This is a genomic window from Mesorhizobium newzealandense, assembly GCF_042682145.1.
Taxonomy (GTDB): Bacteria; Pseudomonadota; Alphaproteobacteria; order Rhizobiales; family Rhizobiaceae; genus Mesorhizobium; species Mesorhizobium newzealandense.
In genome coordinates, this window is the sequence record NZ_JBHUGZ010000030.1 from 1 (window position 1) to 57,671 (window position 57,671).

Consider the following 57,671-nt stretch of genomic DNA (forward strand, 5'->3'; position numbering starts at 1 on the left):
CCGCCTACCGCAACGCGGCCGCGATGTTGCCGCCGTCGACCGTCGTCACATCGGCGGTGGTCCGGTCGGCCAGCGCGTGGTGCAGGAACGCCTGCGCCACGTCCTGCGCCGTCACTTCCTGGCCGAGCAGATTGCCGGACATGTATTCCTTCTCCGACACGCCGCGCGCGCCGGAGCGGCTGGCGATCATGGCGTCGGTCAAAAGACCCGAGCGGATGCGGTCGGCGTTGACGGCGTTCGAGCGGATGCCGTGCGCGCCATAGTCGAGCGCGTATTGCCTGGACAGGAACAGCGTCGCTGCCTTCGGCACGCCATAGGCGCCGAACTTCGGCCCCGGATTGACCGCCTGCTTGGAGGTGTTGAACAAAAGCACGCCGCCGGTGCCCTGTTCGAGCATGATGCGCACGGCATTCTGCGCCACCGACTGGTGGGCGAAGAAATTGAGCTCGAAACTCCTGCGCAAAAGCGCATCGTCGAGTTCGCCGATCCGGCCTTCCCAGGCAGCGCCCGCATTGGAGACCAGCATGTCGACGCCGCCGAACACGGCAACCGCCCTGTCGAAGGCGGCACGCACCTGCGTCGGATCGGTGATGTCGGCGGCAACACCGATCGAGTTGTTGCCGGCCTTCTTGGCGGCGTCGGCGGCCTTTTCGGCATCGAGATCGACAACGACGGCATGGGCGCCATTGTCGGCGAAGAGCCTGGCAGTCGCGGCACCAATCGCGCCGGCGCCGCCGGTGATCAGCACCACCTGGCCGGTCAGCGGCTTCGGCTTGTTGGAGGCGAGCTTGGCCTGTTCCAGCGACCAGTATTCGAGCGGAAACAGGTCGGCCTTGGCGAGCGGATGGAAACGGCCGACCGCCTCCGCGCCGCGCACCGCCTCGATCCACATCTCGCCGACGTCGGAGGCGATCTTCGCATCCTTCAGCGTGCGGCCATGGCCGAACATGCCGAGACCCGGCACCAGCGTCAGCCGCGGCATCTGGTCGAGCATGGTGCGCTTGACGTCGTCGAGGGCATCGTTGGTTTCGAAATAGGCGCGGTAATCCTTGGCGAAGGCCTCGACGTGATCCTTGATCACGGCCTTGTAGTCGCCGACCTTGTCGGCATCGGGCGCCGGCAGCGCCATCGGTCCGGTCTTGATGCGGATCGACAGATCGGGCGTCGAAACGCCGCGTCCGGCCAAGTCGGCGATCTCAGCCGAATTGATGAAATCAACGATCGCGTCCGAGGTGCGGAAGTCGCTGATCATGCGGTCGAAGCGGCCTTCGCCGCGAGCCACAGCGACGGCGCCGCGCAGTGTCGGCGCGATGGTGGCCGGCGTCGCGAGCTTTGCCGGCAATGCTGCCTTCGCCGCTCGCGGCTTGGCGTTTTTGGCGACGTAGTCCTCGGCGACGTTCACATAGTGGATCATCCGGTCGTAGGCCTGCCTGGCATCGTCGCCGAAGGTGAAGATGCCATGCTTGTCGAGGATCAGGCCCTCGACGGTCGGATCGGCGTCGAAGATGTCGGCCGCCGCCTTGGCGAGGTCGAAGCCGGGCATGATGTAGGGCACATAGCCCATCTTCGCGCCGAACACCGTCGCCACCAGCGGCTTGCTGTCTTCCTGGTCGACGATGGCGAGAATGGCGGTCGAGTGGGTGTGGTCGACAAATTTGTGCGGCAGGAAGGCGTGCAGCAGCGTCTCGACCGACGGGTTGGGCGACGAGGGGTCGATGAGGTTGACGCGTTGCAGGGCAACCATGTCCTCGTCGGCCAATTTGTTCAGCGAGCGCGCCTTGAGCAGCGGCTTGAGCTTGACCGCCGGCAGGCCCTGCGGCTCGATGACGCCCATGTCCCAGCCGCTGCCCTTGACGCACAGCACGTCCCACTGGTCGCCGACAAGATCGGTGGCCGTCGTCTTGCAGGAGGTGTTGCCGCCGCCATGCAGGACCAGCCGCGGCTCGCCGCCCAGCAGCCGCGTCGTGTAGACGCGCAGCGCCAGGTCGCGCTCGACACCCTTCCTTGCATAGTCGGCAACGAGTTTCTCGGCTGCCTCGTCATTCCACAGGTTCTTCATGTTCGCTTCGTCCGATTGCTGTCATTGATGGTGAAACAGGTATGCCGCGACGCTTTGATGACAATGCGCCGGCGGCGGAGATGGTGGTTTCCTAGGAGGCCTTTTCTGTCGTGGCAGCCGCATGGTCCAGCAGCCGCTGCGCCATGCGCGCGCCGACCACCAGATGCGTGCAAAGTCCGCCAGCGATCGCCGCGAGAAGCGGTTCGAACTTGCTGTCCTCCTGCACGACCATCAGGCGCCTGGCGATGGCACGCAGCGAGGCAAGATCAGCCGAGATCACCCGGCGGTTATAGCTGCAGTCGAGCACCTTGCCCTGGGCGTCGATGATCTGCCCGGCAATGACGCCGGCAGCGCCTTGGCTGCGCAGCTCCGCCATTTCGCCTGATGTCAGCGCGCCGCATTTGACCAGATGGCTGTCGGCGTCGACCGCGCCGACCGAGTACAGCGCCAGATCGCATTCGCCGACGCCGGACAATTGCTCGCGGATCACCGGTTCGGCGCGCAGCGCGCGCGCCAGCTCTTCCGTCGACAGCACCAGCGGCGCGTAGAAGTTGAGGCCCTTGGCGTTGAGCCGCCGCGCGATTTCCATGGTGCACTGGTCGGGCCGGTAGGAATAGGGCGCGCCGAGATTGCCGCACAGCTGCACCACGGTGACATCCTGCAGGTCGGCGTAGGACATGATGTCGGCGATCGTGTAGACGGTGCGGCCCCAGGCGACGCCGATGCGGTCGCCCTTCTTGACCAGCTCGAGAAAGACGCTTGCCGCCAGCACGGCGATTTCCGTCGACGGATCGGCGATATGGTCGTTTTCCGGCGCGATCCAGACGGCGTCGAGGCTCAGCGCATCCTCGAGCTTGCGCGCCAGCACATCGTCGGTGAAAAGCTGGGTCGAGGTCGAGATGTTGACGATGCCGGTCTCGCGCGCCTTGCGCAGATACATGGCGACCGAGGCGCGGGAAATGTTAAGCTGGCTCGCCACCTGGTCCTGCCGCAGGCCATGGGCGTAGTAGAGCCAGGCGGCCTTGTGGATGAGCTGTTCTGCCGGTCGGATCGCCATGCCGTCTCCTCGGCTGACATTATTCACGGCCTTCGACAAAAGTCAAACAAGGCCAAGGTATACGATGCCCTTTCGCCCGCTGAATCTAGATCATCATTGTGCCAAATGCGCTCGATCGTGGCATCGTTGGTGGTGACGCGGCCCGAGCCTGTTATTAGAAGGTCTCAAGGAAGACACTACAGCGCCGCGCGTCCTCACGGACGCGCAAAGGACGCTGTAGCACTTTGGTCTGCGCATGATCCTTTCCGAAAATCGATTCCGATTTTCGGGGTCATGCGCTAGGGAGGACGGGATGGGCAATCCTTACGAACAGGATCTCGACAAGAACGCGGCCAACCACCAGCCGCTGACGCCGCTCACCTATCTGGAGCGCGCGGCAAAGACCTATCCCGACCATGTCGCCATCATCCATGGCCACCAGCGCATAGACTATCGCACGTTCTGGCGCCGGTCGCTGATGCTTGCCTCGGCGTTACGCAAACGCGGCATCGGCAAGGGCGATACGGTCACCGTCATGCTGTCCAACACGCCGCCGATGCTGGAGGCGCATTTCGGCGTGCCGATGACCAAGGCGGTGCTGCATTCGCTCAACACCCGCCTCGATGCCGCGGTCATCGCCTTTCAGCTCGACCATGCCGAGACCAGGATACTGATCGTCGACCGCGAGTTCTCCAGCGTCGTCAAGCAGGCCCTGGAACTGGCCAAGGTCAAGCCTCTGGTCATCGACTATGACGATCCCGACTACGCTGCCGACGCACCTTACCCCAAGGGCGAGCGCATAGGCGCGCTCGACTATGAGGACTTCGTCGCTGGCGGCGACGAGGATTTCGCCTGGTCGATGCCCGACGATGAGTGGGACGCGATCTCGCTCAACTACACCTCCGGCACGACAGGCAATCCGAAGGGCGTCGTCTACCACCATCGCGGTGCTGCGCTGATGGCCTACACCAACACCATCCATGCCGGCATGGCCAAGCATGCCGTCTATCTGTGGACGCTGCCGATGTTCCACTGCAATGGCTGGTGCTTTCCATGGACGCTCGCCGTCCAGGCTGGCACCCATGTCTGCCTGCGCTGGGTGCGGCCGAAGCCGATCTACGATGCGATTGCCGATCACGGCGTCACCCATCTGTGCGGCGCGCCGGTCGTCATGTCGGTGCTGATCAATGCGAAGGACGAGGACAAGCGCGAATTCCCGCAGACCGTCACCTTCAACACGGCCGCTGCTCCGCCGCCGGAGGCCGTGCTGTCGGGCATGGCCGATGCCGGCTTTGCCGTCACCCATCTCTACGGCCTGACCGAGACCTATGGTCCGGCGGTCGTCAACGAATGGCATGGCGCCTGGGACGATCTTGAAAAGGCCGAGCGCAGCGCCAAAAAGGCACGGCAGGGCGTGCGCTATGCAGCGCTCGAGGGCTTGACCGTCATGGACCCCGAGACGATGCGGACGACCCCGGCGGATGGCGAGACCATCGGCGAGGTCATGTTCCGCGGCAACATCGTCATGAAGGGCTATCTGAAGAACCGCAAGGCCAGCGACGAGGCCTTTGCCGGCGGCTGGTTCCATTCCGGCGATCTCGGCGTCATGCATGCCGATGGCTACATCCAGCTCAAGGACCGTTCCAAGGACATCATCATCTCGGGTGGCGAGAACATCTCGTCGATCGAGGTCGAGGACGCGCTCTACAAGCACCCCGCGGTTGCCTCCTGTGGCGTCGTCGCCAGGGCCGACGACAAATGGGGCGAGGTGCCGGTCGCTTATGTCGAACTGAAACCGGGCAAGGTGGCGACCGAGGCCGAGATCATCGAACACTGCCGTGCGCTGCTTGCCCGTTTCAAGGTGCCGAAGGCGGTGATCTTCGCCGAAATCCCGAAGACCTCGACGGGCAAGATCCAGAAGTTCCGGCTGCGGGAAATGGCCAAGGTCGCTTGAAGTTTCCGACAGCCTCTCGCGAAAATATTTCCAGTGGCCCCGCATCCTTGGGCCGCTTCGCGGCGTCTGTTGGATGTCACCAGCTGTCACCAACCGTACAGGTACATCGAAATCGCATTGACAGGTCGCCCATTTCGATTTACGAATGACGAAAATCGAAATTCGTCACTCGTAAAACAACAGGGACCCATGTCCGAAGCCGCCAACATAATTTCCGACGTCGCCCGACAGGAAAATGTGACGCGCATTCTCGACTGCGCCGAGCGCCTGTTCCGGCACTATGGCTACGGCAAGACCAATGTCGCCGACATCGCGCGCGAACTCGGCATGTCGCCGGCCAACATCTACCGGTTCTTCGCCTCCAAGGTCGAAATCCACCAGGCCGTCTGCGGCCGGATGCTCGGCGCCAGCTACAAGATGGCCTACGAGATTTCGCGCCTGCCGATCAGCGCCGAGGAGCGGCTTCGGCGCTACGTGCATGCACAATACAAGATGACGCTGGAGGTCATGCTCGACGAGCAGAAGGTCCATGAAATGGTCATCGTCGCGCTCGAACGCGACTGGGGCGTGATCGACAAGCACGTCGACAGCATTCACGATCTGTTCGCGGAGATTATCCGCGATGGCATCGAGGCCGGTGAGTTCAGGGAACAGGATCCGGTGATCGCGTCGCGCTGCTTCGGCGCCGCCACCGTCATCCTGTGCCATCCGCAGATGGTGGCGCAGTGCCTTGCCAAGACCAATCGGGCGATGCCCGACGACCTCATCGACTATGCAATCAAGGCCTTGAAATAGCCCTGCACGCGGGTGCCGGTGTCGACCATCCATCTCCAGTCGGAGTACCAATATGTCTTTGTCTCGTTCCATCCTTCGCAAGCTGCCAGTCGCCGGCCTGATCGTCGCGGCGCTCGGGCTTGCCGGCTGCTCGCAGGAGAAAGCCGAGGTCAAGGACATCATCCGCCCGGTCAAGGTCGTCGAGATCGCACAGACGCATGACACCCGCACGCTGTCCTATTCCGGGTCGGTACGGGCCCGCACCGAAAGCGCCCTGGCGTTCCGGGTCAACGGCAAGATCACGGAGCGCCTTGTCGACATCGGCCAGCATGTGGCCTCGGGCGACGTGCTCGCCCGCATCGATCCCATCGATTACGACCTTTCGGTCAAAAGTGCCCAGGCCGCGCTCGATGCCGCCGAGCGCCAGGTCGAGACGGTCGAACTTGCCCGCAAGCGCGCCGAACAGCTTTTTGCCAAGAATTTTGCGCCGAAATCGCAGCTCGAACAGGCGACGCTCACCTATGACCAGGCCGTTGCCACGCGTGACTCCGCTCGCTCGACACTTGACCAGGCCAAGAACCAGGTCGGCTACACCGACCTCAAGGCCGACAGGGACGGCATCGTCACCGCGGTCAATGCCGATGTCGGCCAGGTGGTCGGCTCCGGCACGCCGGTGGTCACCGTTGCCGTCGACGGCGAAAAGGAAGTGCTGATCGCCGTGCCGGAGATGGAGATCGCCGAGTTCAAGCCGGGCAAGGTCGTCAAGGCGGGCTTCTGGTCCGACGACAGACTGGCGCTCGAGGGCAAGGTTCGCGAAGTCGCCGGCAGCGCCGATCCGCAGTCACGCACCTTCGCCGTCCGCGTCAGCCTGCCTGGGGACTCGCGCGTGCTTCTCGGCATGACCGCCAACATCGAAGCGTCGGCGGCCAATGAGCGGCGGCTTGTTTCGGTCCCGCTGAGCGCACTGGCCGAGCAAGGCAGCCAGTCGATCGTCTGGACCGTCGATCGTGGCGCCGACACCGTTCATGCCCGTACGGTCAAGGTCGCCGAATTCGCCGCCGATGGCGTGCGGGTTGCAGAGGGTTTGAAGCCCGGCGATGTCGTGGTCGCTGCCGGCACGCAGTTCATGACCGAAAACCTGAAGGTGAAACTCGCCGGCGACACGGTGCTGCAATCTGCTTCCGTGGCCGGCGATGACAGAGACGCCAGGCAGGTGCGCTGACGACAGACAACCGGCTGCGCGTTCCCGCAGCCGCTGGTTTCCGGGCGGCAAGCGCCCTGACCGAGACGCTCTATTGATGTGACCCCCCGCGCATCAAGTCTCGCGTCCCACCGCGACGAGTGTTTCTCCGCTCGGAGAGCCTTGCCGCCCGGAAGCCACTACCGAACTTCGATCTTGTTGAAATAGATGGACCAGCATCGATGACCAATTCCACGGACGAGAAGCGGCCCTTCAACCTGTCGCGCTGGGCAATAGGCCATCCCGCCATTGCGCGGTTCCTGTTCGGCCTGATCATCATTTCCGGCGCGCTCGGCTTGATGCGCATGGGCCAGAAGGAAGATCCCGATTTCACCTTCCGCGTGATGGTCGTCCAGGCGATCTGGCCGGGCTCCTCGATCCAGGAGATGGAAGACCAGGTGGTCAACAAGATCGAACGCAAGCTGCAGGAAACGCCTCATCTCGACTTCGTGCGCTCGTTCACCCGCGCCGGCAGCGCCATCATCACGGTCCAGATCAAGGGCGACACCAACGCCGCCGAGGTGACGGACGCCTTCTACCAGGTGCGCAAGAAGGTCGGCGATATTGCCGGCGACCTGCCGCAAGGCCTGCTCGGCCCCTATTTCAACGACGAGTTCGGCGACACCTTCATCACCCTGCATTCGATCAGCGGTGACGGCTTCAGCTATCCCGAGCTGAAGAAGTTCGCCATCCAGGCGCGCGACATGCTGCTGACCACGCCCGGTGTCGAGAAGGCCGTCATCATCGGCGACCAGCCGGAAAAGCTCTACATCGACGTCTCGTCCAAGGCGCTCGCCGAACGCGGCCTGACGCTGACTGATCTGCAGAACGCGATCAAGGGACAGAACAATGTCGACCCGGCCGGCTCCGTCGACACCGGCACCAATTCGGTGCGCATCTCCGTCGAGGGCGATGTCAGCAAGGTCGAGGATATCCGCAACCTGCGCCTGCGCGCCGGTGGCCAGGTCACCCGGCTGGGCGACATCGCCACGGTGACGTCGGGGCTGGAAGATCCGTATCAGCGCAAATACCGCTTCAACGGCCATGAGAGCGTGCAGCTCGGCGTCGTCATGGCCAAGGGCTTCAACGTCAGGGACGTCGGCAAGGATGTCGAGGCGACCTACAAGCGCTTCGAGGAAGGACTGCCCTACGGCGTTGCGGTCGACCAGATTTCCGACCAGCCCGAGGTCGTCAAGGATGCCGTGAACGAGTTCATGGAGGCGCTTGGCGAAGCGCTGCTGATCGTGCTCGTCGTCTCGTTCCTGTCGATCGGCTGGCGTTCCGGCCTGGTCATTGCCATCGCCATTCCGCTGGTTCTGGCCGCCACTTTCGCCATCATGTACGAACTCGGTATCGACCTGCAGCGCATCTCGCTCGGCGCGCTGATCATCGCGCTCGGCCTGCTCGTCGACGACGCGATGATCGTCGTCGAAATGATGGAGCGCAAGCTGGAAGAGGGGCTGGTCAAGATCGAGGCTGCGAGTTTCGCCTATTCCTCGACCGCGTTCCCGATGCTGACCGGCACTCTGATCACCACCGCCGGCTTCATCCCGGTTGGCTTCGCTGCCTCGACGGCCGGCGAATATGTGCGCACGCTGTTCTATGTCGTCGGCATCGCATTGGTCGTGTCATGGTTCGTCGCGGTTTATTTCACGCCGTGGCTCGGCAACATGATCCTGAAGCAGCGCAAGCATGCCGGCAGCCATCACGATGTCTTCGACACGCGTTTCTACCGCCGGCTTCGCTCGACCGTCGGCTGGGCGGTGCGCCATCGCATCGTCGTTTTGGTGATGACGCTGGTTACCTTCGGCACCAGCCTGTGGGCCTTCCAGTTCATCCCGCAGAACTTCTTCCCGCAATCGTCGCGGCCGGAAATCCTCGTCGACCTCTGGCTGCCGGAAGGCACCAGCATCAAGGAAGTCGAGGCGCAGGCCAAGGCGCTCGAAACCAAGATGATGGACGACAAGGACAAGCGTTTCATCGCCACCTATATCGGCGAAGGCGCGCCGCGCTTCTTCCTGCCGCTCGACCAGCAGCTGACCAATCCGAACTTCGCCCAGCTTCTGGTGATGGCCAATGACGAGCCGGCCCGCGAACGGTTGATCGTCAAGTTGCGCACGGTTCTGGCCGAAGACTTCCCGTCGATCCGCGCCAAGGTCGACCGTCTGTTCCTCGGCCCGCCGACTGGCTGGCCGGTGCAGATGCGCGTCATGGGTCAGGATCGCCAGGAGGTGCGCCGCATCGCCGACCAGGTGAAGGCGAAGTTCAGCGAAGATCCGCTGCTTGGCGCCGTGCATGACGACTGGCTGGAACCGGTGCCGGCAATGAAGCTGGTCATCGACCAGGATCGCGCCCGCGCCCTCGGCGTCACCTCGCAGCGCATCCGCCAGATGCTGCAGGCGACGATGACCGGCGCGCCGCTCGACGACTTCCGCGACGGCGAGGAGACGGTCTCCATCGTAGCCCGCGAGCCGGACGCCAGCCGCAGCCTGCTGTCTTCGGTCGACTCCGTCTACATCCCGACCGATTTCGGCGGCTTCGTGCCGCTGTCGCAGGTCGCCAAGGTGGTGCCGGTGCTGGAGCAAGGCATCGAATGGCGGCGTAACCGCTTGCCGACCATCAGCGTGCAGGCGACGCTGCCTGACGGCGTGCAGTCCAACGACGTCGTCACCAAGCTGTACAAGGACATGCAGGGCCTGCGCGACGGACTGGCACCCGGTTACAAGATCGAGATCCAGGGCGGTGCCGAGGATTCGGCCGAAAGCCAGGCTTCGATCGCCGCCAAGGCGCCGATCATGCTGGCCATCATCGTCGTGCTGCTGATGATCCAGCTGCAGAATTTCGGCAAGGCGATGCTGGTGCTGGCGACCGGTCCGCTCGGCATCATCGGTGCAGCCGCGGCCCTGCTGATCAGCGGCGCGCCGTTCGGCTTCGTCGCCATCCTCGGCGTCATTGCGCTGCTCGGCATCATCATGCGCAACTCGATCATCCTGGTCGACCAGATCGACCAGGATATCGCCACTGGCATGGATCGCGATGAAGCGATCATCGGCTCGGCCGTGCGACGCTTCCGGCCCATCGTGCTGACGGCAATGACCGCCGTGCTGGCGCTGATCCCGATCTCGCGCGCCGTGTTCTGGGGGCCGCTCGCCTATGCCATGATGGGCGGCATCATGGTTGCCACCGTACTTACCATTCTTGTTCTCCCCGCGGGCTATGCCTTGTTCTTTGGGCGGGAGCCCAAGAAGGCGGTGGATACCGAACAGATGCCTGAACCAGAGGTGCCTGCCGAAAGGCCGCAACTGGCGCTGGCCGCCGAATAGATTTGCGGGCCGGACGCTTTCGTCCGGCCCGCAAATCTGCGTTCCCTTCCACCGCTTCATAACCCGGTCTCTCGCCGGCCCACCCGGCCGGCACTGGCCGTGAGCGGTATTCAACGTCAAAAAGCGCGAAGCGGGATTGCGCCTTAAATCGCCTTGTTGTACGAACGTTCAACAAGGCGATTTAACGAGTACCTGCCGTGGTACGAACCGAGTTCCCCTTTGCCGTCGAAACCGTCGATCCGCTCTGGATCACGCTGGCCGACGGTACGCGTATCGCCGCCACTTTGTGGCGCCCGCGCACCGACGCCAAGGTGCCTGTCGTCGTCGAAATGGTGCCCTATCGCCGCCGCGACGGCACCGTGGCGCGTGACATCGACATCCATCCCTGGCTTGCCGGTCACGGCATCGCTTGCGCGCGCATCGATATCAGGGGCTCGGGCGATTCCGATGGCGACCTGGCCGACGAATACCTGCCGCGCGAGCAGGAAGACGCCTGCGAGATCATCGCCCATCTGGCCGCGCAATCCTGGTGCAACGGAAATGTCGGCATGACCGGCATTTCCTGGGGCGGCTTCAATGCGCTGCAGGTGGCGGCGCGCCGGCCGCCGGCCTTGAAGGCCATCATCACCAACTGCGCCACCGACGACCGCTATGCCGACGACATCCACTATATGGGCGGCGCGCTGCTCACCGAGCAGGAGATGTGGTCGAACTTCATGCTGGTCAAGAAGGCGATGGCGCCCGATCCGCAGATCGTCGGCGACGCCTGGCGCGCCATGTGGACCAGACGTCTGGCGGCGACCAGCTCACTGTCGGAAACCTGGCTGGCGCATCAGCGTCGCGACGACTACTGGCGGCAAGGCTCGGTCTGCGAAGATCACGCAGCGATCGAATGCGCGGTCATGGCCGTCTGCGGTTGGGAGGACAGCTACTCCAACTTCGTGCCGCGCCTGCTCGAGCATCTGCCGGGGCCGAAGCTTGGCATCGTCGGTCCGTGGTCGCATGCCTATCCCTGCCGCGGTGCGCCCGGGCCGCTGATCGGTTATCTGCAGGAGGCGCTGCGCTGGTGGCGTCATTGGCTGTGCGGCGAAGACACCGGCATCATGGACGAGCCGCTCTACCGCGTCTGGATAACCGGCGAGGAGCGGCCGCAGTCCTTTTATCTCCCCGATCATGCCGGCAGCTGGGCCGCCGAGGATCAATGGCCGTCGCCGCGCATCGAGCGCCGTGCCTTGCAGCTGAACGCCGCCGGGCTGGGCAGCGAACCCGCGCCGGGTGCCATGCTTTTGGTGCGCTCGCCGGCCACCGCCGGCCGCGACTGCGGCCGCTGGGGCGGCTATGGCGGCTCCTGTCCGGACATGGCCATCGACCAGCGCCGCGAGGACGGCCTGGCGCTGTGCTTCGACACGCCACCGCTCGAAGACGACCTGACCTTGCTCGGCGCCCCTGAACTCGATCTGCTCGTCACCGTCGACCAGCCGCATGTCAATCTCGCCGCCCGGCTCTGCGACGTCTATCCCGACGGCACCTCGGCGCTGATGACTTATGGCGTGCTCAATCTCAGCCATCGCGACAGCCACGAGCACCCGACGCCATGTCCGGTCGGAACGCCGTTCCGCGTGCGGCTGAAGCTCAACGATTTCGCCCGCACCGTGCCCAGGGGCCACCGCATCCGGCTGGCGCTGGCCAATCAGCATTGGCCCATCCTGTGGCCGCAGCCGAGATTGTCGACGCTGTCGGTGGCGAGCGGCGACAGCACGGTGATGCTTCCGGTGCGCCCGCCGTCGCCCCGCGACCGTGACGTCCGCTTCGAGCCCGCGGAAACCGCGCCGCCGGTTCCTACGACCACTCTGGATGACGGCTTCGACCGCCGCATCGTCACCGACGATGTCGGCGCGGGCATACAGACCATCGCGCTGTCCTCCGACCATGGACGCAGGCGCTATGACGATCGCGCCATCACCGTGTGCTCCGCCAACAGCGATACGATGAGCATCCGTGCCGACGATCCGCAGTCGGCAAGGCTCGTCACCGAATACCGCTGGGCCATCGCCAGCGGCGATGCCGACACCGAAGCGACGGCGGTCACCGAACTGACATCGGATGAAACCCATTTCAACCTGAGCTGGCGGCTCGAGGCGCGAGAACGAGGCAAGCTCGTCCACAGCGCCTCGGCAACGCGGCGCATCAGGCGCGATTTCGCCTGACACGAGCGGAGAGGAGACCATGCTTGCATATGCAGTGAAGCGCATCGGTCTCGGCCTCCTGATCCTCGTGCTCGTCATGGTCGCCATGTATGCGGCCGTCTTCCTGGTGCCGGGCGATCCGGCAACCGTGGCGCTTGGTCCGCGCGCCACGCCGGAACTGAAGCGGCTGCTGATCGAGCGCATGGGCCTCGACCAGCCGGTCTGGTGGCAGATCGTCGAATTCTTCCGCAATGCGCTGACCGGCAATCTCGGTTTTGACGTGTGGTCGAACCGGCCGGTCTCGACCTTGGTGATGGAGGCGCTGCCGAACACGCTGATCCTCGGTCTGACGGCGCTCACCGTCGCGCTGCTCATCGGCGTTCCGCTCGGTTGCCTGTCGGTGATGCGGCGCGGCACGCTCGCCGATGCGGTCATCGGCGTGCTCTCGGTCGGCGTCATCGCCGTGCCGTCCTTCGTCGTCGCCATCTATTCGCTGCTGCTCTTTGCCGTCACGCTGCGCTGGCTGCCGGCCATCGGCGCCGGCGAGGCCGGCGACATTGTCAGCCAGGCCAAGGCGCTGATCATGCCGGCCGCGGCCATCGCGCTCGGCTGGATCGGCTATATCGCCCGCATGGTGCGTGCCTCGATGATGGAGGTGATGGGCGAGCCGCACATCCGCACCGCGCGCTCCTTCGGCCTGCCGGAGTGGAAGATCGTCTCCAAATACGCGCTGCGCATCGCCATCATCCCGACCATCTCGCTGGTCGCCGTCGGCCTCGGCAGCATCCTGTCTAGCGCCGTCTTCGTCGAGGCGGTATTTGCCCGCCCCGGTATCGGCAAGCTGATCACCGACGCCGTCAACACCCGCAACTATCCGGTTGTCATGGGCACGGTGCTGATCATGACCGCCATCTACGTCTCCATCACCATCGCCGCCGATCTGTTGATTGCGCGGCTCGACCCGAGGGTGCGCGATGTCTTCCGTGGCTGACGCCTCGCTGTCCCTTCTGGAGCGACAACGCTTTCCGCTGCTACGCGCGTTGCTTGCCGATCCGTTCACCTGCGTGGCGCTGATCCTGGTTACGGGTTTCCTCATCACCGCTGTCTTCGCGCCCTGGCTGGCGCCGTACTCTCCGCTCAAGATCGATGTGCTGCACAAGCTGCAAACGCCGTCGGTCGGCCACTGGTTCGGCACCGATCATCTCGGCCGCGATCTCTTGTCGCGCGTCATCTATGGCGCGCGCACGGCGCTGACCATCGCCATGGTGTCGGTGGCCATCGCCGGCGCGATCGGCCTGTTGCTCGGGCTGATCGCCGGCTACGGGCCGCGCTGGCTCGACGCCATTCTGGTGCTGACCTTCGACAGCCTGAACTCGCTGCCGATGATCATGTTCGCGCTCGCCATCATCACCGTGCTTGGCGCCGGCACCGGTACGCTGATCATCGTCATCGCCGCGACCTCGTTCCCGAGCTATGCCAGGTTGATCCGGGCGCAGACGCTGGCGCTGAAGAACAGCGATTACATCCTCGCCGAGCGCCTGCTCGATGCCAGCCCGGCGCGCATCATCTTCATCCACCTCCTGCCCAATGTCGTCGGCCCGCTGATCATCCTGCTGTCGATGGACATTCCAGTCGTCATCATGGTCGAGGCGGGCTTGAGCTTCCTCGGTCTCGGCGTGCGGCCGCCGACGCCGTCCTGGGGCTCGATCCTCTATGACGGTTACACCAGCATCCGTTCGGCGCCCTTCATGGTCATCTTCGGCGGCCTGCCGCTGGTGCTGGCGACGCTCGGCTTCACCTTCCTTGGCGAAGGCCTGCGCGATTATCTCGACCCGCGCCTGCAATTGCGGAGGCCGGCATGAGCGGTTCGCTCGCCGCCAGCGACCTCAGCGTCCGCTACGAGACGCCGCATGGCAGCGTGCACGCCTTGCGTCATGTCGACATCGAGGCGCATCCCGGCGAGGTGATCGGCATTGTCGGCGAGAGCGGCTGTGGCAAGTCCACGCTGGTCACCGCGCTGGCCAACCTGCTGCCGGCCAACGCGCGCATCGACGGCTCGATCAGCTACAACGGCGTCGACCTGGCAAAGCTCGACACGCACCGCCAGCGCCTCCTGCGCGGCGACGAGATCGCGCTGGTCAGCCAGGATCCGATGACCGCCTTCAACCCGGTGCTGACCATCGGCGACCAGCTCGTCGACTTCCAGCATCACCGCAAGGATCTCGGCCGTGCGCACAAGCGGGCGCGGATCGCCGCCATGCTCGGTCGCGTCGGCATCGCGGACGCGGAGCGACGGATGGACTGCTACCCGCACGAACTCTCCGGCGGCATGCGACAGCGTGTGGCGATCGCAGCGGCCCTGCTGACCGATCCCGGCCTGCTCATCGCCGACGAGCCGACGACGGCGCTCGATGTCACCATGGAGGCGCAGATCATCCATTTGCTGCGCGAACTCAGGCGCGAATACAACGGCATCATCATCGTCGTCTCGCACCATCTCGGCGTCATCGCCGAACTCTGCGACCGGGTCTACGTCATGTATGCCGGCGAGGTGGTCGAGGGCGGCGAGGTCGACGCGATCTTCCATGACGCCAGGCACCCCTATACGCAGGCGCTGCTCGCCTGTGATCCGGCCCGCTTTCACGAAAGGCTGGACAGGCTGCCGACCATTCCCGGCTCGCTGCCCAACCTGACGCAGCCGCCATCCGGATGCGTCTATGCACCACGCTGCGACCGCGCCTTCGCGCCATGCGGCTCAGTCGCACCGCCAGTGGTTGAACTGTCCGCCTCGCATAGGGCGCGCTGCCATGCGGTGGCGCCATGAGCCCGCTGCTCGCCATCGACGATCTGTCGGTAACCTTCGCTCGCAGCAACTTGCTCAGCCGCCTGATCAACCCATTCCCGTTGCCGAGCTTCAACGTCATCGACGGCGTGACGCTGTCGCTGATGCCGGGCGAGACGCTTGGGTTGGTCGGCGAGTCCGGTTCCGGCAAGACCACGCTTGCCCGCACCATCCTTGGCCTTGTGCGGGCTGCGGCGGGCCGCATCGTCTTTGAGGGCAGGGAGGTGCAGACACCGGCCGATTTCCGCGCCATGCGCCGGCGCTCGGCGATGATGTTCCAGGACCCGGTCGCCTCGCTCAGCCCGCGTCTGCGCATCGGTACGCTGCTGACCGAGCCGCAGATCATCCAGGGGCTGCCGATGCCGGACCGTCGCGCCGCCGCAAAAGCGCTGCTGGCGCTGGTCGGGTTGCCGGCCTCCTTCGTCGACCGCTTCCCGCATGAACTTTCGGGCGGGCAGGCGCGCCGGGTCGGTGTTGCCCGCGCGCTGGCGATGAAGCCGCATCTGCTGCTCGCCGACGAGCCGACCGCCGGCCTCGATGTGTCGGTGCAGGGCGACGTGCTCAACCTGATTGGCGAGCTGAAGCGCGAACTCGGTTTCGCCGCCATGATCGTCACCCACAATCTGGCAATGATCCGCCATGTCAGCGATCGGCTGGCCATCATGTATCTCGGCCGGCTGGTCGAGACCGGGCCGACACAGGACGTGTTTTCGGCGCCGATGCATCCTTACACCGCGACGCTGATCCAGTCCGAGCCGATACCCGATCCGCGCCGGCGCAGCCACAACCCGGCCGTCACGGGCGAGATTCCAAGCGTGTTCCGTCGGCCCTCGGGCTGCGAATTCCACACGCGCTGCCCGATCGCGCGCGATCGTTGCAAGACCGAGGCACCGGCCTATCGGCCGATGGGCACCGACCGGATGGTGCGCTGCCATTTCCCGCTGGAGACAGGCGGGCAAGAACGGGAAGCCTTCTCACGCGCTTCCGCAAACCAAAGGGGAAACTGACATGACGCAATGGAACATGGACAGACGTGCATTCCTGAAAGCGGCCGGTGCACTGGGCGCCGGCCTGACGATGAAGCCGGGTTTCGCCTGGTCGGCCGCCGGCGACACGTTGCGCATCCGTATGGAGGGCGATCTCCAGACCCTCGATCCCGCCTTCATGATCGGCGGTATCGAGGATGTCATGATGCGCGGCATCTATGTTTCGCTGAACCGGCTTGGCGATCTCAGGGCAGGTTCTCCCTGGTCGCCCTGGGGTGCAGAGAAGCTCGAGCTGAAGGATCCGAAAACCATTGCCTTCACGCTGATCGACGGACTGAAATGGTCGAACGGTTTTGGGCCTGTCACTGCCGAAGACGTGAAATTCTCGTATGAGCGTATTGCCGATCCGAAGCTGTCTTCGCCCTGGGCCTACCAGTTCGAGAAGCTCGATCGTGTCGAGGTCGTCGATGCCAGGTCCGGCATCATCCATCTCAAGGACCCGTACCAACCAATCTTCGTCACCAGCCTGCCCTATTATGGCGGCCACATCATTTGCCGCGCCGGCACCGAAAAGGCAGGCGGCAAGTTCACCACCGAACCGCCGGCGACCTGCGGTCCCTATCTCTTCTCGGACTGGCAGCAGAAGCAGAAGGTGACGCTGACCGCCAATCCTGACTGGCCGGGGCCAAAGCCGGATTTCGGCAAAGTCGAGATCTACATCGTCGCCGACGATCAGGCCGCCCAGTTGGCCTATGAGGCCGATGCCTTCGACTACACCAAGATCGCCATTTCGGCGACCAAGGCGGTCAAGGCCAGCCCTCACGCCAACACCAAGGTGATCGAAGCGCAGTCGACCCGCTATGTCTGGCTGACCATCAACATGCTGAGCCCGCGGCTCAAGGACCTCAAGGTCCGCCAGGCCGTGCAATATGGCGTCGACGTCGGCCAGATCCTGACCGGCGTCTATGACGATCTCACCAAGCGCTCCACCGGCGTCGTCCAGCCTGGCACCAAATTCGCGCGGGCCAGCAATCTGGTCGCCGCACCCGACTATGAGAAGTCCGCCGCCCTGCTCACGGAGGCCGGCGTCAGCAACCTGTCGCTGACCTTGACGGTGATGAACGATTCCATCCGCACCGCGACCGCGCAGATCATCCAGGCCAGCCTCGAACAGGCCGGCATCAAGGTCGAGATCCAGCCTTACGACGAGGCCGCCTTCTGGGGCGTCGGCGACAAGACGCAGGGCGACGGCTACAAGAACATCGATCTGGCGCTGATGGATTTTGCCGGCGGCGTCGACCCGTCCGAAAACCTTGTCTGGTTCCGTCCCGACCAGATCGGCGTCTACAACTGGTCCGGCTTCGACAGCCCGGAGTTCGAGACCGGCTATCAGCAGCTGGTTGCGGAAAGCGATGAGCCCAAGCGCATTGCACTGTCGAACCGCATGGAGGATTTGATGGAGCAATCCGGCGGCTTCGTCTTCATCTGTCACCAGCCGCTGGTCGTCATCCACAAGAACGGTTTCGAGCCGGTCATCTATCCCGACGGCCATCCCAATCCCGTGCTGTTCAAGAAGGCATAACCGCTTCCGTGGACAGGAAGGAGCTGATCGTTTAGCTGGGAGGCATGACGGAAGCGGAACCAGCACCTGAAAAACGCAAGCGCGGCGCCAAGAAATCGCCGCCGCGCTTCAGCCGCGAACAGGCGGATGTGCGCCGCTCGATGCTGGTCGAGGCGGCGACGCGATGCCTGTCGGTCGGCGGCATCGGCGCCTTCACCATCGACCGCATCTGCAAGGAGGCCGGTGTCTCGCGCGGCCTCATCAACCACCATTTCGAAGGCCTCGATGGCCTGCTGGTCGAGGTCTACAAATCCTCGCTCTATGCCAGCGTCAACAACCAGATCGCCGAAGCCAAGCGCCGCCGCGCCGAGACGTCCGACTGGTCGCCGCAGGCAGCGCTTGCTGCCCTGGTCCACTCCAATTTTTCACCCGATTACTTCAGCCGTGACAATCTGCTGATCTGGCTGTCGCTGTGGGGCGAGATTGCCGTCAACCCGCGCCTCAAGGCGGCACACCGTGAACTCTATGACGCCTACCGGGCGGAACTCGCCGAGGACATCGCCGCTGTCGCCGTGCCGCGCGGCAGGCAGGTCGACGCGCCGACGCTGGCGCGCAATTTCATCGCCCTAGTCGACGGGCTCTGGCTCGAATGGTGCCTCGACGAGAGCGTGGTGACGCCGCAGGCCGCCGAGGCCGCCGGCTTCGAGATGCTCGAGGCGCAGGTCGGGCCGCTGCGGGATTCCTAGTCTAATTCAGCGGCGAACCACCCTCGCGTTTGCGGCGCTCCATATAGTCGCGCAACGCCTCGTCGATGCCGGGATCGATCGGCGGCTGTTCGTACTCGGCGACCATGCGCTTCCAGACGACATTGGCGCGCTCGCGCGCCGTGATCTGGCCGCGCTCCATCCAGGTGTCGTAATTGTCCCAGTTGGAGACCAGCGGCGAATAGAAGGCGCGCTCGTAGCGCTGCATCGTGTGCGCGGCGCCGAAGAAATGCCCGGCCGGCCCGACCTCGCGCACCGCTTCCAGCGCCAGCGTGTCGATGTCGACCACCGGCGGGTCGAAATAGGCGCACATCATCTGCAGCATCTCGGCATCGATGACCAGTTTCTCGAACGATGCGGTCAGCCCGCCGCCGAGCCAGCCGGCGGCGTGCAGCACGAGATTGGCGCCGCCCATCAGGCAGCCCCACAGCGACATGGCGCTCTCATAGGCCGCCTGCGCGTCGACCGAATTGGCGGCGGTGACATTGCTGGAGCGGAACGGCACGCCGATCAGCCGGCACAGCTGGCCGGTGATCTGCGCGGCCTGCGTGTATTCCGGCGTGCCGAAGGCCGGTGCGCCGGTCTTCATGTCGACATTGGAAGTGAAGCCACCATACATCACCGGCACACCGGGTCGTACGGTCTGCGTCAATACGATGCCGGCCAGCGCTTCGGCGTGCTGCTGCGACAGCGCGCCGGCCAGCGTCACCGGGCTCATCGCGCCGGCCAGCGTGAACGGCGTGATGACATTGACCTGGCCATGCTCGGCCAGCGCGATGAGGCCTTCGGCCATCGGCTCGTCGAGTTGCAGCGGCGAGTTGGTGTTGATGATGCCGGTGAACACCGGCATCTCCTGCGCCAGGTTTTCGCGCGTCGTGCCGAGCGAGATCGCCACCATTTCCAGCGCGTCGATCGCGCGCCCGCGGCCGAGTGCCTGCGGCTGCCAGTTCTTGTCGAGCAAAGTGATCTCGGCATAGTAGAGGTCGAGATGGCGGGTGTTCTGGTGCAGGTCGAGCGGCTCGAACGGCCCGCCGCCTTCCTGATGCAGCACGTTGAACGACTGGATCAGCTTCAGGTAGTCGCACATCTCGGCATAGGTGCCGGGACGGCGTCCGCGGTCATTGTCCATGACATAGGCCGGCCCGCCGACCGACGACAGGATACAGTGCCGCCCGCCGACCTTGACGTTCTTCGCCGGGTTGCGGGCCCGTAGTTCGAACGACGATGGCGCCATGGCGACGCGCTCCATGACCATGGCACGGTCGAAGCGCACCCGCATCTCGCCTTCGTCGACATCACAGCCGGCGGCGCGATAGAACTGCCGTGCCTGCGGCTGCAGCACCCGCATGCCGATCTCCTCGAGGATGGTCAGGCCCATCTCGTGGATCGTCTGCACCTGGTCGGCCGACAGGATCTCGATTGGCGCATACGGCCGCGTCAGCTGCTTCCACGGCCGCTGTTCGATGCCGCCGATCTCGCGCTGCGGGCGGCCGGGTCTGCGACGTGCCGTGATGCGCTCCATGGCTTTCTCCTATTCGGCTGCCGTCCGCATGTCGAAGTCCGCCACTTGATCGACGATCGGCGTGTCGCGGCGGTAGGGCTGCCGGGGGATTTTTGCGCCGATCTCCTGCGCAAGCTTGTGGCCGCTATGCACCGCATGGGCGATGGCGCCCGGGGCCAGCGCATCGCCGATACGATCGACACTTTTGATGCCGACCGCCGCAAGCGCGTCCGCGCGTTGCGTCAGCGCCTCGAAGAGTTCGCCGCGCGGCAGCCTGAGCCCGACGATCAGCACCGAGCGGCAGGCCACTCGGACCTCCTCGCCGGTGAACAGATGCGCCAGCGTCGCCGTCTCGCCGTCGAAGGATTTCAAGAGATGCAATGTCGTCACCGGCACCTTGCGCCGCGCCAGCGCGCGATGCACCAGCGGCAGCTCGTTGGTCATGATCGTCCAGGCGGACGCCTGGCCAGCAGGGGTCACGTAGCTGACCGGGATGCCGTGTGCTGCCAGATGTTCGGTGAGGACGCCGCCCATGGTGTAGTTGTCGAAATCGAAGACCAGGGTCGGCCCCTGCGGAAGCCGGCCGCCGGCGATGTCGTCCGGTGTCAGTACATCGGGATGGTCGAGCCGGCCGACCGGGATCTCCAGCGAGGAATAGAGCATGTTGGTCCAGCGCGCGCCGGTCGCCAGCACAACACGGTCCGGTGCCAGCTCGATGATTTCGTCGGCGCCCAAAACGCTCTCGGGATAGAGCGAGACATTGCTCATCTCGCTGAGGCGCCCGAGGCGGTAGTCGACGACCCGGTTCCAGGCCGACAGGCCAGGCAGGGTCTTCTCGAAGGTCAGCCGCCCGCCGAAGCTCCGGCTGCTGTCGGCGAGCATCACCTCGTGGCCGCGCCGGCCGAGCGTCAGCGCGCATTCGAGGCCGGCAGGTCCGCCGCCGACAATCAGGATCCGTTCGGGCGCGTCGGTGCGCTCGACACGCTCGGGATGCCAGCCGCGCCGCCATTCCTCACCAGCGGTCGGGTTCTGCGTGCAGCGTACCGGCACGCCGTCATGCCAGCTCGAAATGCAGATGTTGCAGCCGATGCATTCGCGGATTTCAGCCTCGCGGCCCTCGCGGATCTTGTTCGGCAGGAAGGGGTCGGCGATCGAAGGCCGCGCGCCGCCGATGAAGTCCAGCACACCGCGCCGGATCTGCGAGACCATGGTGTCGGGCGAGGTGAAACGGCCGACTCCGACCACCGGCTTCTTGGTCAGCGATTTGACGAAATCGATCACCGGCTCGTGGGTGCCTTCGCCGGTGAAGCGCGACGCCGAGCAGTCGGTCGGACTGGAATCCATCTTGACGTCGAACAGGTCCGGCAGGTCGGCGAGCAGCTCGACCAGCTCGTGCGCCTCGGAGGGCTGGTTGCGGCCGGGCCGGCCGCGCAGTTCCTCGAGGCTGACCCGCAAGGCGACGCCGCAGTCCTTGCCGACGGCATCCTTGGTGACTTCGATCATCTCGCGCACGAAGCGCACCCGGTTCTCGATGGGTCCGCCGTATTCGTCGCCGCGATGGTTGTATTCCGGCAGCAGGAACTCGTAGCCGAGATAGCCCATGCCGGCATAGACATAGACGATGTCGAAGCCGGCCGTGCGCGCCTTGCGGGCCGCTTCTGCCTGGCATCTCAGCACCTCGCGTATATCGGCCTTGTCCATGGTCTTCGGCCGCAAATTGCCCATGAAGCCGACATGGGTGGCCATCCATGGAATGCCGGACGGCGACAGTGGCGGCAGGCGGCTTGTCCGGTTCATCACCGATGCGCCGCCGTGCCACAGCTCAACGCCGGCAAGCGCGCCATGGCGGTGCACCGCCTCCGTCATCAGCGCATGCGCGCGGATATCGTTGTCGTCCCACATGGTGGCGAAAGGCAGCGGCGTGTCGTCAGAGCTCGGGTCGATCGAGCAGGCGCCGGTGCAGATCACCCCCCATCCGCCCTCGGCCTTCGCCTCGCGAAAGGCCGCGCGCACCCGCGGCAAGGCGTTGGTCATGCCGCTTGCGTGCGGCACTTGATAGAAGCGGTTCGGCGCGGTGACCGGCCCGATCCGCATCGGCTCGAACAGGATTTCGTAGCGGGGATTGCAGGTCATCGGGGCTTCGCGAATATGCTTGTTGAACGATCGTACAACAAGCATATTCGCACGGCGGCCGCTGCGCAATGGGCAGGAGGGCAAACAACGAAAAATCCATCCCGGCTTTCGCGGGGATGGATCTGAGATCGATGGGAGGATGTGGACCGGGCATCCTTGGACGCCCGGTCCAGCCGAGGTCAGATAACGAAGAACCAGTTGGCGAGCAGCATCACCACCACGCCGGCGACCAGCGTCAGGTAGGGCAGCATTCCCGCCTTCTTGACCGCCAGATCGGACGAACTCATGCCGAGGTCGGCCAGCATGTGGTCGGGGAACTTGCCGCCGTCCTGGATGTAGTGGCGATAGCAGAACACCGGGATGATCAGAGCGGCGGTGATCAGTCCGGCCCACAGTGCCATCGGGTTCCACACCTTGGCGCCGGCGCCCATGAAGATCGCGTTGACATAGGCGAAGATGGCGCCGACGCCGAGCAGCCAGCTCGGCGCCTTCCACGGCCGCGCGATGTGGCCGTTGTCGATGCGGTGGATCCAGCCGGCGTTGAGGTTGAGGAAGTTGAAGATGATGTAGCCGCAGTTCGACACGGCGAGGATGAAGAAGAAGCTCGTCGCGTCGGCCGATGCGATGGCCAGAACGATCAGGTTGAAGACGAGGTCGGTCCACATGGCGCGGGTCGGCGCGCCATGCTCGTTGACATGGCTGAGATAGCGCGGCAACCAGCCGTCGACGGAACCCTGGTAAAGCGTGCGCGAAGAGCCTGCCATCGCGGTCATGATGCACAGCACCAGTGCCAGGATCATCAGCATCACCAGCAGGCTGTGGATCAGCGCTCCGCCGCCGACCATGCCGGCCAGCGCGTCGGCAACGCCGGAGCCGTCGACGATCGGCGTTGCCAGCATGCCGTTCAGGCCGAGCACGCCCTGGAAGGTGAATGGCACCAGGATGAACAGCAGCATGCACAGCAAGCCGGAGTAGAAGATGGCCTTGAACGTGTCGGTGCCGGGGTTCTTGAACTCCGAGGTGTAGCAAACGGCGGTCTCGAAGCCGTAGGTCGACCAGGCGGCGATGAACATGCCACCGAGCACGAGCGTCCAGCCGGCGATGTTCCAGGCGCCGGGCTCGGGCGCATAGGCGGCGGCCAGCGGCACCAGCGGCGAAAAATTCGCCCAGTTGATCTGGCCGGTGATGATTGGCACCACGCCGACGATCAGCATCGGGATGATGACCAGAAGGCCGATATATTTCTGCACATTGGCGGTGCCCAGAATGCCGCGATGCTGGATCGAGAAGATGATCAGCATCAGCACCGCGCCGATGAAGAAGGTCGCGTTGAGCGTGAAGGAAACCGGACCCAGCGTGTGGCTGAACAGCGTCCAGTTGCGGATCGCCGGCGTGGCGGCCGCGGTCACTGCCGTGATCGCATCGGCGGCGCTCGTTCCTGCATGCGCCGCGATATAGGCGACGACATCGGGCGACGCGTCGGTGAACAGCGGCACCGGCGCCAGCGCGTTGAGGATATAGGCGGCGGCGATCGAGCAGCCGAGCGACAGCACCGGCGACCAGGCGAACCAGTTGCACCACACCGAGAGCGGGGCAATGAACTTGGAGTAGCGCAGCCAGGCAGTGGCGCCATAGATCGAGGCGCCGCCCGACTTGTTCGGGAACAGGCCGGCGATCTCGGCATAGGTGAAGGATTGCAGGAAGCCCATGATCATGGAGAAAATCCAGATCGCGAAGGCCAGCGTTCCGGTTGTGCCGGCAATGCCGCCGATCGAAAACAGGACGAGGGCGGGCACGCCGCTCGCCACCCAGAAGGCGCCGCGCCAGTCGATATTCCGGTGCAGCTTGCCCTCCGCAGGCTGCTCCAAGACAGTCGTTATCGTGGTCATGTGTTTGGCTTCCCCATTTTGATGTTCCCCGTTCGTGACGGCCGCGACTGCGCGAGGCTTCATCATCGACGCATGCGTTGAGCAACTGCCGGTGTTTCCACTCAGTCGCATTTTTTTCTTAACAGTGAAGATTGATCCGGCGCGCTTTCACGTCAAGCGTTTTGTCGCGCCGTGCACATCACGCTTGCGAAACATGTCAGCTTCGCACTGTTCGGGGCGGGATTGTTCGAAAGAAGGACCAGGGGCCTGAAACGAAAAACCCGCCTGAGGCGGGTCGCGGCGCAAATCAGCACCATGCCTGAATCAATAGCATAACTGCCGGCACTTGTCGATCGAAATGCCTGGCCACGGCGATCGTTCAGACTGCCGGCACGGCTCTCACTGTCTTGTGAGAAGCGCGGTCAGGAGCGCGGTCTGGTCTTCTGCGGATCGTAGTGGGCAAAGGCGACGACCCGCGCCGGCAGCCGCTTGGCATGGCCGTCGAGCTTGCCGATCTCGACCTCGGTGCCGATGGCGGCATGGGTGACGTCAAGCCTGGCCAGCGCGATGGTCTTGCCGAGCCCCGGCGAGCGGATGCCTGAGGTCACCACGCCGATCTGGGCGCGGCCGACATGCACGCAATCGCCATGGCCGACATCAACATTGGCATCGATATCGAGGCCGACCAATTTTGTCTGCGGGTTTTCCTTGCGCCGGATCAGCGCCTCTCGGCCGATGAAGTCGTCGGTCTTGCTCTTCAACGGCACGGTAAAGCCGATGCCGGCCTCGAACGGGTCGGTCTGGTCGGAGAATTCATAGCCGGCGAAGATCAGCCCGGCCTCGATGCGCACCATGTCGAGCGCCTGCAGCCCCATCGGCTTCAGACCTTGCGGCTGGCCAGCTTCCCAGATGGCGTCGAAGACTTTCTCGGCGTCGCGCGGATGGCACCAGATCTCGTAGCCGAGCTCGCCGGTATAGCCGGTGCGCGAGACGACGACCGGGTTGCCGTTGCCGCCGCCGATGCGGGCGACGGCGAATCGGAACCATTCCAGCTCCTCGATCGACGGCTGCAATGGCGAGGTCCAGATGACCTCCTTCAGGATGTCACGGCTCTTCGGGCCCTGCACGGCGACATTGTGCATCTGGTCGGTGGAAGAGCGCACCAGCACGTTGAGGCCAAGCTTCTTGGCGGTCTCGCGCAGCCATTCGCCGGACAGATCGTCCCCGCCGACCCAGCGGAAATTATCCTTGCCGAGCCGCAGCAGCGTGCCGTCGTCGATCATGCCGCCATGCTCGTAGCACATGGCGGAATAGACGACTTGGCCGACGCCGAGCTTCTTGACGTCACGGGTCAGCGTGTATTGCAGCAGCGCTTCCGAATCCGGGCCGGTGACCTCGAACTTGCGCAGCGGCGACAGGTCCATGATCACGGCGTCCTGCCGGCAGGCCCAGTATTCGGCAATGGGACCTTCCTTGGCGAAGGAATTGGCCAGCCAATAGCCCCGGTACTCGACGAAGTTGCGGGTGTGCTTGGCAAAGCTCGAATGAAAGGCTGTCTCGCGGGTCATTTTCGGTTCCGAATCAGGCGTCATGCGTCTGGCGATCGCTCGCGAGAATTTGTGCTGGCCGGAATAGGTCCGCACATGGATGTCGGTTAGGTTCCAGCCATTGGCCGGCGTGGTGTCGTCGGGGCAAGCGGAGGACACGCCGACGATATCGGTCAGCGCCCGCAGCAGCACATAGTCGCCCGGCCGCGACCATGGCTCGTCGGACACCATGACGCCATGCGCGTCGATCGCGGTGTTGAAGAAGAAGTTGATCGCCATCCAGCCGGCGCGTGGCGTGACGCCCTTATCCGATAGCGCGCGGTTGAAATTCTCCGAGCAGTTGGTGTGGCCGGGATAGCCGATATCGTCGTAATATTTGGCGGCGCAGGCGAGCGCGAAGGCGTCGTGCCGGCCACAGGTGTCCTGCACCACCTCGACCAGCGGCACCATGTCCTGGTCGTAATATTTCGAGTGCAGGCCGGGCATCGGATAGCTCGCACCCATCAGCGTACGGGTCGTCGTCACGTCGAGCGGATGGTCGCGGCCCTTGTCCAGCTTGCGTGCCGAAAAGCACTGGAAGTCGGTGCATTGGCGGCCGTCGACATCGATGATCTGCAGATAGTCGCCGGCCTTGACGAAGTAGGATTCGGCCGTCGCCGAATGGACACGCAGGTCGAGCACCGGATCGGCGAGCGGATCGGCCAATTGCGATTTCGCCGCCGCGCGGATGGTGGCGCGCCGAACGATGACGCTGAGCGGCGTCGCCGTGTCGTGGCTATCGACCAGCATCGGCCCGCCGGGCGCGGCGATGACCATCGCGCCGTCGCGGATGACGGTGAAACCCTGCTCAGTGCCGGCCGGCGTGGTGCCGCCGAACACGCGCAGCGCCTTCGCCTGATCAAGCTGCACCTGCCGGCGCGCAAGCCCGCGCCGCAGGGACGCGAGACTGTCATCGCCCTCGGCCAGCAATGCCTTGATGCCGGCGGCATTGCTGTTTGATGTTTCACCGAAAATGCCGGGATCGGTCGCGCCGGTCTTGTCCCACGCCAGCAGCTCGCAGGCCTGGCCGCCCTCGACATTGCGCACGGTCAGGGTATCGCCAGCCTCGATTTCGATGAGGACGGCGCCATTGCCCTGGATGGTATAACGCTCCATGCCGGGCGGCAGCGCGATCTGCCCGGGCCTCAGGATGAGGCTCGGCCGGGGCGGTCCGGCGGCGACGGCAGGGTAGGGCGACTGGCTCATCTCAGCCTTGCGTTTCGAGACATTGGTTCGAGAAACAAGTTTGCCTGTACGTGAAATTATTTTAGCAGCAAGAATAGGCAGCAAGGCCGGATTTGGCAAGGCGAAGGTGGCCCTTCTTCCTTCTCCCCCTGTGGGAGAAGTTGGATTGGCGCGTAGCGCCAAGACGGTTGAGGGGTGTTGGACGGAGTGCCGTCGCTGCCAAGCTGGAGCACCCCTCATCCGACCTTGCTTCGCAAGGCCACCTTCTCCCACAGGGGGAGAAGGGAAGGGCGCGTGCAAGCGCTACGCCAACTCCTCCGAATGCGCGATCGTCACGCCGTACTCAGCTGCCGCATCAAGCATCGTGTGCCACAGGCTTTCGGCGAAGGTCGCAAACACCAGCAGGTTGAACACCGCTTGCCCATCCGGCCGATCACCGCCGCGCCAGAGCGTGACGCTGGTATGATCCATAGAGGTCGCGGCAGCCGCGCCGACCGGGAATGCCTCTGGGTGCAGATCGATCGACGACAGCTTGGCCAGCATGGTGCGGGCCTTGGCGCCGGAGATGCCGATCAGAGCGCGTGCGTGCGATTGGTCCGACAGCGAGGCGGCGTCGGACAATGCCGGCGCCAGCGTGTCCATCGAGTGCGTGCCGCCCATCGACAGGACGAAGAACTGATCCGGCCCGGACCAGATGAGCGTGGCGTCCTGGCTCTGCACCGCCTTCGGCGCATCCGGGGCAGGAACGCCGAAACGGGCCTTGGCGGCGTTGGTCAGTTCGGCCGCTTTGCCGCGCCGCGCCATCACCTGAATGAGGTCAAAATTGCGGACCTCGGTCAGCGAGACGCCGGCCTCGACGCCGCGTGCGCCATGCGCGCCGGTGACAAGCGCATGCTCGAGCGGACTGCGGGGAGACCAGGAAAACTCAGCCACGCTGGCGCCCTCCATCTGGATCGTAGAAGACGGGATTGCAGAGCTCGACGTCATAGTCCTCGCCGCGCAGCGGGTCATGCGCATGAACGATCTCGCCGATGCGGTCGCGGCCGCGTTCGACCAGGCCGAGCCCGATCCATTGATCGAGCGTTGGCGAGAAGCAGACCGAGGTGACATAGCCCTGGTCATTGCCCGGGCCAGGCGTCTGGCCCTTCGGGATGATGTGCGCACCGGAGCGCAGGCGGCGTGCCTTGTCAGTCGGCTTGATGCCGACCACGACCTGGCGGTCCGGAGCAACCAGCGCCTCGCGTCCGGCCATGACGCGGCCGATGAAATCCTTCTTGGTCGACATCATCTTGCCGAGGCCAAGATCGGCGGCCGTCGTCGTCCCGCTCAGTTCCGGCCCGGCGACATGGCCCTTTTCGACGCGCATGACACCGAGCGCCTCGGTGCCGTAAGGCGTGACGCCGAATGGCGCACCGGCCAGCATCAGATTGCGCGCCATGGCATCGCCAAAGCGCGTCGGCACCGAAATCTCGAATGCCATTTCGCCGGAGAAGGAGATGCGGAACAGCCGCGCCTTGATGCCGCCTCGCAGCCCCACTTCGCGTGCGCCCATGAACGGGAAACCTTCATTGGAAAGGTCCTCGGCCGGATCGACGATCTCCTTGAGCAGGTCGCGTGTCTTCGGTCCGGCGATCGAGAACTGTGCCCACTGGTCGGAGACCGAGGTCAGCTGCACGTCGAGTTCGGGAAACAGCACCTGCCGGCAGAATTCGAGATGCTGCATCACCAAGCCGGCCTTGGCGGTGGTGGTGGTCAGGAAATAATGGTCTTCGGCCACCCGTGACGTGGTGCCGTCGTCATAGACGATGCCGTCCTCGCGCAGCATCAGCCCGTAGCGGGCCTTGCCGACGGCGAGATTGGAGAAGGTGTTGATGTAGACGCGGTCGAGGAAGGCGCCGGCATCCGGGCCATGCACATCGATCTTGCCGAGCGTCGAGACATCGCAGAAGCCGACGCCGCCGCGCACCGCCTTGACCTCGCGGGTCACCGATTCCAGCCAGTCCTTCTCGCCGGCGCGCGGATACCATTGCGCCCGCTTCCACAGGCCAGTGTCGACGAAGATCGCGCCCTGTTCGGCCGCCCAGTGGTGCGAGGGCGTCAGCCGCGTCGCGTGGAATGTCTCGTCGCGGTGATGGCCGGCGAAGGCGCCGATGGCGACCGGCACATAGGGCGGCCGGTAGATCGTCGTGCCGGTCTCTGGAATGGAGCGGCCGCTGACCGCAGCCATGATGGCGAGACCGGCGACATTGGAGGTCTTGCCCTGGTCGGTGGCCATGCCGAGCGTCGTGTAGCGCTTCAGATGCTCGACCGATTCAAAGCCTTCGCGCTGCGCCAGTTCGATGTCGGAGGCAGTGACATCGTGCTGGTAGTCGACAAACGCCTTGCCCTTGCCGGCGACATGCCAGAGCGGTGTGAGCGAGAAGGCTTCGCTATCGGCGACAGGCGCCGTGCCGGCCTTGCCGCTGCGCCCTGCGTCGTGCGCCGCTGCGCTACCGGCGGCAAAGCCTTCAGCCAGGCAGGCACCGAGCCCGAAGGCACCGTTGGCGGCGCCGGCGGCCACCATGCCCGGAGGCGCGCCATCTGGCACGAAGGCGGCGATGTTATCTAGCCATTTCGGCCGGCCGCGGTGGTAGGAGGTCAGCCCGACGGCCGGGTTCCAGCCGCCGGAAACGGCAAGCCCGTCGGCCTCGACTTCGGCGCGCGCGCCACCGGTGAGTGAGACCGCGATTTTCCTGACGCCATCCTTGCCGCCATCGACGCCGCTGACGGAGCCGTGCAGCACCGGGAAGCCACCCTTGGAGGCGAGCGAGCGATGGGCAGGCGATACATCCGGCCGCGCATCGATGACCGCTGCTATCTGCAATCCGGCACCGAGTGCGGTCTCGACCGTGCGCCAGCCATCCTCATTGTTGGTGAACAGCGCCATGCGTTTCGCCGGTGTCGCCGCATAGCGCGCGACATAGGTGCGCATCGCCGACGCCATCATCACACCGGGCGTGTCGTTGCCGGCAAAGACGATCGGCCGTTCGATGGCGCCGGCGGCGACCACGCAGCGCCTGGCCACGATCCGCCACAGCCGCTGGCGCACCTGGTGCTCCGGCGGCGAGGGCAGATGGTCGTTGACCCGCTCGATCGCGCCGTAGGTGCCGCCGTCATAGACGCCGAACAGCGTCGTGCGGGTCATGATGCGGACGTCGGGCATTGCCTCGAGTTCGGCCAGCGTCCGCGAAAGCCATTCCGCTGCCGGCACGCCGTCGATCGTGCCGCTGTCAGACAGCAAGCGGCCGCCCAGCGAAAAATCCTCCTCGCACAGGATGACACGGGCCCCCGAGCGTCCGGCAGCCAATGCCGCGGCCAGTCCGGCTGGGCCGGAGCCGGCGATCAGCACGTCGCAATGCGCCCACGCCTTGTCGTAGTGGTCGGGATCGGCAATGCCTGCCGCGCGGCCAAGGCCGGCGGCGCGGCGGATCGCCGGTTCGTAGATCGCTTCCCAGAACTTGGCCGGCCACATGAAGGTCTTGTAGTAGAAACCGGCGACGAAGATCGGCGCGAACAGCTGGTTCACCGACATCACATCGTGGCGCAGCGACGGCCAGCGGTTCTGGCTGGCAGCCTCGAGCCCCTCATAGAGTTCGGCCGTCGTCGCCTTGGTGTTCGGCTCGCGCCTTGGGCCGGTGCGCAATTCAACCAGCGCGTTGGGTTCTTCCGAACCGGCGGTGAGAATGCCGCGCGGGCGATGATACTTGAACGAGCGGCCAACCAGCTTGACGCCATTGGCGATCAGCGCGGAGGCCAGCGTGTCGCCCTGGAAGCCGGAGAAAGTCTTGCCGTCGAAGCGGAAGTTGAGAGACGCGGAGCGGTCGATGAGGCCGCCTGTATCCAGCCGGTTTGTCTGCACGCCGGCCATCACGCGCCAACCTTCGCGGCACCGGCGCCAGCCGCCGGCTGAACCGACGAAATCTCGTGCGTCAGCGTGTTGCGGCCAATCTTCAGCCAGGCCCGGCAGCCGCCGCCATGATACCAATGTTCGCTGGTCTCGCCGGCGACATTGTCGCGCAGATAGACATAGTCGAAGACGTCGTCCGCCGAAGCGCGGGCCACGGGCCGCACCGGCTTGGCATCGCCCAGATAGGCGAATTCGCCGAGTTCGCGTTCGCCGCAGAAGGGACAGACAATGCGCATGGTTTCCTGACCGTCCTTAGTGAAGGTTCGGTTGGGCGCCCTGGCCCTTTTCGTCGATCATCGCACCGCGCCGGAAGCGGTCGAGGCGGAACCGTGCGGCTTCTTCATGTGGCGTGTCGCGGGCCAGCAGATGGGCAAAGACAAAGCCCGATGCCGGCGTCGCCTTGAAGCCGCCATAACACCAGCCGGCGTTGAGGTAGAGCCCGTCGACCGGCGTCTTGTCGATGATCGGCGAGCCGTCCATCGACATGTCCATGATGCCGCCCCACTGGCGCAACAGGCGCACGCGGCCGATCATCGGCATCAGCGCCATGCCGCCCTCGCAGACATCCTCCATCACAGGCATGTTGCCGCGCTGGGCGTAGGAATTGTAGCCGTCGATGTCGCCGCCGAAGACCAGCCCGCCCTTGTCCGACTGGCTGACGTAGAAATGGCCGGCGCCGAAGGTCATGACACCGGGGATCAGCGGCTTGATCGCCTCGGAGACGAAGGCCTGCAGCACATGGCTCTCGATCGGCAGGCGCAGGCCGGCCATCGCCGCGACGCGCGAGGAGCTGCCAGCGACCGCCATGCCGACCTTGCCGGCGCCGATCTTGCCGCGCGAGGTCTCGACCCCGGTCACCTTGCCGTTGGCGTCGCGGGTGAAACCGGTGACCTCGCAGTTCTGAATGATGTCGACGCCGAGCGCGGTTGCCGCATGGGCGTAGCCCCAGACCACGGCATCGTGGCGCGCCGTGCCGCCACGCCGCTGCAGCAGTCCGCCTTGCACGGGAAAGCGCGCATTGTCGAAGTTTAGGAACGGTATCATCTTCTTGACCGCGGCGAGGTCGAGCAGTTCGGCATCGATGCCGTTGATGCGCATGGTGTTGCCGCGCCGCGCATAGGCGTCGCGCTGTGCGTCGGAGTGGTAGAGGTTGATGACGCCGCGCTGGCTGACCATCGTGTTGTAGTTGAGGTCCTGCTCCATCCGCTCCCACAGCTTCATCGACAATTCGTAGAAGCCGGTGTTGCCGGGCAGGCCGTAATTGGAGCGGATGATGGTGGTGTTGCGGCCGGCATTGCCGGAGCCGATCCAGCCTTTTTCGAGCACGGCGACATTCTTGATGCCGTACTCGCTGGCGAGGAACCAGGCGGTGGCCAGGCCATGGCCGCCACCGCCGATGATCACCACGTCATAGCGGTCCTTCGGCGTGGCATCGCGCCAGGTGCGCTGCCAGTTCTTGTGGCCGGAAAGGGCGGCGCGGGCGAGCGAGAAGATCGAGTATTTCATCAGTTCATTCCGAGGTCGCTCGCACCACGCAGGCTGCTGGATATCCCTAGATGTCCAGCGTGTGGTCGCGCTCCCATTGCGTGAAGTGCGAAGCATAGGAATTCCATTCCTGGTGCTTCAGCTTTAGGTAGGCCGACGAGAATTCCTCACCCAGCGCCGCCTTCAGCGATTTGTCCTTGTCGAACTCGCGCAAGGCGTCGAGCAGGTTGAGCGGCAGCTTCGGCGCGCCCTTCACCGTGTGGCCGTGCTGGTACATGTCGATGTCGTAGCGCTTGCCGGGATCGGCCTTCGAACGAATGCCGTCGAGGCCGGCGGCGATGATGACCGCCTGCAGGAGGTAAGGGTTGGCCGCGCCGTCGGGCAGCCGCAGTTCGAAGCGGCCGGGCCCGGGCACGCGCACCATGTGGGTGCGGTTGTTGCCGGTCCAGGTCACCGTGTTCGGCGCCCAGGTGGCTCCCGAGATGGTGCGCGGCGCGTTGATGCGCTTGTAGGAATTGACCGTCGGGTTGGTGATCGCCGCCAGTGCCGAGGCATGTTTCATGATGCCGCCAAGGAAATTCTTGCCCTTGGCCGACAGGCCGAGCTCCATCGAATTGTCGGCGAAGACATTGGTCTTGCCGGCCTTGTCCCACACCGAGATATGGGCATGGCAGCCATTGCCGGTCAGGCCCTGGAAGGGTTTGGGCATGAAGGTCGCGCGCAGACCATGCTTTTCCGCGATCGACTTGACCATGAACTTGAAGAAGGAGTGCTTGTCGGCGGTCGCCAGCGCATCGTCGAAGGCCCAGTTCATCTCGAACTGGCCGTTGGCATCCTCGTGGTCGTTCTGGTAGGCGCCCCAGCCGAGCGCCAGCATATGGTCGCAGATCTCGGCGATGACATCATAGCGGCGCATCACCGCTTGCTGGTCGTAGCAGGGCTTCGACGCCGTGTCGTATTCGTCGGAGATCGTCTTGCCGTCCGGCGAGATCAGGAAGAACTCGGCCTCGACGCCGGTCTTGACGTGCATGCCGTCGCTGGCGGCTTCGGCGATCAGCCGCTTCAGCGTGTTGCGCGGCGCCTGGTCGACCTCCTTGTCGTCCATGATGCAGTTGGCGGCGACCCAGGCGACTTCCGGCCTCCATGGCAGCTGGATCACCGAATCCGGATCCGGCACCGCCAGCATGTCGGGATGTGCCGGCGTCAGATCGAGCCAGGTGGCGAACCCGGCAAAGCCGGCGCCGTCCTTCTGCATGTCGGCGATCGCCTGCGCCGGCACCAGCTTGGCACGCTGGCCACCGAACAGGTCGGTGTAGGAAATCATGAAATATTTGACGTTTTTCGCCCTTGCGAATTCTGCAAGATCAGCTGTCACGGAAGTTCCCCATTTTTTTCGATTGTTGGTGGGCTTCGGCCCTTCTTGATTAGAAGCCGTTCTTCCCCGGTATCCAGTTGGTGCCGGCCAGCGGCACGCCGGCCATGGCGGCTGCCTCGATCGTCAGCGCGACGAGGTCCTCGGGTTCGAGATTGTGCAGGCTGTTCTTGCCGCACGCGCGGGCGATGGTCTGAGCTTCCAGTGTCATCACCTTCAAATAGTTCGCCAGCCGGCGTCCGGCGGCGACCGGGTCGACGCGCTTCATCAGTTCCGGGTCCTGCGTGGTGATGCCGGCCGGGTCGCGGCCCTCGTGCCAGTCGTCATAGGCGCCGGCGGTGGTGCCGAGCTCGTTATATTCCGCCTCCCATCGCGGATCATTGTCGCCGAGCGCGACAAGCGCAGCCGTGCCGATCGAGACCGCATCGACGCCGAGCGCCAGCGCCTTGGCGACGTCGGCGCCGTTGCGGATGCCGCCGGAGACGATCAGCTGCACCTTGCGGTGCATGCCGAGATCCTGCAGCGCCTGCACCGCCGGCCTGATGCAGGCGAGCGTCGGCTGGCCGACATTTTCGATGAACACTTCCTGCGTGGCGGCGGTACCGCCCTGCATGCCGTCGACAACGACGACATCGGCGCCGGCCTTCACGGCGAGGGCCGTGTCATAGTAGGGCCGGGCGCCGCCGACCTTGACGTAGATCGGCTTCTCCCAGTCGGTGATTTCGCGCAGTTCGAGGATCTTGATCTCGAGATCGTCGGGCCCGGTCCAGTCGGGATGGCGCGAGGCCGAGCGCTGGTCGATGCCTTTCGGCAGCGTGCGCATCTCGGCGACGCGGTCGGAAATCTTCTGGCCAAGCAGCATGCCGCCGCCGCCGGGCTTGGCGCCCTGGCCGACGACGACCTCGATCGCATCGGCGCGGCGCAGGTCGCGCAGGTTCATGCCGTAGCGCGAAGGCAGGTATTGATAGACCAGCGTCTTCGAATGGCCACGCTCTTCCTCGGTCATGCCGCCATCGCCCGTGGTGGTCGAGGTGCCCGACAGCGTGGCTCCGCGCCCGAGTGCTTCCTTGGCCGGGCCGGACAGCGAGCCGAAGCTCATGCCTGCGATGGTGATCGGGATCTTCAGCTCGATCGGCTTCTTGGCATGGCGCGAACCCAGCACGACGCTGGTGTCGCAGCGCTCACGATAGCCTTCGAGAGGATAGCGCGAGATCGAGGCGCCGAGGAACAGCAGGTCATCGAAATGCGGCAGCTTGCGTTTGGCGCCGGCGCCACGGATGTCGTAGATGCCGGTCGCCGCGGCACGGCGGATTTCAGAAAGCGTGTAGTCGTCGAAGGTCGCGGATTTGCGCGGCGTCGTCGGCGGGTTCCTGTAGGTCATGCTGCCTCAATACGCGTCGGCGTTGTCGATATTGAAATTGTAGAGCGTGCGCGCCGAGCCGTAGCGCTTGAACTCTGCCGCCTTGACGCCGGTGACGCCGGCGCGGTCGAGCAGGCCCTGCAGCAACTCCAGATGTTCGGTCCGCATCTCCTTGGCGATGCAGTCGGCACCTAAGCTGTCGACCTTGCCGCGCACGAACAGCCGCGCTTCGTAGATGGAATCGCCCAGCGCATCGCCGGCATCGCCCAGCACCACCAGATTGCCGGACTGCGCCATGAAGGCCGACATGTGGCCGATATTGCCGTGCACGACGATGTCGATGCCCTTCATCGAAATGCCGCAACGCGACGAGGCATTACCCTCGATGACCAGCAGTCCGCCCTTGCCGGTGGCGCCGGCATACTGGCTGGCATCGCCTTTGACCGTGATCGAACCCGACATCATGTTTTCGCCTACGCCGGGGCCGGCCGAGCCATGCACAGTGATGGCGCTGCCGGAATTCATGCCGCCGCAGTAATAGCCGACGCTGCCACGCACATCGATGGTAACAGGCTGGTCGACGCCGACGGCGACCGAATGGTTGCCTTTCGGGTTCAGCACTTCCCATGCCGTTTCATTCGAGCCGGGCGCCAGATTGTGCAGCGCCTGGTTGAGTTCGCGCAGCGACATCTGGTCGAGGTCGAAGACCCGAGAGGCGTGGTCGTGCGCCACCGTCTTTGAAAGCTTGGTTGCCGGCATGAACTCAATGCTCCCAGAAATAGACGGTTGCGGGCTCGGGTTCCCAGACCCTCGCATTGTCTATGCCGGGCAGTTTGGTCAGCGCTCGGTACTCCGAGCCGAAGGCGACGTACTGATCGGTCTCGGCCATCACGGCCGGCTTGCAGGCGATCGGGTCGCGCACGACGCCAAAACCGTTCTTGGTGCCGACGACGAAGGTGAAGAAGCCGTCGAGGTCGGAGAGCGTGCCTTCCAGCGCTTCGCCCAGATTCTTGCCATGCGCCATCTGCGACGAGAGATAGGCGGCCGCCACTTCGGTGTCGTTTTCGGTCTCGAAGGTCATGCCCTCGCGGATCAGTTCGCGCCGGACATTGTTGTGGTTGGACAGCGAACCATTGTGCACCAGGCACTGGTCGGCGCCGGTCGAGAACGGATGCGCGCCCATCGTCGTCACCGCCGATTCCGTCGCCATGCGGGTATGGCCGATGCCATGCGTGCCGGTCATGCTGCGGACATCGAAGCGGTCGACGACCGCCTCAGGGAGGCCGACTTCCTTGTAGATTTCGACCACGTCGCCGGCACCCATGATGCGGATGTCGGGGCGCAGCGCCTGGATGGCTTCGCGCGCCTCGTCGATCTTGGCGGGCGTGGTCCTGACCACCGCATGGGTGGATTTCACGGCAATCGTCACTGGCGTGGCGATGGCCTTGGCGAGTTCTGCCTCGAGGCCGCGGAAATCGCGTTCCGGCTTGGCCGACTGGATGGTGATCTTGGCCTCATTCCTGGATGGCGCGCCATAGATGGCGATGCCGGCGCTGTCCGGACCACGATCGCTGAGCGAGATCAGCATCTGCGACAGCATCGAGCCCAGCTGGGGTTCGAGCGCCTTGTCCTTCAAAAACAGTCCGACAATTCCACACATGTCAGCCTCCCGGTGTTTGCAGCTCTGAGATGATGTATCGAATGAGTCCCTCGAATTCAATCACATGAAAAAAATTTTCCTCTAGTTACGTATGCGGCTCAATGCCGCTCTGTTCACTATCGTTGCCTCGCCCGGCATTGTGAACCCATTTGGCGGTGCGGATGCGGGCGATCTTGTAGGCGTCGAGGATCGACAGCGCGTAGATCAGGAAGCCGCCGGCATGACGTCCGACGAAGCTGGCGTCCGCTGGTGCGATCTTGGCGGTGACCCATGCCAGGATCACCATGAAGAAAAGAAACTGCAGGCCGCGCACCGGCACGCCGAGCATGACGTGTCCGCTTGCCGGCAGCACGATTGCCGCGACGAGAACCAGATACGGGCTGGGAGGGGTGGGGGCGGTGGCGGAATTGGTCATGCGGCTTGCCGTTCGCTTTCGTTGATGGCGTCGCGCAGCGCCGACATGGACACCAGCACTCTCTCGATCAGCGTTGGATCGAGTGTCGCATCGCCAAATTCGGCTTGCCGGAAGACGCCGTAGCGCGCCCGCTCGGCCTCGGCCAGCAGCCAGACGATGCGTACCCCCTTGGGCGTGATCAGCAGTTCCTTGGCGCGCCCTTCGGAGAAGATCTCGATATGCCTGGCGATGATACCTTGAGGAAAATGCGCGCCCCTGCGGTCGGTGCGCAGCGCTGCCTCGGCTGGAAATCCCGGAGCCTTCGGCAACGTATGGTCGAGATGATCGAAATTGGAGAAGGTCGTCGGCGAGCCCGGCCGCATCATCATGTCGAAGGTGCCGGGCACCGACACGGGCTCGGTGATCGAGATGCTCAGCCAGCGTGCCGGGAGTTTTCTCGTCGCCAGCGTATCGACGATGGTGCGCAGCTGGACGCGCCGGCCGTTCCAGGACCCTTCCCAGGTGATGACACCGGCGGTACCGTCCGAAACATCAGCTGCGTCGGCAATGACGGTACAAATGCTGGCATGGTCGATGGCGAGCGCCACTGACGCCCTGTTGCGGCTGGCGCGCGCCAGCCAGGCAAGATGAAGGACGAGGGCCAGGACAATTGCCCCGGCAAGCAGTGCTGACGTCACCTCGGACATTTTGTCATGCCAGGCCCGTCCGGGATTCGGACGGGCCTACTCCCATCAATAGCCCTGCGGCTTCGGCCACGGCATGGTGAACTGATCGCCGCGCCGCACGAATTTGTAGCGGTAGAAATGGAACCATAGCGAGATCAGGAAATAGAAGGCGACCATGGCGATCAGCTGCGAGCCGAAGCCGAGGAAGATGGCGAAGAAGGTCACCACGCACAGGCAGAACAGCACGATGGCCGGCAGCGGATGGAACGGATGCGTGTAGCCGCGGCGGATCGAGCCGAGCGGCCATTTCTTCCTGAACATGACGATGTTGATGCTCATGAACGTGTATTGCAGCACGCCCGACAGGATCGAGAAGGTGATCGCCTGGTTGAGGTCGGCGATGAAGGCGAAGGCCAGCGCGATCGGCAACAGGAACAGGATCGACCGATAGGGCGTGCGATATTTCGGATGCACGGCCGAGAACCAGGTCGGCAGATAGCGGTCGCGGCCGAGCGAGAACCAGGCACGCGCCGCGTCGTTGATGCAACCATTTGCGGAGGCCAGTGCGGCAAGCAGCGTCGCGATGAACAGCAGGTTCTCGAGCAGCGGGCTGCCGGTCAGCTTGCCCGCATCCCAAAGTGGATACGGGGTGATGCCAAGATACTCCCAGGGCATCAGCGAGGCGCAGACATACCAGGTCATGGCGGCAGCGATCAAAAGCGTGATCATGCCGGCCATCGTGCCGTAAGGCAGCGAGCGCGCAGGCGAACGCACTTCCTCGGCGGCCTGCGTGGTGCCCTCGATGCCGAGATAATACCAGATGCCGAACTGGAAGGCGGCGATGACGCCGATCCAGCCGTAGGGCAGGGCGTTGGCGGGCGTGACCAGTTCATTGAGCTTCAGCACGGCTCCTTGCGTCCACGGGCTGACCGAAAAGAACAGGATGACGATCGAGATGTAGGCGATTGCGGTGATGACGAAGTTGACATTGAGCGTCATCAGCACGCCGCGATAGTTCAGCCATGCCAGCACCACGATGGTGGCGGCGATGAAGGAGTTGTAGCTCATCCCTTCGATGCCGGCCTTGGCGACGATTGTTTGGCCGAGCAGGATCGCGTCGGACACTTCGAGCATCGTATAGGCAAACACCAGGAACAGTGCGACGTTGAAGGCCATCAGCGGCCCGACAATGTGCTTTGCCTGCGCGTACTGGCCGCCGGCGGCGGCGACGGTGGATGTCACCTCGGAATCGATCATCGCGACGGAGGTGTAGAGCAGGCCGACGACCCAGCAGACCACCAGTGCGGCGAGTGCGCCGCCCTTGTCGGCTGAGAAGTTCCAGCCGGTAAACTCGCCGACAAGCACGATGCCGACACCGAGCGCCCAGACATGGGCCGGGCCAAGCACGCGGAGCAGGGAAACCCTGTCCCCGTGGACTGCCGGTTCAAGCGTGACCGTCATTGTTCAATCCCCACTCAGATCCGGTGTTTTTCGGAAACGGCTTCAAGCTCGCCTTCGCGCGACGAGGTCAGCACCTCTTCGGAGAAGGTCGTGTCGACCTTGAACCAGTCGTAGAGCATCCACAGGGCGAGCACGATCGAGATGCCCCACGACGCATAAGAGAGTGCGATCCACATGAAGGTGAGTCCTCGGGTTTACTTGTCGTCGAACTTTTCGTTGATGACGTCGCGATATTCGCGGTCGGAGGCGCGGAACAGGAAGACGAAATAACCGATCAGCACCGCGGCCATGATGATCAGCGTCGGCCAGTCGATGACATAGTGGAAGCGGTTCTGGATGATGTCGTGCGCGGTCTCGGGCGTGTAGCCGAGCTTTTCCCAGATCGAGGCCATGGTCGGGTTTTGTCCGAGCGCTTCCCATGTCTTGGCGTCGAGCGCGTCGATGGATTTCGCAGCACCGGCGAGGCCCATCTTGAGCGGCAGCCACAGCGCCACGAAAATGGCGACCACGACGACGACGATATCGAAAATCTGCCCGGCCTTGCTTTGTTCCGGCGGCGTGTAGCGCGACATCTCTTCTACCCCTCAGGATTTGCGGTTGCGGAACGCGTCGGCGTTCTTGATGTCGAGCCCGTAGATGAAGTCCTTGTCTTCCTTGTAGTGATTGACCATCGCCAGGATCGCCGCGGTGTTGAAGATCAGCACGGCGGCGGCCGCGGCGGCGACGACCACCTTGATCCCCATGTTCGGGATGTACGGCCACGTCATGATGAGGACGAAGAGGATCGTCGCCCACAGGCAGACGATCAGAAGCGCGGATCCGCGCAAGTCGGAACGGTACAGCGCTTCGATGCGCTGTTGCATGTCTGACATCGGCTTTCCCCTTTTCCGACGCCCGGTTCCGAATCCACCGTGCGCCGCTCTCTTTCAAGAGAGTGAAATTTTTTTCATAAATTCCGTCTGAATTCCGCAATTGTCAAGCCGATTTTACGTTGGGTTAACCGTTTGCTTGACGCAACGGATTTTGCCTCACAATGAAATTAATTGCTTATGGGTATTGCGGCGCTCGAATGTTTGCGGTCAATATTCGGCCAAAGCTCCCGCCGCTGCGCAGGGGGCAGGCAACAGCAAAAAGATTTTTCGAAACGGAGGACGAGCGGATGACGGCATCCTGGAGATTTTCGACCCTGGCGGATCGCCATCGCGCGCTTGGTTCGAAGCTCGAAGACTGGAGCGGCATGGGAACCGCCTGGACCTACGACAAGGATGCCGACGAAGAGTACATCGCCATCCGCACCAAGGCCGGGCTGATGGATGTTTCCGGCCTCAAGAAGGTCCATATCACCGGGCCGCACGCCTCGCATCTGATCGATCTGGCGACGACGCGCGACGTCGAGAAGATCTATCCCGGCAAGTCGGCCTATGCCTGCATGCTGAACGAGGCCGGAAAATTCACCGACGACTGCATCCTCTACCGCACCGGGCCGAACGCCTGGATGGTCGTGCATGGCTCGGGCACCGGCCATGAGGAGTTGCAGCGCGCGTCCGTCGGGCGCGATGTCTCATTGCGCTTCGACGACAATCTGCACGACCTGTCGCTGCAGGGCCCGACATCAGTCGACTATCTGGCCAAGCATGTGCCTGGCATCCGCGATCTCAACTATTTTCACCATATGCAGACGCAGCTGTTCGGCTTACCCGTCATGATTTCGCGCACTGGCTACACCGGCGAGCGCGGCTACGAGATCTTCTGCCGTGGCCAGGATGCCGGCACGATCTGGGATAGGATCCTAGACGAGGGCAAGAGCGCCGGCATCATTCCGTGCCGCTTCACCACGCTCGACATGCTGCGCGTCGAAAGCTACCTGCTGTTCTACCCCTACGACAATTCGCAGAAATACCCGTTCGACAATGAAGGCCCCGGCGACACGTTGTGGGAGCTTGGCCTCGACTTCACGGTCAGTCCCGGCAAGACCGGCTTTCGCGGCGCCGAGGAGCACTACCGCCTCAAGGGCAAGGAGCGCTTCAAGATCTTTGGCGTGCTGCTCGACGGCAAGGAGCCGGCCGACGAGGGCGCGCCGGTCTATCGTGACGGCAAGAAGGTCGGCGTGGTGACCTGCGCCATGTATTCGCCGCTGGTCAAGAAATCGATGGGCATCGCCCGGCTCGACGTCGACTGCGCGGTCAAGGACACCAAGCTCGAAATCCGCAACAAGAGCGGTGCCATCAAGGCGACGGCGCAGCCGCTTCCGTTCGACGATCCCAAGAAGACCAAGCGCACGGCGAAAGGTTGAGGCATAATCAACAGCGAGGGGTTCGAGGCACGAAGACTTAAATGGCAGCCAAAAGCATCATCAGCCGGCCCGTCTACGGAACCCTGTCTCCACAGCCCGGCAAGCACCATCTTTTCGTGGCGGATGCGGAGGGCGCGCTGGCGATAACGGAGATGGCCGAGAGAGTTCCGGCCGGGTTTTTCGACGGGGCCGAAATCGTCTTCATTCCCGGCCGTGACGGCAGGCATATCGCCGCGCTCGAAGCGCTGAAGCCGGCAACGGTTCATGAAGCGCCATCCTTTGCCAGCCTGCTGCCGCGGCTCAGGCAGACGCTGGCCAATGCGCATATGGGCCTGCGCCTCTATCTCTCCGGCACCGAAGGCCTGATCGGCCAGGCCATGCAGGCGGCACTTGAAGCCGGCATCGACCACACCTCGATCCAGACCGAGCATCGCGGCTCGCTGGCGCGGCGCATGCAGTGCGTCCACTGCAAGGGCATCACCGAGAACGTGACGACGCAGCCGGCGACATGCGCGCATTGCGGCCTGCTGCTTCTGGTGCGCGATCACTATTCCAGGCGCATCGCGGCATTCCAGGGCGTCTGCATCAACGCCGAGGATCGCACGGAGATTCCTCCGATGGAGGAGATATTCCGATGAGCACCGGAACAACAAAACTCGATGTCGTGGTCAGCGATGTCGTCCCGGTCAACGATCTGGTCACCCGCTTTCATTTCCGCCGGCGCGACGGGCAGCTGTTGCCGACCTTTTCCGGCGGCGCCCATGTCGTGGTCGAGATGCGCGACGGCGAGCGCACTAGGCTCAATCCCTATTCGCTGATGGGCTCGCCGCTCGACACACGCGAATACACGATCAGCGTGCGCCGCGACGATGTCGGCCGTGGTGGCTCGCTGTTCATGCACAGGAATGTCAGGCCTGGCCATGAGATGGTGGTCAGCTACCCCGTCAATTTGTTCTCGCTCGATCTGCGCGCCAGAAAGCACCTGATGCTGGCGGGCGGCATCGGCATCACGCCGTTCATGGCGCAGACCGCTCAGCTGGCGGCCGAAGGCGGCAATTTCGAACTGCACTACACCTGCCGCACCGCCTCGCTCGGCACCTATGCCGATGTGCTGCGCGAGCGCTACGACCGCCGCGTCAGGCTCTATCACGACGACCTTGACGAGCGCATCGAGCTCGACCGGCTGTTGTCCTCACAGCCGCTCGGCACACATCTCTATGTCTGCGGTCCGGCCGGCATGATCAACTGGGTGCGTGACCGCGCCGCCACTCTGGGCTGGCCGTCCGAGACCGTGCATTTCGAGCATTTCGCGGCACCCCAGCCCGGGCTGCCGTTCGACGTGACGCTTGCCGTCAGCGGCAAGGCGATCAGGGTCGATGAACAGCAAAGCCTGCTCGAGGCGATCGAGGCGGCCGGCGTCGATCCGCCCTATCTCTGCCGTGGCGGCGTCTGCGGCCAGTGCGAAACCAATGTCATCTCGTATGACGGCAAGTTCATCCACAACGACCACTGGCTGAGCGAGGAAGACCACCGCTCGGGCTGCAAGATCATGCCGTGCGTGTCGCGCTTCGAGGGCCGGTCGCTGGTGCTGGAAAGATAGGAGGCGAGGATGGGCATTACCTTTCGCAAGGAAACGTTCCGCGACGACTTCACCTTCAAGAACAGCCCGGAGCACATCCGGCGGTTCCCGTTTCCGTTCCACGAAGACGCCTATATGTATGCGGTCAACATCGAGCCGCATGTCGTCGGGCCGAAGGGCAGCGTGCTGGAAAACCTGATCGACGTCGACGAGCACTATCTCGCCGAGATGCAGGACCGCGCGCTGGTGCTGGCCGAGGATCCGCTGCGCTGCCAGTCGCTGCCGCACATGACATTGGCCGGCTGGGACCTGCTGGAACTCCTGATGGAACAGCAGGCGCTGGGTTATCCCGAGCATTTCACGCTGACCCGCGACGGCGATCGCTGGCGCTGGATCAACCGGCCGCTCGGCATCGACGACACTTTTACTTTCGGCGACACCTCGACGCTGCCTTACGGGCCGATGGAATACATCACGCGGCAGAGCCAGGGCGATTTCTGCATCCTCGACCAGCGCGACGGCAATCTGTGGATGGATGCCGGCATGGTCACCACTCAGGCCGACTGGTCGCTCGATTTCGACATCGGCATGAACTTCTTCGAGTGGCATGCGCCGGTGCCGCTGGCGCATGAAAAAGGGATTTTCATCCGTGCGCTGAAATTCCTCACCAACATCCAGCAAGGCAAGCCGGCACGGCGCCTGAACTGGACGATGACCATCAATCCGCGGCTCGATACGAGCCCGGAGAATTATCACAAATGGGGCCCGGACCGCACCACGGTGACGCCGGAGAATGTCGGCGACAAGGTGCATCTGCGTGTCGAGTTGCAGAGCTTCTGGCGGTTGCCGCGCTCGAACGGCATCGTCTTTCCGATCCGCTGCTACCTGATCAAGATGGACGAGTTGGTGACGCAGCCGAAATGGGCACGGCGCCTGCACCGCGTCATCCGCGACCTTCCGGACGAACTCGCGAATTACAAAGGCTTGACGCGCTACCGCCCGACATTGGTCGAATGGCTGTCGAAGCTCGACGATGGCAGCCCGACTTCACCGGGCTTTGGGCCGGATTAACCCGCGCTGTTCTGCGGATAGCAGATGATCGAGAGGTAGCGCATCGGCAGCCGTGTCAGCTGTTCGGGACCGTGCGGCGCATCGGCATCGAAGAACAGGCTGTCGCCGGGCTTCATCGGATAGAGGTTGCTGCCGTGCCGGTAAACGACCTCGCCTTCGAGCATGTAGAGGAACTCCATGCCTTCATGCTGGAAGGTCGGAAACACGTCGGAATCCTCGGTCAACGTGATCAGGTAGGGCTCGACGACGACGCCGCTGGTGTTGGAGCCGATATGGCCGAGCAGATTGTACTGGTGGCCGGCGCGCGTGCCGCGACGCTCGACATCCAGCCCTTCGCCCGCCTTGACGAAGACGGCGCTGCGTTCCTCCTCGAAGCGGCGGAAGAAGGCGGTGACTGGAACGCCCAGCGCCCGCGACAGCGCCTGCAAGGTGGTCAGCGACGGCGAGGTGATGCCGTTCTCGATCTTCGACAGCATGCCCAGCGAAATGTCGGTGGCGACCGCCAGATCGGCGACGGTGATGCCGAGCTTCTTGCGGAACGCCCGCACCTCGCGGCCGATCGCGACCTCCAGCACTTTTTCCCTTGTGTCGCGAATGGCATGCGGGTTCTGCGTCAGCGGCGCCCGGATGGTTTTCCCGTCCGACGAAACCTTGGGCAGCGGCTTGGCTTTTGCACCGGCAGGGCCGGTACCAGGCTTGGGATCGGAACTCTTTTTCGCCATGTCGCCCCCCGACTCTGCGGATTTATTTCACTCTAGGTGAACATGTCAGGTGCCGATACATGAGCGCAACCGCGACGGCAAGTCGCCTGAAGGCGCATGGCCATGATCCGGCGTTTGGCCGTGTCCGTTTTTTGCAGGAAATCCACCTTGGCGAAACGCTGTTTCGGCACGAGGCTGTTGACAGCACGAAAGGGCCAATTACTGTCCTGTGAGTGAAATTTGTTTCGTAAGAGCAATTCCAGGAAAAGCGTGAAACGGTTTTCGGTCCGGAGTTGCGTCAAGACAAAAGTCGAAATCAGACCGGGAGGCCTGCAATGAAAAGTCGCGTTGCCGTTATCGGAGCCGGGCCGTCCGGGCTGGCACAGCTCAGGGCCTTCAAGTCGGCCGCCGACAAGGGTGCCGACATTCCCGAGATCGTCTGCTTCGAAAAGCAGTCCGACTGGGGCGGCCTGTGGAACTACACCTGGCGCACCGGCCTCGACGAGCATGGCGACCCGGTGCACGGCTCGATGTACCGCTACCTTTGGTCGAACGGACCGAAGGAGTGCCTGGAATTCGCCGACTACACCTTCGAGGAGCATTTCGGCCGGCCGATCGGCTCCTATCCGCCGCGCGCCGTGCTGTGGGACTACATCAAGGGCCGCGTTCAAAAATCCGGCGTGCGCAAATGGGTGCGCTTCAACAGCCCGGTGCGCATGGTGACCTTCTCCGAGGCGACGAAGAAATTCACCGTCACCGCGCATGACCGCACCAACGACGTCACCTATTCGGAAGAATTCGACGATGTCGTCGTCGCCTCCGGGCATTTCTCGGTGCCCAACGTGCCCTATTTCGAAGGCTTCTCGACCTTCAACGGCCGCATCCTGCACAGCCATGATTTCCGCGACGCCATGGAATTCAAGGGCAAGGATATCCTGATCATCGGCCGCTCCTATTCGGCCGAGGACATCGGTTCGCAATGCTACAAATACGGCGCCAAATCGATCACCTCCAGCTACCGCTCGAAGCCGATGGGCTTCAAATGGCCGGAGAACTGGAAAGAGGTGCCGCTGCTGCAGAAGGTCGTCGGCAAGACCGCGCATTTCAAGGACGGCACCACCAAAGATGTCGACGCCATCATCCTGTGCACCGGCTACCTGCATTCCTTCCCCTTCCTCACCGAGGATCTGAAGCTCAAGACCGCCAACCGGATGTGGCCGGACGGGCTTTATGAGGGTGTCGTCTGGGAGAAGAACCCGAAGCTGTCCTTTATCGGCATGCAGGATCAGTTCTACACCTTCAACATGTTCGACGCGCAGGCCTGGTTCGCGCGCGACGTCATAATGGGCCGCATCAAATTGCCGTCGGCCGAGGCGATGGCCGCGCACGGCGCGAAGTGGCGGGCGCGCGAGGAGACGCTGGAAGACGCCGAGCAGATGATCTGGTTCCAGGGCGACTACACCAGGGAATTGATGGACCAGACCGACTATCCCGGCTTCGACGTCGAGGCGGTCAACCAGACCTTCATGGAGTGGGAGCACCACAAGGCGGAGGACATTATGAGCTTCCGCGACCACGCCTACCGCTCGCTGATGACCGGCACCATGGCGCCGCTCCACCATACGCCTTGGCTGCAGGCGCTGGACGATTCGATGGAGAGCTATCTCGAGGTGAAAGGCGTCGCGGCGGAGTAGCCGTCGCGCCTCATTCTACCCCAGCCTCGCCCGTGCCTTCGCCGTCCAGGCGCTGAACAGCCGGTCGGCGACGATGCCGATGAAGGCGATGGCGAGGCCCGCGACGATGCCGCGGCCGGAATCGGCCTTGGACAGCGCGATGAACACCTCCTGGCCGAGGTCGCGCGTGCCGACCATGGCGCAGATGATGATCATCGCCAGCGCCATCAGGATCGTCTGGTTGACGCCAAGCATGATTTCGGGAAGCGCCAGCGGCAATTGCACGCGAAAGAAGGTCTGGCGCGGCGTGCAGCCCGAAACTTTCGCAGCCTCGATCAGCGCCGGCGGCACCTGCCTGATGCCATGATTGGTGTAGCGGATCGCCGGCACCACGGCGAAGGCGACGGTGGCGATCATTGCGGTGACGTCGCCAACCCGGAACAGCATCACCACCGGGATGATGAAGCAGAAGGACGGCAGCACCTGCAGCGTGTCGATGACCGGCGTGACGATCTTCTCGAAACGGTCGCTGCGCGAGGCCATCAGGCCAATCGGAATGCCGATCAGGCACGCGATGAAGGCCGAGATGCCGCAGAGATAGACCGTCGCCATGGTCTTTTCCCACAGGCCGGTGACGGCGCAGAAGGCGGTCAGCGCGGCGACGAGAACTGCAAGCCGCAGGCCGGAAAGCTGATAGCCGGCAAGGCCGAGCAGGAACACCGCGCCCAGCCACGGAAAGCCCTCGCAGAAGGCGCGCAGCGGGTTGAGCACATTGAGGATCAGCGCCACGCGAAACGCCTCGATTGTGTCGAAGAAGTTGATTGTCACCCAGTTCACGGCCGCCTTCCACAGCGGCGCGGTGGTGAAGGTGATCGCTTTCGGCACCGCCGCGAAGGCCGGCACGAACAGGCCGAGCAGCGTGGTGACGGCAAGGATGGCGATGGCCAGCGTCAGATGGGGGTAGCGCCGCCAGAAGCTCGGGCTCACCTCTCGATGGACGTGGCCCTTTGCCTGTTTGCGCGCGATGGCCTGGCTCAGCCGGTCGAGTGCGATGGCCAGCGCGACGATGGCGAGACCGGCTTCCATCGCTTCGCCGACCTTCAGCGCGCGCAGCGCCAAAAGCACGTCGTAGCCGAGGCCGCCGGCGCCGATCATCGAAGCGATGATGACCATGTTCAGCGCCAGCATGATCACCTGGTTGACGCCGACCATCAGCGTCGGCCGCGCCGAGGGCAAAAGCACCCGCCACAGTTTCTGCCGCGCCGTGCAGCCGGCCATTTCGCTGAAATCGTCGATCTCGGAAGGCACCCGCGACAGGCCCAGCATCGTCGCCCGCACCATCGGCGGCGTGGCGAAGATGGCGGTCGCGATCATCGCCGAAACCGGGCTGTTGCCGAACAGGAGCAGCATCGGGATGAGATAGGCGAAGGTCGGGATCGTCTGCATCAGGTCAAGCGCGGGGGAGACGATGAGCCTTTCCGCCCACGGCTTGCGCCAAGCCCAGATGCCCGCGAACAGGCCGGTGACGATGCAGAATGGCACGGCGATGGAGATCAGCGCCAGTGTCAGCATGGCGCTGGTCCATTGGTCGAACAGTGCGATGTAGAGGAAACAGCCGCCGACCAGCATGCCGAGCTTCCGGCCGCTGACGGCATGCCCGGCAAGGAAGGCAGCGGCGCAGACGCCGACCCAGGACAGGCGTGGCAAGACATAGGCGTCGGCGCCATGGCCGATCTTGAAATTCTTGGCCAGCAGATTGAGCGCGAAGTCGAGTGGCACGCCGAGCACCGCGGTGATCGAGCGTGTCAGCCACGACAGGTTCGACTTGATCCAGCGCATCAATGCGCTGACCCAGTCGGCGACCGGCACGATCGCGCTGGCCGGATAGTTGACGGCCCAGGGCAGGCTGTCCTGCAGCAGGAACACGACAAGCACGGCGGCAAGCGCCGAGGCCCAGACGATCAGCCAGATCTGGACCGGACGCGCCCTTGCCTCGCTGGCGCCAGCCGTCACCGTCATGCGCCGATCCTCGAACGATCGATGCCGGCCAACAGATCGATCACCGCTTGCGGCGTTACTTCGCCGATCGGCTTGCCGGAGCCGTTGACCACCGCGAACGGCTTGTTGGCGGAGACGATGCTGGCCGAAAAGCTTGCGATCTTGGCCTCCGGCGAGACCCTGCCGCCATGCTCGGTGCCGTCGCAAGCGCGCATCAGGCTGCGCGCCGAGATCACCTTGGCGCGGTCGACGTCGCGGGTGAACTCGGCGACATAGTCGGTCGCCGGGTTGACCACCAGTTCCTCCGGCGTGCCGATCTGGATGACCTCGCCGTCCTTCATAATGGCGATGCGGTCGGCCAGCCGGATGGCTTCGTCGAAATCATGGGTGATGAAGACGATGGTCTTGTGCAGCATGGTCTGCAGCCGCATCAGCTCATCCTGCATCTCGCGGCGGATCAATGGATCGAGGGCCGAGAACGGTTCGTCGAGAAACCAGATTTCCGGCTTTGTCGCCAGGCTGCGGGCGATGCCGACACGCTGCTGCTGGCCGCCGGAAAGCTCGCGCGGATAGAAATGCTCGCGGCCGCGCAATCCGACAAGGTCGATGACCTCATGCGCCCGTGCTTCACGTGTCGCCCGGTCCTGCCCCTGGATGCTGAGCGGGAAGGCGATGTTTTCCAGCACGTTGAGATGCGGCAAGAGTGCGAAATTCTGGAAGACCATGCCCATGCGGTGCCGCCGCAGCTCGATCAGTGCTGCGTCGGAAATCTTGAGCAGATCCTTGCCTTCGAACTCGACCTTGCCGTGAGTCGGCTCGACCAGCCTCGACATGCAGCGCACCAGCGTCGACTTGCCGGAACCCGACAGGCCCATGATGATGAAAATTTCGCCCTGGCGGATCTCGAGGTCGACGGCGCGCACGGCCCCGACCAGTCCGGCAGCAGTGACGTCGGCCATGCTGGCCTTGCCGTCGCGTTCGCGGATGAAATTCGCCGCGTTCGATCCGAACAATTTCCAGACGTTGCGGCAGGCAAGCTTTATCGGACGGGCATCCTTGCCCGCCGGTGTCGGCACCTGTTCAGTCCTATCCGTCATCCAATCGTCCTTCTGGAACATCAACACTTGAGGCCCGGTTGATCAACAGCCGGGCCTCATTTTTCCAGTCGGAACGATCACTGCGCCCAGGCTTTCCAGTCTGCTTCGTGCGCTGCGATCCAGGCGGCGGCGACATCTTCCGGCGTCTTGCCGCCGAGGTCGATCTCGCCGCTCATCTTGTTGAGCTCGTCGGTGTCGATCGTGTAGGCCTTCGCCACCTTGTAGGCGACCGGCCATTTGTCCTTCATGCCGGACCAGGAGTATTTCCAGATCTCGCCATGCGGCTTGCCGCAATCATATTTGGCGTCGGGGTTCACGCCCCATTTCGGGTCGTTGTAGCACTCGGGCGTATATTCGGGGAATTGCACCCATTCGCCCTTGTATTTGGCCGGCGCCCAGTGCGGCGAATAGATCCACAGCATGATCGGCGCCTTGCGCTGATAGGCCGATTCCAGCTCGGCGAACATCGCCGCGTCGGTGCCGGCATGGATGACGGTGAAGGGCAGTTTCAGTGCCTCGACACGCTCGTCGTCAAAGCCTTCCCACGTCACTGGGCCGCCGAGATAGCGCCCCTTCGGCGCGGTCTCCGCTGTTGAAAATGCTTCGGCGCATTTCGGGTCCTTCAGCGCTTCCCAATTGGGCAGGCCCGGGCATTTTTCCTTCATGTATTCGGGAAACCACCACTCTTCCTTGGCCTTGGGTCCGAGCTTGCCGAGCCGTTCGGTCTGGCCGGTCGCATCGGAGGCTTTCATGGCTTCTCCCGCGGTCGTGTCCCAGAACTCCAGGCCGACATCGAGGTCGCCATTGGTGAGACCCGTGGTCAGGCTGGAGAGGTAGTCGGCGGTCGGATATTCGACGGTATAGCCGAGCTTTTCCAGGATGCCGCCGAGGATCTTGGCGTTCAGGTTGACGCTGGTCCAGTCGAACAGCGCGATCTTGATAGGGTCGTTGGATTCGGGTGCTGCGGCTTGGGCGGAAGGTGTCAGCAGGCTTAGCGTCGCAAGCGCAACGGCGCCCATCGACAGTTTCGAGATCTGGCTGCGAAATGACATGCTTGTTCTCCTTCAAGCTGTGAAAATTATCGTTGGTTCCCTTCTTGCGGCTTTTCTTGATTGTGTTGGAAAGACTGGTCGTTGCGCAAGGCCGTCGGCGCCAGATTGTCGCCCTGGCTTTGGCCAAGGCAGGCAAGATGGTGCTCAATTCTGGTGATGGTCGAATGGGACTGGAGTGTCAGAGTCATGGCTTGCGACGGATCGCTGCGGGAGCGATCATCCGCGGATCAATTGCCAGTCTTGCGGCGCCCTGCAAGGTGCGAGCCATCAAGGTCCCATGATCTCGGCTGTCGGCCCGGCAAGCCCCATCTCGCCAAGACCGTTTCATAGGATGAAATTATATATACCAAGGTTCATCCCGCGCAACGACTAACGCCTGCGGGATGCATAAATTCAGACTGCAGGCGAAGCCGACCCCGGGCCGCGGGATCTTCCGTCCTACCAGCAGACGTAGCCGCCATCGACAATCAGGTCGAGGCCGGTGACGAAGCTCGATGCACGGCTGGCCAGGAACACTGTCGGCCCGACCATTTCCTCCGGCGCCGCCATGCGCTCCATCGGCGTATCGCGCTTGAAGATCTTGATTTCTTCCGCCACCTCCGGCCGCTTGTTCATCGGCGTCAGCGTGTAGCCTGGGCTGACGACATTGACGCGCAGCCCGCGATCGGCCCACTCCATGGCGAGGCTCTTCGACATATGAATGACGGCGGCTTTCGAGGAGTTGTAATGCGCCTGCGTCAGCCCCCGGTTGACGATGGTGCCCGACATCGAGGCGATGTTGATGATCGAGCCTCTGCGTCGCGTCAGCATCTTGTGGGCTTCGGCCTGACAGGACAGGAACACGCCGGCGACATTGACCTGGTGCACCTTCTGCCATGTCTCCAGCGACAGCGTCTCGGCCGGTTCCGAACCGGCAATGCCGGCATTGTTGACGGCGATAGTCAGCGCACCGAGTTCGCTCTCGACACGATCGATCGCCGCCGCGAGATCGCTGGGCGACGTCACCGTGCCGGTCAGCACCAGCGCCTTGCGCCCGAGTGCCGTGATCCGGTGAGCAGTGTCGTCCAGGCCACCCTTCGAGGCATGGCCGAAACAGGCGACATCGGCGCCCGCCTCGGCCAGTCCGATCGCGATCGCCTGGCCGATGCCGCTGCCAGCACCGGTGACCAGCGCGACATCGCCGTCCAGCTTGAAAAGATCCATCGATGGCCCTCCCTGTCTCACGGAGGGTATGCGCTGAGCCGTGCTTCGATCAAGCGCCCTGCACGCAAGGTGCGTTGTTTGCTCAGAAATAACCGTCCGACGCGGCCGTGGCTTCCTTGGGGATTTCGACGCCGTCGACCAGGATCTTGTCGACCAGCTCGTGATGGAAGCAGACCAGCCCCTTGATGCGCTCCGCCTCGTGCACCGGCTCGGGATAGTACCAGACGAGGTTTTCGTGGCGCTTGGCCTTCGTCGTCACGTGATAGTAGCTGGAGATGCCCTTGTAGGGGCAACGCGAGATGTAGCGGCTGGGCGCGAACATATCGAGCCGCGTATCGGAGATCGGCAGATAGTGGCGCACCGGATGGCCGGTCTCGAACAGGAACACGCCACGGCGTGAATCGGCGACCTGTTCGCCGTCGAGAATGACCTGCACGCGCCGCGAGGACGGCAGGCAGTCGACGCGGCGGAACGGATCGCGGGCGTGGACGAAGATTTCCTCGTCCTCCTCGAACCAGTGGCCCATCTTGCTCCAGTAGAACGACATATGGTCGGCGAGCGGCGGACAGCCTTTCACCGGATCGGCGTAGCGCCAGGCTGCGTCCTCGACCAGGGTCACGCCGGTGTTGAGCGAATAGTGGGTCGCCACGCCCTTGAACGGGCTCTCGGTCGTCATCGTGCTCGGCAGCAGGAATTCCTCGCGCACGTCGCTCATCGGGAAATAGTAGACCGGCAGATGGTCGGACTCGTAGAGCACCAGCGCATTGACCGTGTCGGCGACCGTCATCGACCCAACCTGCACCCGCAGCCGTTTCTGCGTCGGCATGGTGAAGGCGACATAGCCCGGCTCGAACTCATATTGGGTGATGCTGTCGAGCAGCGGAAAATGCGGCCCGCGGCCGCGCAGATGGCGCTTGCGAATGGTACTCTCCCGGTTCTTTTCTTTTGTGATCGTGCGCTGGCGCACGATTAACTCAATGACACGCGATCGAGCAGCAGCCCGGCGGCGATCGGCGGCAAGCCGCTGACATTCTTGCGCACCGGCACCAGCAGATCCGGGAAATAGCTGAAAATCACCGGCGTCTCGTCGAGCAGCAGCTTCTGGATGTCGGAGGCGGCACTGCGCTGCGCGCCGACGTCGAGCGCCTTCAGGTAGCTGGTGACCATGCCGTCATAGGCCGGGTTTTTGAAATGCGCCGCGTTCCAGGGCCCGTCGCTGACCAGCGGACTTTTGAGGAAGACGTTCGGCACGCTGCGATGCGCGTAGTCGGTGATGCCGAGTGGGCTGTCCAGCCAGTCCGACTGGCCGAACACCGCCTTGCCATAATATTTGTCCTGGTCCTCGATGTTGAGCGCGATGCGGGCGCCGATTTCCTTGGCGAAGTTCTGGAACAGCTGCGCGTAGCCGGGGATGTCGGAGTAGCGCAGCGTCGTCAGCGTGATGTCGAAGCCGCTGGCCGCGCCGGCTGCTTCGAGCAGTTGCTTCGCCTTGGCGATATCCTGGACGCGCTGCGGCACCGTCTTGTCGGTCGCGGGAAAAGCCGGTGCGAACGGGCTGTCATTGCCGGTCGCCGCCATGCCGCGGCACAGGCCATCGACCAGCTTCGAGCGATCGATGCACAAAGCGAGCGCCTGGCGCACGCGCTTGTCGGTGAACGGGCCGGTGTCGCAGCGCATGTGCAACTGGCGGTGCGCCGTCGAGGCGACCCGCAACACGGTGATGTCGGGGCTGTTGAGCACGACCTGGCTGACGTCGAGCGGAACGGCGTCGAGGATGTCGACCTCGCCGGCCTGAAGCGCCAGGATGCGCGGCTGCACGTCGCCGTAGAACTTGAATTCGAGCCGGTCGGGCAACGCCTTCTCACCCCAATAGTCGGGGTTGCGCACGAAGGTCGCGCCGACCTTCGGCGTGTAGGTCTCCAGCCGGAACGGCCCGGTGCCCTCGAAGGTCTTTTCGTAGTCGCCCTTGTAGCTCGCCGGCAGGATGACGGCGTTGTAATTGTCGATCGACACCGAATAGGGAAAGCTGCCGTTCGGCGCATCGAGATGGAAGGCGACGGTATGATCGTCGACCTTCCTTGTGCCGCCCTTCGACAGCAGGCCCTTGAACACCGACAGCGCGTTCGAGGCGCCGCTGGGATCGGCCAGCCGGTCGAAGGTCGCGACGACGTCGTCGGCCTTGAAGTCCTCGCCATTGTGGAATTTCACGCCCTTGCGCAGCTTGAAGGTCCACACACTGCCGTCCTCGTTCGGCGCCCAGCTTTCCGCCAGCACCGGCTTCAAGGTGAGGTCCGCCTGGGTGATGCAGAGAAACTCGGCGGTCTGGAAAACCAGCTGGTAGCTGCCGCTGTCATAGTAGGTGACGGGATCGATGGCGCCGCCCGGCGTGGCGACGCCGGCGCGCACCGTGCCGCCCGGCTTGCCCTCGGCGCGGGCCTGCTGCGTGCCGAGGCCGGCAGCAGCGACAAGGCTGCCCAGGAATGGCAGCGAGAGGCCAAGCACGCTTCCATGGCGCAGGAAATCGCGCCGGCCCATCCTGCCGGCGAGCAACTCGTCGACAGCGGAGTTTTCGATTGCTGTGAGATTTCTGCGAGCAGCGTCGATCATCCTGAAATGCTTTGGCATGGCTGCATTCCTCGCTTGTCTTGGGTTTTGCCATCTAGTTCATTGTTGACTGCCGCCGGAAAGCGATATTTTTTGATAGGGGCCATCGAAATTTTCGATGCTTGGGTGAGGCATGGACACTGAAAATTTGCGCAGTTTTCTCGAAGTTGCCACCCATGGCAGCTTCACCGTCGCGGCCAGCCGGCTGAACCTCGCCCAGTCCACTGTCAGCGCGCGCATCCGCGGGCCGGAGCAGCTGGGGCGCCGGCTTTTCGTGCGCGACCGCGACGGCGTGACGCTGACGCCGGCCGGCCGGCAGTTCCTGCCGCACGCCTCTTCCATCACCCGCACCTGGGAGCAATCGCGGCAGGACATCGCCGTTCCCGATGGCTACGAGACCTTGCTGCGGCTGACCGCGCCCGCCTATCTGTGGGACCGCATCACCTCGCCCTGGGTCGAGTGGATGCGCGCCAGGCGGCCGAACGTGGCGCTGCGGCTGGAGGGCAGTTTCCCGGATCTGGCCATCGACCAGCTGGCGGAAGGCCTGCTCGATATCTGCATCCTCTATCTGCCGCGGCCACATCCCGGCATCGTCTACGAAACGCTGGCGGTCGATCAGATCGTGCTTGTCCAGCATGCGGCGCAGACGAAGCCGTGGACCGAGAACTACATTCTGATGGATTGGGGACTGGAGTTCCGCATCGAGCACGACCGCGCCTTTGCCGGCATGGTCAAGCCGGCCATCTCAGCCGGACTGGTCTTCATCGGGCTGCAGCATGTGCTGTCGCAGCAGGCGGCGGCCTATCTGCCGCTCAGCGCCGTCAGCACCTATATCGAGCGCGGCGAGATGCGGCGCATCGACAACGCGCCGGTGTTCCAGCGGCCGATCTATCTCGCCTATCCCTCGAATCCCGCCTCTTCCGATGTCCTGGATGTCGCGCTCACCGGACTTCGCACGCTGGCCAGAGGCTGGGCGGAAGGTCAGGGCTTTTCGGAAGGCGACCGTTCCCTGGGCATGACCGGCCGGATGTGACGGGCCAGGTCACAGAAGCATCCAAGAGTGATGCTCGCTATGCCGGCTCGATCATCGCCGCCTTCTGGAGCCGGGCAAGTTCGGGGTAGGGGATGTGGCAGCGGATCGAGTGGCCGGGTTGCGCTTCGCTGAGCGGCGGTTCCTGCTGCTCGCAGATCGGACCGATCTTGCGCGGGCAGCGTGTGTGGAACACGCAGCCCGACGGCGGATTGGTGGCGCTGGGGATTTCGCCGTCGAGGCGAATGCGCGCCGTCTCGGTCTGGTCGAGCTTGGGCACCGCCGACAGCAGCGCTTCGGTATAGGGATGATGCGGACCGGAAAAGACGTCTTCCGAAGGTCCGAGTTCCATGATCCGGCCGAGATAGAGCACGGCGATCTTGTCCGAGAGGTAACGCACCACGGCAAGATCATGCGAGATGAAGATGTAGCTGACGTCTTCCTTCGACTGCAGGTCGGCGAGCAGGTTGAGAATGGCCGCCTGCACCGATACGTCGAGCGCCGAAGTCGGCTCGTCGCACACCACGATGCGCGGGTCGCCGGCGAAGGCGCGCGCGATGGCGACGCGCTGCTTCAGGCCGCCCGAAAGCTGGCGCGGCTTGACGGCGAGATGCCGGTCGGTGAGCCGGACCGAGCGGACAAGATCGTTGAGGCGAGCATCCAGTGCTTTGCCGCTCAAGCCTGCCAGCCGCTTCAGCGCGCGGCCGATCAGATGCCGGATCGAATGCGAGCGGTTGAGCGCCGAGTCCGGATTCTGGAAGACGATCTGCATCGCCTTGATCTGGTCGTCACTGCGGTTTTCCAGCCGCGGCGCCAGCGCCTTGCCTTCGAGTTCGATCGTGCCGCCGGCATCGGGCGGCACCAGGCCGAGCAGCAGCCTGGCGAAGGTCGTCTTGCCGCTGCCGGATTCGCCGACCAGCCCGAGCGTTTCGCCGGGCCGCAAATCGAGCGACACATCCTTGACGGCGCGCAGCGCATGGCCACGGCTGGCATAGGTCTTGTTCAGCCCGGCGACCCGAAGCACCGGCACGGCTGCCGCCTTTGGCGCAGGCGCCACATCGCTCGGCGTCGCGCGCGGCAGCGCCTGCGCCTGTTCGTGATAGTGACAGCGCGACAGCCGGCCGCCCAGATCATAAAGCGGCGGCAATTCGCTGCGGCAGCGGTCGTCGGCGAGCGCGCAGCGATCGGCGAAGGCGCATCCCTTGATGTCAGCACCAATGCCGGGCAGGAAGCCCGGAATGGTGTCGAGCCGACCCTGGTCCTTGCGCTGGCCGCCACGTGGCAGGCAGCGCAGCAGAGCCACCGTATAGGGATGACGGGGATCGTTGAACACGTCCTCGGTCGGGCCTTCCTCGACCAGCATGCCGGCATAGAGCACGCCGACCCGGTCGCACATGTTGGAGACGACCGCGAGGTTGTGGCTGATGAACAGGATCGAGGCCGACAGCTCCTGCCTGAGCTGCGCGATCAGGTCGAGCACCTCGGCCTCCACCGTCGCATCGAGGCCGGTCGTCGGCTCGTCGAGGATCAGCATCGACGGATCGTTGGCCAGCGCCATGGCAATCGCCACGCGTTGCTGCATGCCACCCGAAAGCTGGTGCGGATAGCGCTGCATGACGCTGACCGGGTCGGAGATGCGCACCCGGTTCAGCATGGCGATGGCCTTGTCGGTGGCCGCCTGTCCCGTAATGCCGCCAAGCTCGAAGATTTCGGTCAGCTGTCGGCCGACGCGGATCGACGGGTTCAGCGCCTTGCCCGGATCCTGATAGACCATGGAGACGCTTTCGGCCCGCGCCCGCCTGAGCGCTTCGGCATCCAGCTTCATGACGTCCTGGCCGTCGAGCGAGATCGCGCCACCGGTGATCGAGCCGTTTCTTGGCAAATAGCGCACGACGGTGAGCGCAACTGTGGATTTGCCGCAGCCGGACTCGCCGACCAGCCCGTAGGCTTCGCCCTGGCCGATGTTGAGGCTGAGGTTGCGCAGCACCGCGCGGTTGCGGCCGGCAAC

45 protein-coding genes (1 of these 45 running past the window's edge) are annotated in these 57,671 nt (G+C 64.0%); 17 read left to right on the forward strand and 28 right to left on the reverse strand.

All coding sequences use genetic code 11. The features are described from left to right. Nucleotides 1-4: 4 nt before the first annotated feature. Both ACFSOZ_RS34110 and ACFSOZ_RS34115 read right to left on the reverse strand, forming a co-directional pair. Nucleotides 5-2,059: a bifunctional aldolase/short-chain dehydrogenase gene (locus ACFSOZ_RS34110; protein WP_379091935.1), complete on the reverse strand. Its 2,055-nt coding sequence runs from the start codon at nucleotides 2,057-2,059 to the stop codon at nucleotides 5-7. A gap of 91 nt (nucleotides 2,060-2,150) precedes the next feature. Further along, entirely contained in the window at nucleotides 2,151-3,116 is a 966-nt protein-coding gene (locus ACFSOZ_RS34115; RefSeq protein WP_379091932.1) for a sugar-binding transcriptional regulator, read from the reverse strand. A 292-nt stretch (nucleotides 3,117-3,408) separates the two neighbouring features. Here ACFSOZ_RS34115 and ACFSOZ_RS34120 point away from each other — a divergent pair, with 292 nt between their 5' ends. From ACFSOZ_RS34120 to ACFSOZ_RS34170, 11 genes are all read left to right on the forward strand, one after another. Next, entirely contained in the window at nucleotides 3,409-5,049 is a 1,641-nt protein-coding gene (locus ACFSOZ_RS34120) for an acyl-CoA synthetase (RefSeq protein WP_379105489.1), read from the forward strand. A gap of 189 nt (nucleotides 5,050-5,238) precedes the next feature. Next, the gene (locus ACFSOZ_RS34125; protein ID WP_379105491.1) at nucleotides 5,239-5,844 is read left to right on the forward strand and encodes a TetR/AcrR family transcriptional regulator; all 606 of its coding nucleotides are present in this window, start codon (nucleotides 5,239-5,241) and stop codon (nucleotides 5,842-5,844) included. Nucleotides 5,845-5,896: 52 nt separating this feature from the next. Then, a complete protein-coding gene (locus ACFSOZ_RS34130; protein WP_379105493.1) occupies nucleotides 5,897-7,045 on the forward strand; it encodes an efflux RND transporter periplasmic adaptor subunit in 1,149 nt (382 codons plus the stop codon). 200 nt (nucleotides 7,046-7,245) lie between these two features. Next, the gene (locus ACFSOZ_RS34135; RefSeq protein WP_379105495.1) at nucleotides 7,246-10,386 is read left to right on the forward strand and encodes an efflux RND transporter permease subunit; all 3,141 of its coding nucleotides are present in this window, start codon (nucleotides 7,246-7,248) and stop codon (nucleotides 10,384-10,386) included. 197 nt (nucleotides 10,387-10,583) lie between these two features. Then, nucleotides 10,584-12,593 carry a CocE/NonD family hydrolase gene (locus tag ACFSOZ_RS34140; RefSeq protein WP_379105497.1) on the forward strand — a complete coding sequence of 670 codons (2,010 nt, stop codon included), beginning with the start codon at nucleotides 10,584-10,586 and terminating at the stop codon, nucleotides 12,591-12,593. Nucleotides 12,594-12,612: 19 nt separating this feature from the next. Then, nucleotides 12,613-13,563, forward strand: coding sequence for an ABC transporter permease (locus ACFSOZ_RS34145; RefSeq protein WP_379105498.1), 951 nt, complete (start codon nucleotides 12,613-12,615; stop codon nucleotides 13,561-13,563). Then, a complete protein-coding gene (locus tag ACFSOZ_RS34150) occupies nucleotides 13,547-14,434 on the forward strand; it encodes an ABC transporter permease (RefSeq protein WP_379105500.1) in 888 nt (295 codons plus the stop codon). The genes ACFSOZ_RS34145 and ACFSOZ_RS34150 overlap by 17 nt, the downstream gene beginning before the upstream one ends. Further along, the gene (locus ACFSOZ_RS34155) at nucleotides 14,431-15,396 is read left to right on the forward strand and encodes an ABC transporter ATP-binding protein (RefSeq protein WP_379105502.1); all 966 of its coding nucleotides are present in this window, start codon (nucleotides 14,431-14,433) and stop codon (nucleotides 15,394-15,396) included. The genes ACFSOZ_RS34150 and ACFSOZ_RS34155 overlap by 4 nt, the downstream gene beginning before the upstream one ends. Then, the gene (locus ACFSOZ_RS34160) at nucleotides 15,393-16,421 is read left to right on the forward strand and encodes an oligopeptide/dipeptide ABC transporter ATP-binding protein (protein WP_379105504.1); all 1,029 of its coding nucleotides are present in this window, start codon (nucleotides 15,393-15,395) and stop codon (nucleotides 16,419-16,421) included. Before ACFSOZ_RS34155 ends, ACFSOZ_RS34160 begins: the two co-directional genes overlap by 4 nt. Before the next feature lies 1 nt (nucleotide 16,422). Next, nucleotides 16,423-17,982, forward strand: coding sequence for an ABC transporter substrate-binding protein (locus ACFSOZ_RS34165; RefSeq protein ID WP_379105506.1), 1,560 nt, complete (start codon nucleotides 16,423-16,425; stop codon nucleotides 17,980-17,982). Nucleotides 17,983-18,026: 44 nt separating this feature from the next. After that, the gene (locus ACFSOZ_RS34170; RefSeq protein WP_379105508.1) at nucleotides 18,027-18,707 is read left to right on the forward strand and encodes a TetR/AcrR family transcriptional regulator; all 681 of its coding nucleotides are present in this window, start codon (nucleotides 18,027-18,029) and stop codon (nucleotides 18,705-18,707) included. 1 nt (nucleotide 18,708) lies between these two features. On the opposite strand, the gene ACFSOZ_RS34175 is transcribed toward ACFSOZ_RS34170, so the two are convergent. From ACFSOZ_RS34175 to ACFSOZ_RS34260, 18 genes are all read right to left on the reverse strand, one after another. After that, on the reverse strand, nucleotides 18,709-20,247 hold the full coding sequence (locus ACFSOZ_RS34175; RefSeq protein ID WP_379105510.1) for a trimethylamine methyltransferase family protein: 1,539 nt from the start codon (nucleotides 20,245-20,247) through the stop codon (nucleotides 18,709-18,711). A gap of 9 nt (nucleotides 20,248-20,256) precedes the next feature. Beyond that, complete coding sequence (locus tag ACFSOZ_RS34180; protein WP_379105512.1) at nucleotides 20,257-22,359, reverse strand: oxidoreductase; 2,103 nt, start codon at nucleotides 22,357-22,359, stop codon at nucleotides 20,257-20,259. A gap of 179 nt (nucleotides 22,360-22,538) precedes the next feature. Next, nucleotides 22,539-24,248 (reverse strand): APC family permease, encoded by a 1,710-nt coding sequence (locus ACFSOZ_RS34185; RefSeq protein ID WP_379105514.1) that lies wholly within the window; start codon nucleotides 24,246-24,248, stop codon nucleotides 22,539-22,541. Nucleotides 24,249-24,649: 401 nt separating this feature from the next. Then, on the reverse strand, nucleotides 24,650-27,019 hold the full coding sequence (locus tag ACFSOZ_RS34190) for a DUF1989 domain-containing protein (protein ID WP_379105516.1): 2,370 nt from the start codon (nucleotides 27,017-27,019) through the stop codon (nucleotides 24,650-24,652). Nucleotides 27,020-27,301: 282 nt separating this feature from the next. After that, entirely contained in the window at nucleotides 27,302-27,931 is a 630-nt protein-coding gene (locus tag ACFSOZ_RS34195; protein WP_379105518.1) for a sarcosine oxidase subunit gamma, read from the reverse strand. Then, a complete protein-coding gene (locus ACFSOZ_RS34200) occupies nucleotides 27,924-30,905 on the reverse strand; it encodes a sarcosine oxidase subunit alpha (protein WP_379105520.1) in 2,982 nt (993 codons plus the stop codon). Before ACFSOZ_RS34200 ends, ACFSOZ_RS34195 begins: the two co-directional genes overlap by 8 nt. Next, complete coding sequence (locus ACFSOZ_RS34205) at nucleotides 30,905-31,180, reverse strand: sarcosine oxidase subunit delta (protein ID WP_379105522.1); 276 nt, start codon at nucleotides 31,178-31,180, stop codon at nucleotides 30,905-30,907. The genes ACFSOZ_RS34200 and ACFSOZ_RS34205 overlap by 1 nt, the downstream gene beginning before the upstream one ends. Before the next feature lie 16 nt (nucleotides 31,181-31,196). Beyond that, nucleotides 31,197-32,450 (reverse strand): sarcosine oxidase subunit beta family protein, encoded by a 1,254-nt coding sequence (locus ACFSOZ_RS34210; protein WP_379105523.1) that lies wholly within the window; start codon nucleotides 32,448-32,450, stop codon nucleotides 31,197-31,199. Between the two features lie 46 nt (nucleotides 32,451-32,496). After that, nucleotides 32,497-33,804: a type III glutamate--ammonia ligase gene (gene glnT, locus ACFSOZ_RS34215; protein ID WP_379105525.1), complete on the reverse strand. Its 1,308-nt coding sequence runs from the start codon at nucleotides 33,802-33,804 to the stop codon at nucleotides 32,497-32,499. 49 nt (nucleotides 33,805-33,853) lie between these two features. Further along, nucleotides 33,854-35,182, reverse strand: coding sequence for an FMN-binding glutamate synthase family protein (locus tag ACFSOZ_RS34220; RefSeq protein ID WP_111546931.1), 1,329 nt, complete (start codon nucleotides 35,180-35,182; stop codon nucleotides 33,854-33,856). 6 nt (nucleotides 35,183-35,188) lie between these two features. Continuing rightward, nucleotides 35,189-35,920: a GltB/FmdC/FwdC-like GXGXG domain-containing protein gene (locus ACFSOZ_RS34225; RefSeq protein WP_379105527.1), complete on the reverse strand. Its 732-nt coding sequence runs from the start codon at nucleotides 35,918-35,920 to the stop codon at nucleotides 35,189-35,191. A gap of 4 nt (nucleotides 35,921-35,924) precedes the next feature. Further along, nucleotides 35,925-36,821 carry a class II glutamine amidotransferase gene (locus ACFSOZ_RS34230; protein WP_379105529.1) on the reverse strand — a complete coding sequence of 299 codons (897 nt, stop codon included), beginning with the start codon at nucleotides 36,819-36,821 and terminating at the stop codon, nucleotides 35,925-35,927. Between the two features lie 85 nt (nucleotides 36,822-36,906). Next, nucleotides 36,907-37,236, reverse strand: coding sequence for a hypothetical protein (locus ACFSOZ_RS34235; protein ID WP_379105531.1), 330 nt, complete (start codon nucleotides 37,234-37,236; stop codon nucleotides 36,907-36,909). Beyond that, nucleotides 37,233-37,922, reverse strand: coding sequence for a hypothetical protein (locus ACFSOZ_RS34240; protein ID WP_379105533.1), 690 nt, complete (start codon nucleotides 37,920-37,922; stop codon nucleotides 37,233-37,235). The genes ACFSOZ_RS34235 and ACFSOZ_RS34240 overlap by 4 nt, the downstream gene beginning before the upstream one ends. A 45-nt stretch (nucleotides 37,923-37,967) precedes the next feature. Next, nucleotides 37,968-39,362 (reverse strand): APC family permease, encoded by a 1,395-nt coding sequence (locus tag ACFSOZ_RS34245; RefSeq protein WP_379105534.1) that lies wholly within the window; start codon nucleotides 39,360-39,362, stop codon nucleotides 37,968-37,970. Nucleotides 39,363-39,376: 14 nt separating this feature from the next. Next, nucleotides 39,377-39,538 carry a hypothetical protein gene (locus tag ACFSOZ_RS34250; RefSeq protein ID WP_379105536.1) on the reverse strand — a complete coding sequence of 54 codons (162 nt, stop codon included), beginning with the start codon at nucleotides 39,536-39,538 and terminating at the stop codon, nucleotides 39,377-39,379. Nucleotides 39,539-39,556: 18 nt separating this feature from the next. Then, nucleotides 39,557-39,934 carry a hypothetical protein gene (locus ACFSOZ_RS34255; RefSeq protein WP_111546925.1) on the reverse strand — a complete coding sequence of 126 codons (378 nt, stop codon included), beginning with the start codon at nucleotides 39,932-39,934 and terminating at the stop codon, nucleotides 39,557-39,559. 12 nt (nucleotides 39,935-39,946) lie between these two features. Then, nucleotides 39,947-40,234, reverse strand: a complete 288-nt coding sequence (locus ACFSOZ_RS34260) for a hypothetical protein (protein WP_379105538.1) — start codon at nucleotides 40,232-40,234, stop codon at nucleotides 39,947-39,949. A gap of 287 nt (nucleotides 40,235-40,521) precedes the next feature. On the opposite strand from ACFSOZ_RS34260, the gene ACFSOZ_RS34265 reads away from it, so the two are divergent. Genes ACFSOZ_RS34265 through ACFSOZ_RS34280 form a run of 4 tightly spaced genes read left to right on the forward strand, consistent with a single transcriptional unit; the run spans nucleotide 40,522 to nucleotide 44,305 of the window. Next, a complete protein-coding gene (locus ACFSOZ_RS34265) occupies nucleotides 40,522-41,655 on the forward strand; it encodes an aminomethyl transferase family protein (RefSeq protein ID WP_379105539.1) in 1,134 nt (377 codons plus the stop codon). Nucleotides 41,656-41,696: 41 nt separating this feature from the next. Then, the gene (locus tag ACFSOZ_RS34270; protein WP_379105540.1) at nucleotides 41,697-42,293 is read left to right on the forward strand and encodes a dimethylamine monooxygenase subunit DmmA family protein; all 597 of its coding nucleotides are present in this window, start codon (nucleotides 41,697-41,699) and stop codon (nucleotides 42,291-42,293) included. Then, the gene (locus tag ACFSOZ_RS34275) at nucleotides 42,290-43,255 is read left to right on the forward strand and encodes a PDR/VanB family oxidoreductase (protein ID WP_379105542.1); all 966 of its coding nucleotides are present in this window, start codon (nucleotides 42,290-42,292) and stop codon (nucleotides 43,253-43,255) included. The genes ACFSOZ_RS34270 and ACFSOZ_RS34275 overlap by 4 nt, the downstream gene beginning before the upstream one ends. A gap of 9 nt (nucleotides 43,256-43,264) precedes the next feature. Then, nucleotides 43,265-44,305, forward strand: a complete 1,041-nt coding sequence (locus ACFSOZ_RS34280) for a heme-dependent oxidative N-demethylase family protein (RefSeq protein WP_379105544.1) — start codon at nucleotides 43,265-43,267, stop codon at nucleotides 44,303-44,305. Here ACFSOZ_RS34280 and ACFSOZ_RS34285 read toward each other — a convergent pair. Then, nucleotides 44,302-45,027: a helix-turn-helix domain-containing protein gene (locus ACFSOZ_RS34285; RefSeq protein ID WP_379105546.1), complete on the reverse strand. Its 726-nt coding sequence runs from the start codon at nucleotides 45,025-45,027 to the stop codon at nucleotides 44,302-44,304. The two genes, ACFSOZ_RS34280 and ACFSOZ_RS34285, sit on opposite strands and share 4 nt — an antisense overlap. Nucleotides 45,028-45,341: 314 nt before the next feature. On the opposite strand from ACFSOZ_RS34285, the gene ACFSOZ_RS34290 reads away from it, so the two are divergent. After that, a complete protein-coding gene (locus ACFSOZ_RS34290) occupies nucleotides 45,342-46,700 on the forward strand; it encodes an NAD(P)-binding domain-containing protein (protein WP_379105548.1) in 1,359 nt (452 codons plus the stop codon). A 15-nt stretch (nucleotides 46,701-46,715) separates the two neighbouring features. On the opposite strand, the gene ACFSOZ_RS34295 is transcribed toward ACFSOZ_RS34290, so the two are convergent. From ACFSOZ_RS34295 to ACFSOZ_RS34320, 6 genes are all read right to left on the reverse strand, one after another. After that, the gene (locus ACFSOZ_RS34295) at nucleotides 46,716-48,698 is read right to left on the reverse strand and encodes an ABC transporter permease (RefSeq protein WP_379105550.1); all 1,983 of its coding nucleotides are present in this window, start codon (nucleotides 48,696-48,698) and stop codon (nucleotides 46,716-46,718) included. Next, nucleotides 48,695-49,774 (reverse strand): quaternary amine ABC transporter ATP-binding protein, encoded by a 1,080-nt coding sequence (locus tag ACFSOZ_RS34300; RefSeq protein ID WP_379105552.1) that lies wholly within the window; start codon nucleotides 49,772-49,774, stop codon nucleotides 48,695-48,697. The genes ACFSOZ_RS34295 and ACFSOZ_RS34300 overlap by 4 nt, the downstream gene beginning before the upstream one ends. Before the next feature lie 77 nt (nucleotides 49,775-49,851). Continuing rightward, complete coding sequence (locus tag ACFSOZ_RS34305) at nucleotides 49,852-50,826, reverse strand: ABC transporter substrate-binding protein (RefSeq protein ID WP_379105554.1); 975 nt, start codon at nucleotides 50,824-50,826, stop codon at nucleotides 49,852-49,854. Between the two features lie 438 nt (nucleotides 50,827-51,264). Next, a complete protein-coding gene (locus ACFSOZ_RS34310) occupies nucleotides 51,265-52,029 on the reverse strand; it encodes an SDR family oxidoreductase (RefSeq protein WP_379105556.1) in 765 nt (254 codons plus the stop codon). Nucleotides 52,030-52,111: 82 nt separating this feature from the next. Next, the gene (locus ACFSOZ_RS34315; protein ID WP_379106607.1) at nucleotides 52,112-52,909 is read right to left on the reverse strand and encodes a DUF427 domain-containing protein; all 798 of its coding nucleotides are present in this window, start codon (nucleotides 52,907-52,909) and stop codon (nucleotides 52,112-52,114) included. A gap of 89 nt (nucleotides 52,910-52,998) precedes the next feature. After that, nucleotides 52,999-54,654, reverse strand: a complete 1,656-nt coding sequence (locus tag ACFSOZ_RS34320; RefSeq protein ID WP_379105557.1) for an ABC transporter substrate-binding protein — start codon at nucleotides 54,652-54,654, stop codon at nucleotides 52,999-53,001. A 112-nt stretch (nucleotides 54,655-54,766) separates the two neighbouring features. On the opposite strand from ACFSOZ_RS34320, the gene ACFSOZ_RS34325 reads away from it, so the two are divergent. Beyond that, complete coding sequence (locus ACFSOZ_RS34325) at nucleotides 54,767-55,666, forward strand: LysR family transcriptional regulator (protein ID WP_379105559.1); 900 nt, start codon at nucleotides 54,767-54,769, stop codon at nucleotides 55,664-55,666. 37 nt (nucleotides 55,667-55,703) lie between these two features. Here the strand turns inward: ACFSOZ_RS34325 and ACFSOZ_RS34330 are convergent, their stop codons facing one another. After that, nucleotides 55,704-57,671 carry the 3' portion of a dipeptide ABC transporter ATP-binding protein gene (locus tag ACFSOZ_RS34330; RefSeq protein WP_379105561.1) on the reverse strand. 63 nt of this gene lie beyond the right edge of the window, so 1,968 of the gene's 2,031 nt are visible here — the last part of the coding sequence; the start codon falls outside the window, past its right edge; it ends in the stop codon at nucleotides 55,704-55,706.

Excerpts from the sequence above, each read along its gene's own strand:
- ACFSOZ_RS34175 (WP_379105510.1), bottom strand. The coding sequence starts at position 20,247 with ATGGAGCGCATCACGGCACGTCGCAGACCCGGCCGCCCGCAGCGCGAG.
- ACFSOZ_RS34115 (WP_379091932.1), bottom strand. The coding sequence starts at position 3,116 with ATGGCGATCCGACCGGCAGAACAGCTCATCCACAAGGCCGCCTGGCTC.
- ACFSOZ_RS34230 (WP_379105529.1), bottom strand. The coding sequence starts at position 36,821 with ATGTGTGGAATTGTCGGACTGTTTTTGAAGGACAAGGCGCTCGAACCC.
- ACFSOZ_RS34320 (WP_379105557.1), bottom strand. The coding sequence starts at position 54,654 with ATGCCAAAGCATTTCAGGATGATCGACGCTGCTCGCAGAAATCTCACA.
- ACFSOZ_RS34235 (WP_379105531.1), bottom strand. The coding sequence starts at position 37,236 with ATGACCAATTCCGCCACCGCCCCCACCCCTCCCAGCCCGTATCTGGTT.
- ACFSOZ_RS34160 (WP_379105504.1), top strand. The coding sequence starts at position 15,393 with ATGAGCCCGCTGCTCGCCATCGACGATCTGTCGGTAACCTTCGCTCGC.
- ACFSOZ_RS34220 (WP_111546931.1), bottom strand. The coding sequence starts at position 35,182 with ATGACCTACAGGAACCCGCCGACGACGCCGCGCAAATCCGCGACCTTC.
- ACFSOZ_RS34205 (WP_379105522.1), bottom strand. The coding sequence starts at position 31,180 with ATGCGCATTGTCTGTCCCTTCTGCGGCGAACGCGAACTCGGCGAATTC.
- ACFSOZ_RS34110 (WP_379091935.1), bottom strand. The coding sequence starts at position 2,059 with ATGAAGAACCTGTGGAATGACGAGGCAGCCGAGAAACTCGTTGCCGAC.
- ACFSOZ_RS34305 (WP_379105554.1), bottom strand. The coding sequence starts at position 50,826 with ATGTCATTTCGCAGCCAGATCTCGAAACTGTCGATGGGCGCCGTTGCG.
- ACFSOZ_RS34325 (WP_379105559.1), top strand. The coding sequence starts at position 54,767 with ATGGACACTGAAAATTTGCGCAGTTTTCTCGAAGTTGCCACCCATGGC.
- ACFSOZ_RS34145 (WP_379105498.1), top strand. The coding sequence starts at position 12,613 with ATGCTTGCATATGCAGTGAAGCGCATCGGTCTCGGCCTCCTGATCCTC.
- ACFSOZ_RS34130 (WP_379105493.1), top strand. The coding sequence starts at position 5,897 with ATGTCTTTGTCTCGTTCCATCCTTCGCAAGCTGCCAGTCGCCGGCCTG.
- ACFSOZ_RS34245 (WP_379105534.1), bottom strand. The coding sequence starts at position 39,362 with ATGACGGTCACGCTTGAACCGGCAGTCCACGGGGACAGGGTTTCCCTG.
- ACFSOZ_RS34280 (WP_379105544.1), top strand. The coding sequence starts at position 43,265 with ATGGGCATTACCTTTCGCAAGGAAACGTTCCGCGACGACTTCACCTTC.
- ACFSOZ_RS34120 (WP_379105489.1), top strand. The coding sequence starts at position 3,409 with ATGGGCAATCCTTACGAACAGGATCTCGACAAGAACGCGGCCAACCAC.
- ACFSOZ_RS34275 (WP_379105542.1), top strand. The coding sequence starts at position 42,290 with ATGAGCACCGGAACAACAAAACTCGATGTCGTGGTCAGCGATGTCGTC.
- ACFSOZ_RS34135 (WP_379105495.1), top strand. The coding sequence starts at position 7,246 with ATGACCAATTCCACGGACGAGAAGCGGCCCTTCAACCTGTCGCGCTGG.
- ACFSOZ_RS34270 (WP_379105540.1), top strand. The coding sequence starts at position 41,697 with ATGGCAGCCAAAAGCATCATCAGCCGGCCCGTCTACGGAACCCTGTCT.
- ACFSOZ_RS34185 (WP_379105514.1), bottom strand. The coding sequence starts at position 24,248 with ATGACCACGATAACGACTGTCTTGGAGCAGCCTGCGGAGGGCAAGCTG.
- ACFSOZ_RS34155 (WP_379105502.1), top strand. The coding sequence starts at position 14,431 with ATGAGCGGTTCGCTCGCCGCCAGCGACCTCAGCGTCCGCTACGAGACG.
- ACFSOZ_RS34255 (WP_111546925.1), bottom strand. The coding sequence starts at position 39,934 with ATGTCGCGCTACACGCCGCCGGAACAAAGCAAGGCCGGGCAGATTTTC.
- ACFSOZ_RS34265 (WP_379105539.1), top strand. The coding sequence starts at position 40,522 with ATGACGGCATCCTGGAGATTTTCGACCCTGGCGGATCGCCATCGCGCG.
- ACFSOZ_RS34250 (WP_379105536.1), bottom strand. The coding sequence starts at position 39,538 with ATGTGGATCGCACTCTCTTATGCGTCGTGGGGCATCTCGATCGTGCTC.
- ACFSOZ_RS34225 (WP_379105527.1), bottom strand. The coding sequence starts at position 35,920 with ATGCCGGCAACCAAGCTTTCAAAGACGGTGGCGCACGACCACGCCTCT.
- ACFSOZ_RS34150 (WP_379105500.1), top strand. The coding sequence starts at position 13,547 with ATGTCTTCCGTGGCTGACGCCTCGCTGTCCCTTCTGGAGCGACAACGC.
- ACFSOZ_RS34300 (WP_379105552.1), bottom strand. The coding sequence starts at position 49,774 with ATGACGGATAGGACTGAACAGGTGCCGACACCGGCGGGCAAGGATGCC.
- ACFSOZ_RS34200 (WP_379105520.1), bottom strand. The coding sequence starts at position 30,905 with ATGGCCGGCGTGCAGACAAACCGGCTGGATACAGGCGGCCTCATCGAC.
- ACFSOZ_RS34170 (WP_379105508.1), top strand. The coding sequence starts at position 18,027 with ATGACGGAAGCGGAACCAGCACCTGAAAAACGCAAGCGCGGCGCCAAG.
- ACFSOZ_RS34210 (WP_379105523.1), bottom strand. The coding sequence starts at position 32,450 with ATGAAATACTCGATCTTCTCGCTCGCCCGCGCCGCCCTTTCCGGCCAC.
- ACFSOZ_RS34165 (WP_379105506.1), top strand. The coding sequence starts at position 16,423 with ATGACGCAATGGAACATGGACAGACGTGCATTCCTGAAAGCGGCCGGT.
- ACFSOZ_RS34310 (WP_379105556.1), bottom strand. The coding sequence starts at position 52,029 with ATGGATCTTTTCAAGCTGGACGGCGATGTCGCGCTGGTCACCGGTGCT.
- ACFSOZ_RS34180 (WP_379105512.1), bottom strand. The coding sequence starts at position 22,359 with ATGACCTGCAATCCCCGCTACGAAATCCTGTTCGAGCCGATGCGGATC.
- ACFSOZ_RS34295 (WP_379105550.1), bottom strand. The coding sequence starts at position 48,698 with ATGACGGTGACGGCTGGCGCCAGCGAGGCAAGGGCGCGTCCGGTCCAG.
- ACFSOZ_RS34190 (WP_379105516.1), bottom strand. The coding sequence starts at position 27,019 with ATGAGCCAGTCGCCCTACCCTGCCGTCGCCGCCGGACCGCCCCGGCCG.
- ACFSOZ_RS34290 (WP_379105548.1), top strand. The coding sequence starts at position 45,342 with ATGAAAAGTCGCGTTGCCGTTATCGGAGCCGGGCCGTCCGGGCTGGCA.
- ACFSOZ_RS34125 (WP_379105491.1), top strand. The coding sequence starts at position 5,239 with ATGTCCGAAGCCGCCAACATAATTTCCGACGTCGCCCGACAGGAAAAT.
- ACFSOZ_RS34240 (WP_379105533.1), bottom strand. The coding sequence starts at position 37,922 with ATGTCCGAGGTGACGTCAGCACTGCTTGCCGGGGCAATTGTCCTGGCC.
- ACFSOZ_RS34285 (WP_379105546.1), bottom strand. The coding sequence starts at position 45,027 with ATGGCGAAAAAGAGTTCCGATCCCAAGCCTGGTACCGGCCCTGCCGGT.
- ACFSOZ_RS34260 (WP_379105538.1), bottom strand. The coding sequence starts at position 40,234 with ATGTCAGACATGCAACAGCGCATCGAAGCGCTGTACCGTTCCGACTTG.